General features: G+C 63.8%; 49 protein-coding genes and 1 pseudogene (1 of these 50 running past the window's edge). 26 read left to right on the top strand and 24 right to left on the bottom strand.

Translation table 11 applies throughout. From position 1 onward, the window contains the following. A protein-coding gene (locus tag ASG57_RS06925) for a glycosyltransferase family 4 protein (RefSeq protein ID WP_024340162.1) crosses the window boundary here: on the top strand, window positions 1-826 show its 3' portion. The gene continues 245 nt to the left of window position 1, outside the view; 826 of the gene's 1,071 nt are visible here — the last part of the coding sequence; its start codon lies off the left edge, out of view; the stop codon is at window positions 824-826. 190 nt (window positions 827-1,016) lie between these two features. Here the strand turns inward: ASG57_RS06925 and ASG57_RS06920 are convergent, their stop codons facing one another. The 7 genes and pseudogenes from ASG57_RS06920 to ASG57_RS06900 all read right to left on the bottom strand — a co-directional run bounded on the left by ASG57_RS06920 (window position 1,017) and on the right by ASG57_RS06900 (window position 8,489). Beyond that, window positions 1,017-2,945, bottom strand: coding sequence for an alkyl/aryl-sulfatase (locus ASG57_RS06920; RefSeq protein WP_024340163.1), 1,929 nt, complete (start codon window positions 2,943-2,945; stop codon window positions 1,017-1,019). A gap of 122 nt (window positions 2,946-3,067) precedes the next feature. After that, the gene (locus ASG57_RS39050; protein WP_230646498.1) at window positions 3,068-3,496 is read right to left on the bottom strand and encodes a GGDEF domain-containing protein; all 429 of its coding nucleotides are present in this window, start codon (window positions 3,494-3,496) and stop codon (window positions 3,068-3,070) included. Continuing rightward, entirely contained in the window at window positions 3,390-4,226 is an 837-nt protein-coding gene (locus ASG57_RS06915) for a hypothetical protein (RefSeq protein WP_230646476.1), read from the bottom strand. The genes ASG57_RS39050 and ASG57_RS06915 overlap by 107 nt, the downstream gene beginning before the upstream one ends. A gap of 161 nt (window positions 4,227-4,387) precedes the next feature. Next, complete coding sequence (locus ASG57_RS39810; RefSeq protein ID WP_230646497.1) at window positions 4,388-5,668, bottom strand: TRAP transporter large permease; 1,281 nt, start codon at window positions 5,666-5,668, stop codon at window positions 4,388-4,390. Between the two features lie 216 nt (window positions 5,669-5,884). Further along, a pseudogene (locus tag ASG57_RS39805) lies at window positions 5,885-6,364 on the bottom strand (TRAP transporter small permease); the annotation flags it as partial. Window positions 6,365-6,518: 154 nt separating this feature from the next. Further along, window positions 6,519-7,520, bottom strand: a complete 1,002-nt coding sequence (locus tag ASG57_RS06905) for a DctP family TRAP transporter solute-binding subunit (RefSeq protein WP_024340165.1) — start codon at window positions 7,518-7,520, stop codon at window positions 6,519-6,521. Between the two features lie 198 nt (window positions 7,521-7,718). Further along, on the bottom strand, window positions 7,719-8,489 hold the full coding sequence (locus ASG57_RS06900) for a methyltransferase domain-containing protein (protein ID WP_024340166.1): 771 nt from the start codon (window positions 8,487-8,489) through the stop codon (window positions 7,719-7,721). Window positions 8,490-8,909: 420 nt separating this feature from the next. On the opposite strand from ASG57_RS06900, the gene ASG57_RS06895 reads away from it, so the two are divergent. The 3 genes from ASG57_RS06895 (at window position 8,910) to ASG57_RS06885 (ending at window position 11,490) form a co-directional block, all read left to right on the top strand. Continuing rightward, window positions 8,910-10,646, top strand: coding sequence for a SulP family inorganic anion transporter (locus tag ASG57_RS06895; RefSeq protein WP_024340167.1), 1,737 nt, complete (start codon window positions 8,910-8,912; stop codon window positions 10,644-10,646). Between the two features lie 124 nt (window positions 10,647-10,770). After that, on the top strand, window positions 10,771-11,202 hold the full coding sequence (locus ASG57_RS06890; protein WP_024340168.1) for a pyridoxamine 5'-phosphate oxidase family protein: 432 nt from the start codon (window positions 10,771-10,773) through the stop codon (window positions 11,200-11,202). 12 nt (window positions 11,203-11,214) lie between these two features. Beyond that, the gene (locus tag ASG57_RS06885) at window positions 11,215-11,490 is read left to right on the top strand and encodes a hypothetical protein (protein WP_024340169.1); all 276 of its coding nucleotides are present in this window, start codon (window positions 11,215-11,217) and stop codon (window positions 11,488-11,490) included. A gap of 52 nt (window positions 11,491-11,542) precedes the next feature. On the opposite strand, the gene ASG57_RS06880 is transcribed toward ASG57_RS06885, so the two are convergent. Further along, window positions 11,543-12,472 carry a helix-turn-helix transcriptional regulator gene (locus ASG57_RS06880; protein ID WP_024340170.1) on the bottom strand — a complete coding sequence of 310 codons (930 nt, stop codon included), beginning with the start codon at window positions 12,470-12,472 and terminating at the stop codon, window positions 11,543-11,545. A gap of 494 nt (window positions 12,473-12,966) precedes the next feature. Here ASG57_RS06880 and ASG57_RS06875 point away from each other — a divergent pair, with 494 nt between their 5' ends. From ASG57_RS06875 to ASG57_RS06850, 6 genes are all read left to right on the top strand, one after another. Beyond that, window positions 12,967-13,917 carry a helix-turn-helix transcriptional regulator gene (locus ASG57_RS06875; RefSeq protein WP_057195971.1) on the top strand — a complete coding sequence of 317 codons (951 nt, stop codon included), beginning with the start codon at window positions 12,967-12,969 and terminating at the stop codon, window positions 13,915-13,917. A gap of 96 nt (window positions 13,918-14,013) precedes the next feature. After that, window positions 14,014-15,003 (top strand): alpha/beta fold hydrolase, encoded by a 990-nt coding sequence (locus tag ASG57_RS06870; protein ID WP_024340172.1) that lies wholly within the window; start codon window positions 14,014-14,016, stop codon window positions 15,001-15,003. A 38-nt stretch (window positions 15,004-15,041) separates the two neighbouring features. Continuing rightward, on the top strand, window positions 15,042-16,247 hold the full coding sequence (locus ASG57_RS06865) for an NAD(P)/FAD-dependent oxidoreductase (RefSeq protein WP_024340173.1): 1,206 nt from the start codon (window positions 15,042-15,044) through the stop codon (window positions 16,245-16,247). 37 nt (window positions 16,248-16,284) lie between these two features. Continuing rightward, complete coding sequence (locus ASG57_RS06860; RefSeq protein ID WP_024340174.1) at window positions 16,285-17,196, top strand: MBL fold metallo-hydrolase; 912 nt, start codon at window positions 16,285-16,287, stop codon at window positions 17,194-17,196. A gap of 165 nt (window positions 17,197-17,361) precedes the next feature. Further along, window positions 17,362-18,108 carry an SDR family NAD(P)-dependent oxidoreductase gene (locus ASG57_RS06855; RefSeq protein ID WP_024340175.1) on the top strand — a complete coding sequence of 249 codons (747 nt, stop codon included), beginning with the start codon at window positions 17,362-17,364 and terminating at the stop codon, window positions 18,106-18,108. 437 nt (window positions 18,109-18,545) lie between these two features. After that, window positions 18,546-19,934 carry an MFS transporter gene (locus tag ASG57_RS06850; protein WP_024340176.1) on the top strand — a complete coding sequence of 463 codons (1,389 nt, stop codon included), beginning with the start codon at window positions 18,546-18,548 and terminating at the stop codon, window positions 19,932-19,934. A gap of 29 nt (window positions 19,935-19,963) precedes the next feature. On the opposite strand, the gene ASG57_RS06845 is transcribed toward ASG57_RS06850, so the two are convergent. Both ASG57_RS06845 and ASG57_RS06840 read right to left on the bottom strand, forming a co-directional pair. Then, a complete protein-coding gene (locus tag ASG57_RS06845) occupies window positions 19,964-22,150 on the bottom strand; it encodes a hypothetical protein (protein WP_024340177.1) in 2,187 nt (728 codons plus the stop codon). A 253-nt stretch (window positions 22,151-22,403) separates the two neighbouring features. Then, window positions 22,404-24,023: a B12-binding domain-containing radical SAM protein gene (locus ASG57_RS06840; RefSeq protein WP_024340178.1), complete on the bottom strand. Its 1,620-nt coding sequence runs from the start codon at window positions 24,021-24,023 to the stop codon at window positions 22,404-22,406. 340 nt (window positions 24,024-24,363) lie between these two features. Here ASG57_RS06840 and ASG57_RS06835 point away from each other — a divergent pair, with 340 nt between their 5' ends. From ASG57_RS06835 to soxA, 7 genes are all read left to right on the top strand, one after another. Then, window positions 24,364-24,813, top strand: coding sequence for a (2Fe-2S)-binding protein (locus ASG57_RS06835; RefSeq protein ID WP_024340179.1), 450 nt, complete (start codon window positions 24,364-24,366; stop codon window positions 24,811-24,813). A gap of 10 nt (window positions 24,814-24,823) precedes the next feature. Beyond that, complete coding sequence (locus tag ASG57_RS06830) at window positions 24,824-27,010, top strand: xanthine dehydrogenase family protein molybdopterin-binding subunit (RefSeq protein ID WP_057195970.1); 2,187 nt, start codon at window positions 24,824-24,826, stop codon at window positions 27,008-27,010. 53 nt (window positions 27,011-27,063) lie between these two features. Beyond that, a complete protein-coding gene (locus tag ASG57_RS06825; RefSeq protein ID WP_024340181.1) occupies window positions 27,064-28,335 on the top strand; it encodes an NAD(P)/FAD-dependent oxidoreductase in 1,272 nt (423 codons plus the stop codon). 195 nt (window positions 28,336-28,530) lie between these two features. Next, complete coding sequence (gene soxX, locus ASG57_RS06820) at window positions 28,531-28,968, top strand: sulfur oxidation c-type cytochrome SoxX (protein WP_024340182.1); 438 nt, start codon at window positions 28,531-28,533, stop codon at window positions 28,966-28,968. Between the two features lie 8 nt (window positions 28,969-28,976). After that, on the top strand, window positions 28,977-29,444 hold the full coding sequence (locus tag ASG57_RS06815; RefSeq protein ID WP_024340183.1) for a SoxY-related AACIE arm protein: 468 nt from the start codon (window positions 28,977-28,979) through the stop codon (window positions 29,442-29,444). After that, complete coding sequence (soxZ, locus tag ASG57_RS06810; RefSeq protein ID WP_024340184.1) at window positions 29,444-29,761, top strand: thiosulfate oxidation carrier complex protein SoxZ; 318 nt, start codon at window positions 29,444-29,446, stop codon at window positions 29,759-29,761. Before ASG57_RS06815 ends, soxZ begins: the two co-directional genes overlap by 1 nt. Next, a complete protein-coding gene (gene soxA, locus ASG57_RS06805) occupies window positions 29,758-30,537 on the top strand; it encodes a sulfur oxidation c-type cytochrome SoxA (RefSeq protein WP_057195969.1) in 780 nt (259 codons plus the stop codon). Before soxZ ends, soxA begins: the two co-directional genes overlap by 4 nt. Window positions 30,538-30,590: 53 nt before the next feature. Here the strand turns inward: soxA and ASG57_RS06800 are convergent, their stop codons facing one another. The 3 genes from ASG57_RS06800 to ASG57_RS06790 all read right to left on the bottom strand — a co-directional run bounded on the left by ASG57_RS06800 (window position 30,591) and on the right by ASG57_RS06790 (window position 34,150). Further along, complete coding sequence (locus tag ASG57_RS06800; RefSeq protein WP_057195968.1) at window positions 30,591-32,258, bottom strand: hypothetical protein; 1,668 nt, start codon at window positions 32,256-32,258, stop codon at window positions 30,591-30,593. Next, window positions 32,255-32,968, bottom strand: coding sequence for a cysteine hydrolase family protein (locus tag ASG57_RS06795; protein WP_057195967.1), 714 nt, complete (start codon window positions 32,966-32,968; stop codon window positions 32,255-32,257). Before ASG57_RS06795 ends, ASG57_RS06800 begins: the two co-directional genes overlap by 4 nt. 228 nt (window positions 32,969-33,196) lie before the next feature. Beyond that, on the bottom strand, window positions 33,197-34,150 hold the full coding sequence (locus tag ASG57_RS06790) for a hypothetical protein (protein WP_024340187.1): 954 nt from the start codon (window positions 34,148-34,150) through the stop codon (window positions 33,197-33,199). A 162-nt stretch (window positions 34,151-34,312) separates the two neighbouring features. Here ASG57_RS06790 and ASG57_RS06785 point away from each other — a divergent pair, with 162 nt between their 5' ends. After that, window positions 34,313-37,789: an indolepyruvate ferredoxin oxidoreductase family protein gene (locus ASG57_RS06785; protein ID WP_024340188.1), complete on the top strand. Its 3,477-nt coding sequence runs from the start codon at window positions 34,313-34,315 to the stop codon at window positions 37,787-37,789. Between the two features lie 135 nt (window positions 37,790-37,924). Here ASG57_RS06785 and ASG57_RS06780 read toward each other — a convergent pair whose 3' ends face one another. From ASG57_RS06780 to ASG57_RS06770, 3 genes are all read right to left on the bottom strand, one after another. Further along, complete coding sequence (locus tag ASG57_RS06780) at window positions 37,925-38,944, bottom strand: S1C family serine protease (RefSeq protein WP_024340189.1); 1,020 nt, start codon at window positions 38,942-38,944, stop codon at window positions 37,925-37,927. A gap of 92 nt (window positions 38,945-39,036) precedes the next feature. Then, complete coding sequence (locus ASG57_RS06775; RefSeq protein ID WP_024340190.1) at window positions 39,037-39,486, bottom strand: gluconate 2-dehydrogenase subunit 3 family protein; 450 nt, start codon at window positions 39,484-39,486, stop codon at window positions 39,037-39,039. Between the two features lie 7 nt (window positions 39,487-39,493). Next, window positions 39,494-41,092, bottom strand: coding sequence for a GMC family oxidoreductase (locus ASG57_RS06770; RefSeq protein WP_024340191.1), 1,599 nt, complete (start codon window positions 41,090-41,092; stop codon window positions 39,494-39,496). A 201-nt stretch (window positions 41,093-41,293) separates the two neighbouring features. On the opposite strand from ASG57_RS06770, the gene ASG57_RS06765 reads away from it, so the two are divergent. Next, a complete protein-coding gene (locus ASG57_RS06765; protein WP_024340192.1) occupies window positions 41,294-42,082 on the top strand; it encodes a thermonuclease family protein in 789 nt (262 codons plus the stop codon). A 283-nt stretch (window positions 42,083-42,365) separates the two neighbouring features. Here ASG57_RS06765 and cyoD read toward each other — a convergent pair whose 3' ends face one another. From cyoD to ASG57_RS06745, 4 genes are read right to left on the bottom strand one after another with little or no spacing between them, the layout of a single operon-like run. Then, entirely contained in the window at window positions 42,366-42,752 is a 387-nt protein-coding gene (cyoD, locus tag ASG57_RS06760; RefSeq protein ID WP_057195966.1) for a cytochrome o ubiquinol oxidase subunit IV, read from the bottom strand. Then, window positions 42,749-43,390, bottom strand: coding sequence for a cytochrome (ubi)quinol oxidase subunit III (locus tag ASG57_RS06755; RefSeq protein WP_024340194.1), 642 nt, complete (start codon window positions 43,388-43,390; stop codon window positions 42,749-42,751). Before ASG57_RS06755 ends, cyoD begins: the two co-directional genes overlap by 4 nt. Continuing rightward, window positions 43,390-45,390, bottom strand: coding sequence for a cytochrome o ubiquinol oxidase subunit I (gene cyoB / locus ASG57_RS06750; RefSeq protein WP_057195978.1), 2,001 nt, complete (start codon window positions 45,388-45,390; stop codon window positions 43,390-43,392). The genes ASG57_RS06755 and cyoB overlap by 1 nt, the downstream gene beginning before the upstream one ends. Further along, entirely contained in the window at window positions 45,380-46,213 is an 834-nt protein-coding gene (locus tag ASG57_RS06745) for a cytochrome ubiquinol oxidase subunit II family protein (protein WP_024340196.1), read from the bottom strand. Before ASG57_RS06745 ends, cyoB begins: the two co-directional genes overlap by 11 nt. Window positions 46,214-46,448: 235 nt before the next feature. Between ASG57_RS06745 and ASG57_RS06740 the strand changes: the two genes are divergently transcribed. After that, window positions 46,449-47,249, top strand: coding sequence for an SDR family NAD(P)-dependent oxidoreductase (locus tag ASG57_RS06740; protein ID WP_024340197.1), 801 nt, complete (start codon window positions 46,449-46,451; stop codon window positions 47,247-47,249). Between the two features lie 63 nt (window positions 47,250-47,312). Here the strand turns inward: ASG57_RS06740 and ASG57_RS06735 are convergent, their stop codons facing one another. Further along, a complete protein-coding gene (locus tag ASG57_RS06735) occupies window positions 47,313-48,641 on the bottom strand; it encodes a PQQ-dependent sugar dehydrogenase (RefSeq protein WP_024340198.1) in 1,329 nt (442 codons plus the stop codon). A 323-nt stretch (window positions 48,642-48,964) separates the two neighbouring features. Here ASG57_RS06735 and ASG57_RS06730 point away from each other — a divergent pair, with 323 nt between their 5' ends. Together ASG57_RS06730 and ASG57_RS06725 are read left to right on the top strand one after the other, a co-directional pair. Continuing rightward, a complete protein-coding gene (locus tag ASG57_RS06730) occupies window positions 48,965-49,822 on the top strand; it encodes a VOC family protein (RefSeq protein WP_024340199.1) in 858 nt (285 codons plus the stop codon). A 77-nt stretch (window positions 49,823-49,899) separates the two neighbouring features. Then, complete coding sequence (locus ASG57_RS06725; RefSeq protein WP_024340200.1) at window positions 49,900-50,175, top strand: hypothetical protein; 276 nt, start codon at window positions 49,900-49,902, stop codon at window positions 50,173-50,175. Here ASG57_RS06725 and ASG57_RS06720 read toward each other — a convergent pair. Continuing rightward, complete coding sequence (locus ASG57_RS06720; protein WP_024340201.1) at window positions 50,172-51,206, bottom strand: L,D-transpeptidase family protein; 1,035 nt, start codon at window positions 51,204-51,206, stop codon at window positions 50,172-50,174. The two genes, ASG57_RS06725 and ASG57_RS06720, sit on opposite strands and share 4 nt — an antisense overlap. A gap of 184 nt (window positions 51,207-51,390) precedes the next feature. Between ASG57_RS06720 and ASG57_RS06715 the strand changes: the two genes are divergently transcribed. Together ASG57_RS06715 and ASG57_RS06710 are read left to right on the top strand one after the other, a co-directional pair. Further along, on the top strand, window positions 51,391-52,356 hold the full coding sequence (locus tag ASG57_RS06715; RefSeq protein WP_024340202.1) for a lytic transglycosylase domain-containing protein: 966 nt from the start codon (window positions 51,391-51,393) through the stop codon (window positions 52,354-52,356). Window positions 52,357-52,426: 70 nt separating this feature from the next. Next, the gene (locus ASG57_RS06710; RefSeq protein ID WP_024340203.1) at window positions 52,427-52,885 is read left to right on the top strand and encodes an NUDIX hydrolase; all 459 of its coding nucleotides are present in this window, start codon (window positions 52,427-52,429) and stop codon (window positions 52,883-52,885) included. A gap of 11 nt (window positions 52,886-52,896) precedes the next feature. Here the strand turns inward: ASG57_RS06710 and ASG57_RS06705 are convergent, their stop codons facing one another. Further along, on the bottom strand, window positions 52,897-53,880 hold the full coding sequence (locus ASG57_RS06705) for a Bug family tripartite tricarboxylate transporter substrate binding protein (RefSeq protein WP_024340204.1): 984 nt from the start codon (window positions 53,878-53,880) through the stop codon (window positions 52,897-52,899). Between the two features lie 423 nt (window positions 53,881-54,303). On the opposite strand from ASG57_RS06705, the gene ASG57_RS06700 reads away from it, so the two are divergent. Then, entirely contained in the window at window positions 54,304-54,939 is a 636-nt protein-coding gene (locus ASG57_RS06700) for a hypothetical protein (RefSeq protein ID WP_057195965.1), read from the top strand. Continuing rightward, complete coding sequence (locus ASG57_RS06695; RefSeq protein ID WP_024340206.1) at window positions 54,936-55,211, top strand: HGGxSTG domain-containing protein; 276 nt, start codon at window positions 54,936-54,938, stop codon at window positions 55,209-55,211. The genes ASG57_RS06700 and ASG57_RS06695 overlap by 4 nt, the downstream gene beginning before the upstream one ends. Before the next feature lie 722 nt (window positions 55,212-55,933). Here the strand turns inward: ASG57_RS06695 and ASG57_RS37560 are convergent. After that, on the bottom strand, window positions 55,934-56,617 hold the full coding sequence (locus tag ASG57_RS37560; protein WP_156402600.1) for a hypothetical protein: 684 nt from the start codon (window positions 56,615-56,617) through the stop codon (window positions 55,934-55,936). Window positions 56,618-56,858 lie beyond the last annotated feature (241 nt).

Below are 56,858 nucleotides of genomic sequence, written 5' to 3'. Positions count from 1 at the left end.
GCAGAAATGTGACGACGAGGAGTTCGACTTCCTCCACTTCCACCTCGACTATTATCCATGGTCGCTGTTCCACCGGCAGCCGACCCCGTTCGTGACCACGCTGCACGGCCGGCTGGATCTGCCGGAGCATCAGCCGGTCTTCAACACCTTCTCCAAGATGCCCGTCATCTCGATCTCCAATGCGCAGCGCCGCCCTGTCCCGCAGGCGAACTGGGTGACCACGATCCATCACGGCCTGCCGGAGAATCTGCTGACGCCGAAGCCGGCTCGCCAGGAATATCTCGCCGTGCTCGGCCGCATCGCTCCCGAGAAGGGCGTCGACCGCGCCATCAAGATCGCGACCCATTGCGGCATTCCGCTGAAGATCGCGGCCAAGGTCGATCGTGCCGACCAGGACTATTACGACGAGCTGATCCGGCCGATGATCGAGAACAATCCGCTGGTGGAGTTCATCGGCGAGATCAGCGACCACGAGAAGTCGGACTTCCTCAGCGGCGCGCTCGGCCTGCTGCTGCCGATCGATTGGCCGGAGCCGTTCGGCCTCGTCATGATCGAATCCATGGCCTGCGGAACGCCGGTGGTGGCCTTCAACCGCGGCTCGGTGCCGGAGATCATCGACGAGGGTCTCACCGGCTTCATCGTCGAGGATGTCATCAGCGCTGCGGGGGTGGTGAATCGGCTTCCGCAGCTCGACCGCACCGCGATCCGCAGGCAGTTCGAGACGCGCTTCACCGCGCGCCGCATGGCGCTCGACTATCTCGCGGCCTACCGCAGCCTGACCGAGGCACAGACGCCGCGGATCAAGCTGGTGAGCAGCGCGGAATAGTAAACCATCGGACGGTGTCGTCCCGGACAAGCGAAGCGCAGATCCGGGACGGCAGCTGCGCGGGTGTCGTCCCAGTCAATCAACACGTCGTTGCGAGCGCGGCGAAGCAATCCAGACTCTCTCCACGGCACGATCCTGGATTGCTTCCTCGCAAGGGCTCCTCGCAATGACGGCGGGAGAAAGCGGTGGTCTACATCACCACGGCCCGCTTTGGCTCGACGATCTCGAACATCCTTGGAAATTCATCCATCAGGCCCATCAGCTCAGCGAGCTTCATTGGGTTGCCGGCGAGCTTGACCTTGCCTGCAGCCACCGCCTCCGGGAAGCTCGTCAGCTTTGCGACCACCTCATCAAGCGTTGCGCGCGCGAGCGTGAAGCTGGCATCCGCATTCTCCGCCTGCACACCTTCGGTGTAAGTGAGCGCACAATTCTCCAGATTGAGCACGAACGTCTCGCCGGTGTCGGAAAAGCTCCAGTTCAAGACGATGTGCTTGCCTTCCGCCTTCGGCCCGTTGAGCCGGATGGCGAGCACATCCCAGAGCTGGGAAGTGCGCAGCGCCGCCAGCGTCTCGCGCGGCATGGGCGGACGCGCCGGCACTTTCGGCATGCCCTCGCGCAATTCCTGCGCGCCGAAGAGGTAGGCATTTCGCCAAGTACCGCTCTCCGCGGCATAACCGAGCTGCTCGAGGGTATCAGCCAAGAGCGCGCGCGCCGCCGCATTGCCGGGCTCGGCGAAGACGAGATGGCCGAGGGCTTGCGCGACAAAGCGAAACTCGCCCTTGTCGAAATCCGTCCGGGCCCGCGCCAGGATGGCGTCCGCACCACCCATGTATTCGACATACTTCCTGCCCGACTCGACCGGCGGGAGCGGATCGAGATTGACCGGATTGGCGTCGTACCAGCCGAGGTATTTCTGGTAGATGGCCTTCACATTGTGCCGGATGTGGCCGTAATAGCCGCGGCCGTGCCAGGCACCCTCCAGGCTCTTCGGCAGCTGGATCGTCTCGGCAATTTCCGCGGCGTTCAAGCCGTGGTTCATCAGGCGGATGGTCTGGTCATGAGCGAACTTGTAGAGGTCGCGCTGCTGCCGGATCATCGTTCCGATGCGCTCGCGCCCCCACACGGGCCAATGGTGCTGGCCGCACATCGCTTCCGCCTTGCCGTCCCAGAGCTGCAGGGCCTCGCCCAGATACTTCGACCAGGCCAGGGCATCGCGCACGTCGGCGCCGCGGAACGGCAGCAGATTGTGGAAATTATGCGTGCAATTCTCGGCGAGGTTCAGCAACTTGTAACGCGGCACGCAGAAGTGCATCTCCGCCGGCGCTTCGCTGTTCGGTGCCATCTGGAATTCGAAAGCGACGCCGTCGATCACGCGCGTGTCGCCGGTCGCCATGATCAGATCCGTGGGGCGCAGCAGCCCGGCCGATCCAGCCGCCATCGACTTGCCGAGGCCGCAATCGACCTGCCCGCGCACGCCCTTGGCAAGGAGAGGTCCGAACTGGTACTGCGCCCGGCGCAGCATCGCAGGCCCTGCGATGATGTTCTCGGAGACGGCGTGCTCCATGAACAGATTCGGCGCGATGATCGGCACGCTGCCGGTGGCGAGCGCATCCTCCTGCAGCACGCCGCGCGCGCCGCCCCAATGGTCCACGTGGGTATGGGTGAAGATGATCGCCGCGACCGGCCGGCCGCCGCGGTGCTTGAAATAGAGATCGAGCGCGGCGCGCGCGCCTTCGATCGAGGTCAGGGTGTCGACGACGATGACACCGCTGTCGCCCTCGATCAGCGTCATGTTGGCGATATCGAGCCCGCGCACCTGGTAGACGCCGGGCACGACCTCGAACAGGCCGTGATGCATGTTGAGCCGCGACTGCCGCCACAGGCTCGGATTGACCGTGGGCGGCGCCTCTTCGGCGGACAGGAAGCCATAGGGCTTGAGGCTCCAGACCGTTCGCCCTTGCGGAGTCGTGATCGTTGCATGCTCGATCGTGCCGAGGAAGCCGCGCGCGGCATCGTCGAAATCCCGTGTGTCGGAAAACGGCAGTGCGTTCAGCATCGCATCATGCTGCGCGATGACAGACGGCGACGCGTCCTTCGGCTCGCTGCTGGATTCCGTCATGTTGCTCCTCCCCGCCTGATGCACGGCATCTAACCGCATCTTGCGGTCGATTGCCATTGGAGGAGACGAAGGAAATGGAGCGAGATGCCTTCTCGCTTCCCCGCGAGGAGAGGGTCCACCGTCTACGCAGCTACGCCTTCAACGGGCTCGCGCGATGCCGTGGGGTTGTCCGCCATCCGCAGCTCGCTGGCCACCACGTAGCCGCCACGATTCTGCTTGGCTTGGTACAGCGCCTTGTCCGAGCGCGACAACAGCGCCTCTGCGGTTCGGCCGTCGTCCGGCGCGACGGCGACGCCGACGCTCGCACCGAGATCGATCACCTGTCCATCAACCTCGTACGGCCTGCCGATCGATTGCACGATCCGCCGTGCCATCGCCTCCGCGTCGGACGCGGCGCGCTGCACCAGGACGAACTCGTCGCCACCCATGCGGATCACGAGGTCGTCAGGAGCGGCCAGCGCCTTGAGCCGTCCGGCAACCTGCTTCAGCAGCGCATCGCCGGCAGGGTGGCCGAACCGATCGTTGGCTTCCTTGAAACGGTCGAGATCCAGCGTATGGACGGCAATTTATACCGGCCGACAGCATCACGGGCAGATCCCTCGCCAGCACCGAACGATTGGACACGCCGGTCATCGGGTCGGAGCGCGCAAGCTGCTCGAACTGGCGCTTGAGCGTGATCTGGCTGATCGAGGCGTTGAAGCTGAGCCGAACCATCTCGAAGCTCGCGACCACGTACATCAGGATGAGGAGACCGAGCCCGACATGGCGGAGATCGGGTTGCATGAAGCTCACGATCGCGGCAGGCGCGGCGATCGCGGCGAGATCGAGCAACGCCGCGACGGGACGCAGCGCCAGCCGCGCCACCACCCCGGCGCCGAAGCCGAAACCGATTCCGATCGCCATCACGGAGCAGAGCGCATCGCCCAGCACGATGCTGCGCGCGGCAAACACGCCGAGCACGAAGGCCGTTACCACGGTGCCGGCAATGTAGCGCCGTTCCCAGTGCACGGCCTCGGCCCGGCCGAGCCGTGGCGGAGCCGCGAGGCGGCGGCGAAATGCAAATATCTCGGCAAGACGAACAACCGCCACCACCACGCCAGCGACCGTCAGGCCGGCCGTCATCATGTCACCGGTCTCGTAGGTCGTGATGGCGCCGACCATCGCCTGGCAGGCGGCCGCGAGAATGGTGGGCATCATCGTGCCGTGAAGGCCCGTGATGACTTCCAAATGAACGGCGTCCGAAATCGACGCCGGTCCGGATTCCATTCTGTTGAAGAACATGCCAGCTCCCATCCACTGGCATTTACCTACCGAAGACCCGTAAAGATGCGTTCGCTACTCAACGATCGCATTTGAGCGTGCGGATTTGCCGCGCGTTAGCCATCTCTCGCCCAGGACGGGCGGAGACGCATGCTCATCGTCTCCGCCCCGCCACGCGGCGGCTACATGCCCAGCAAGCGAGGCAGCCACAAAGACAGGCCGGGCCAATACGTCACCACCACGAGGAATCCCAGCATGGTCAGCAGCCACGGCCACACTGCCACCGTGAGCTCGGTGATGCCCATCTTGGCGATGCCCGAGGCGACGTAGAGGTTGAGGCCGACGGGCGGATGGCACAGCCCGACCTCCATGTTGACCGTCATCAGGATGCCGAAGTGAATGGGGTCGATGCCGAGCTTGACAGCGACCGGGAACAGGATCGGCGCCATGATCAGGATGATCGAGGACGGCTCCATCACGTTGCCTGCCATCAACAGCAGGACGTTAACGAGCAGCAGGAAGCCGATCCATCCCAGGCCCTGGTCGATCATCCATTGCGCCAGCGCCTGCGGGACGTTCTCGTAGGTCATCAGGAACGAGAACAGCACCGCATTGGTGATGATGTAGAGCAGCATCGCCGAAAGATTCGCCGATGACAGCAGCACGCGCGGCACATCGCGCAGCTTGAGGTCCTTGTAGATGAACACCGCGACGATGAAGGCATAGACGGCGCTGACCGCTGCCGCCTCCGTCGGTGTGAACAGGCCGCTGTAGATGCCGCCGATCACGATCACGATCAAGAGGATGCCCCAGATCGATTTGCGGAACGCATCGAGACGCTCGAGGAAGGTGGCCTTCCGCATCCGCGGATAGTCGTTGCGCCAGGCGCGATAGAACGTCGTGGCGCCGAGCAGCGATGCGAGCGCAAGGCCCGGTACGATGCCCGCGATGAAGAGCTTGCCGACCGAGCTGTTGGTGGACACGGCATAGAGAACCATCGGGATCGACGGCGGAATGAGGATTCCGAGCGAGCCTGACGTCGTGATCACGCCGGCCCCGAACCGCTTCGGAAAGCCTTGTGCAACCATCGCGGGCAGGATCACCGAACCGATCGCCACCACGGTCGCCGGAGAAGAGCCGGAAATCGCAGCGAACAGCGCGCAGGCGACCACGCCCGACAGCGCCAGACCGCCGTACCAATGGCCGACCAGCGACGTTGCGAAGGTGATCATTCGCCGCGCGACGCCGCCATGGGTCAGGAAGTTGCCGGCGAGGATGAAGAACGGGATCGCCATGATCTCGAAATTCTCGATACCGGTGAACAGCTTCAGCGCCACCGATTCCGTCCGGACATCGGTCAGCGTGAACATGAAGCTGAGCACGGTCAGGCCCAGCGCGATCGAGATCGGCATGCCTGTCAGCATCAACGAGAGCAGAAGCGCGAACACGATGAAGACACGCAGGCCCTGCGGCAGCGTGATGACGTGGGCCGCATGCGCAAAGCACAACGCAACGATCAGGACAGGCAGCAGCATCAGAATCCAGCCGAGCGGGCTGCGCTCGTCCCGGACGACCTGGCTGTGCGTGACCGGCGCCGGATGCACCGGATCCGCCTCGACGCCCTCGACGCCGGCCATGTCGTGATGCGGAAGCTCACCGGTGCGATAGAACGACCAGGCGACCTGCAGGAAGCGGAAGCACATCAAGGCGGAGCCGAGCGGGATGGTGAGATAGACCATCCACATCGGCGCTTCGAGGTCGTTGGACTGTTGGCCGCTCTGCCACATGTGGCTGACGAAGGCGGCCCCGAAATAGCCCACGATGGCGGTGAAGAGCGCGCCGCACAGAAGGCCGAAGGTGATGACGCGCCGGCGCGAGCCGCCGGGAAGGAGGTTGACGAGCACGTCGACGCCGACATGGATACCGGTCCGCACGCCGTAAGCGGCGCCGAACTTCGCCATCCAGATGAACATGTAGATGCAGAGCTCCTGCGCCCAGGAAAGGTCGAGCGCGGCAAGCCAGACGAACACCGCTCGCGCCGGAACGGCAAGGAAGGCCAGGTTGCGGGCCTCCGCCCATTTGGCGATGTCGATGGAGAGCCCGGCGCCGTAGCGGTGCAGCACCGCAACGAAGATGAGCGACGTCGCCGCCGCGATCATCGTCGCGATCAGCCATTCCTCGAGATGATTGAGCACCCGGTTCAGCGCACGCAGCAACTTCGTCCCCCCAGCGTTTGGCTCGTCCATTCAAGAGCGCAACGGCCGGGAGTGCGATCACCCCCGACCGTTGGCATTGTTGTTAGGACGCGGCCCGTCAGTTCATCTTGACGTCGAGTTCCTTGGCGACGAGATCGAGCACCTCCTGCCCGACCCGCCCCTTTGCCCATTTATAGGTCGGCTGCATCGCTTCTTGCCAGGCCTTGCGGTCGGCATCGGTGAGATAATGCAGATTGGTCTTGCCCGTCTTCTTGATCTCGGCCAGGGCGTCCTCGTTCTCCTGGCGCGCGATCGAGTTGGTGTAGTCGGTCGCCTCCGCCATCGCCTTCTCGAGCTGGGCGCGGATATCGGGCGGCAGGCCGGACCAGAATTTCGAGTTGACGATGACCGCATATTGCAGATGCGCGTGGTAGGACACGGTGATGTCCTTCTGCACCTCGTAGAACTTCTGCGTCAGATAGTTGGATGCGGTGTTCTCGCAGCCATCGACCACGCCGGTCTGCAAGGCCTGGTAAACTTCCGAGAACGCCATGATCTGAGGGATCGAGCCCATGATGCGAAGATATTGGTCGGCCACCTTCGATCCGGAGATACGGAACTTGAGGCCCTGGAAATCGGTCGGCTTCGCCAGCGGACGGTTGGCGGAGAGCATGTGGAAGCCGTTGTCCCAATAAGCGAGGCCGATGATGCCCTTGGCCTCGAGCTTCTGGAACAACCACTTGCCGATCGTGCCCTTCATTGCGTTGGAATAGGTCTGGTCGTCCTTGAACAGCCAGGGCAGGTCGAGCGCCTCAAACTCCTTGATCCCGAGCGGGGCGAATTTCGCGGTTGACGGCGCGAGCATTTGCACCGAGCCGAGCTGCAGCGCCTCGATCTCCTCCTTGTCCTTGTAGAGCGTGGAATTCGGATAGACTTCGACCTTGACCTTGCCGTCGGTATACTTCTCCGCGAGCTCCTTGAATCTCAGCGCACCCTTGCCCTTCGGGGTGTCGTTGGCGACAACGTGGCTGAACTTTATGACGATGGGGCTCTGAGCCGCGGCGATGCCGGGCGTCAAGAGAACAGCCGCGGCGGCGACCGCAACAAGCAGCTTGCGCATGAAGTACCTCCCAATAGCCTCCGAAACCGGCTTCTTTTGTGTTTTTCAGGTCCGCAATGGCAGCAATCCGCTACCCGGACAGCGAGACCCAAGCCGAACTTGCCGCAGCCAAGCTAGCTTGGCGACCGCTATATGCGCAACCCGGCGTTCGCCCGCGTCCAATGGAACGAGCACTTATGCCGCATTGCGGCAGGGCCGTCAGCCTTTGCGCTGCGCAATCATGAAGAGACGGCGGAACGGGAAAAGCGTCTGTCCCGCCGCATTCTTCGGGTAGGCCTCGGCGACCCGCGCTCCATAAGCGGCCTCGAACGCGGCCTTCTCCTCGCCCTGCAGGACGTCGAGATAGCGTGTCAGCCAGGTCCCCTTGGTCCATTCCTTCACGGGGTTCTCGCCTTCGAGCACTTGAAGATATTCCGTCTCCCAGATGTCGATGTTGGCCGACATCGGCGCAAGCAGATCGTGATAGAAGGACGGCCCCTCGACGGGCGGCGGGGTGACGAGATGCTCGACCTTGGACCGCCACGGACCATTCAACGCCGTCTCGCCGATCAGCACATGCGAGGGCGCGGTGAAGTTGCGCGGCATCTGCACCGCGAGCATGCCGCCGGGACGCACCTTCTCCATGACCGACGGGAAGAGCGCCGCATGATTGGGCAGCCAGTGCAGTGCGGCATTGGAAAAGATCAAGTCATACTGCCCGGCGGGACGCCAATGGCCGAGATCCTGATGTGACCATTCCACGTCAGGCGCGGCCTTCCGGCCCGCGTCGACCATCTCGGCCGAGCCCTCGACACCGACCACGCGTGCATCAGGCCAGCGCTCCTTGATCAGCTTCGTCACGTTGCCGGCGCCGGCGCCGAGATCGGCGATCGCGCGCGGCGCAAAATCCGGAATCCGCATCAACAGATCGACGGCAGGCCGGAGCCGGTGGCCGGCGAACTTCAGATATTGCTGCGGATCCCAGACCATCGCTCGCGCCTTTTTCTTTCGTGTTTCCCTCACTGGGACTCTTGATTACCATTGCTCGTCCCCGCCGGGCAATTCACCCCGGCCGGGACAGGGCAGCAGCGCAACAGGCGAAAGCCAGGCAAGGAAGAAAGCGCGCGACCGGCCGGCCTTGATTCACGTTTCCAAACACTATTGCGCCGCACGAGGAGTTGAGGCATCGACAGCGTTGATCTGCATCAAGAGAACGGTGGAGCACTTGCAGGATCCTCGCTCGCCATCGGCGGGCCGACTCGAGACTGCCAGCATCCGGCTTGAGTGCTGGTCTGTCGGCGATAGCGCTGCCGGCGCATGCCGGTCGGAGCCGTGCGGTGACATTGCAGAGGCGGTCAGCATTCTACACCTCGTCACTATCCGCATGGCGAACGGCCCTTGGAGTGCGCGGTGAGCGGTTGGACGCGTTGGGTGCCGGGGATCGAGACGCTTCGCCACTACGAATCTGATTGGCTTCGGAACGACGTATTCGCAGGTCTCGTGCTGGCGACCATGCTTGTCCCGGTCGGAATTGCCTATGCCGTGGCGTCTGGCCTGCCGGGCATCCACGGCCTCTACGCAACCATCGTCGCTCTTCTGGCCTACGCGGTGTTCGGTCCGAGCCGCATCATCGTGCTCGGACCCGACTCGGCGCTGGCAGCTGTCATCCTCGGTGTCATTGCCCCCTTGTCCGGTGGTGATCCGGTCCGCGCCGCAATGCTTGCCGCCATGATGGCGCTCGTTTCAGGAGCTGTGCTCATCGTGGCGGGCATCGCGCGATTGGGCTTCGTAACCGAGCTTCTCTCGAAGCCGATACGGTATGGCTACATGAACGGGATCGCGCTGACCGTCCTGATCAGCCAACTGCCAAGGCTGCTCGGTTTCTCGATCGAGAGCGAAGGGCCGCTGAGAGGCCTGTGGGCGATCACCATCGGGATCAGCGGCGGCAAGATGAACTGGGCCGCATTCACAATCGGACTCGGCACGTTGATGGTGATCCTGCTGCTCAAGGATAGCAAACGACTGCCGGGAATCCTGATTGCCGTCGTCGCAGCGACCCTTGTCGTCGCACTATTTGATCTCGGAAGCGGTCATGGTGTGGAAGTCTTGGGCCCACTTCCGCAGGGTCTGCCGGCGTTCTCTATTCCCAGGATTGGTTACAGCGATCTGATCCCGGTGCTGACCGGCGGGTGCGCCATCGCTCTCGTTTCGTTCGCCGATACCAGCGTGTTGTCGCGAACCTACGCTGCGCGATTCGGCGATAAAGTCGATCCGAACCAGGAGATGGTGGGTCTCGGCGCGGCCAATCTGGCGACTGGTCTGTTTCAGGGCTTCCCCATCAGCAGCAGTTCATCGCGCACGCCAATTGCCGAGGCCGCCGGCGCGCGCACCCAGCTGGCGAGCATCGTCGGCGCGCTCGTCATCGCCTTCCTTCTGCTGTTTGCGCCGAATCTGCTGCAGCACCTGCCGCACGCCGCATTGGCAGCGGTGGTGATCTCAGCCGCAATCAGCTTGATCGAGATCAGCGATCTCAAGCGAATCTACCGAATCCAGCGCTGGGAATTCTGGTTGACTGTGCTGTGTTTCGTCGGCGTCACCGTGCTCGGCCCGATCCCGGGAATCGGCCTTGCCATCGCCGTGGCCATTGCGGAGTTTCTGTGGGATGGCTGGCGTCCGCACTCCGCGATTCTGGGGCGGGCACACGGCGTCAAGGGCTATCACGACATCACGAGATATCCCGATGCCCGGCTGATCCCGGGACTGGTCCTGTTCCGCTGGGATGCGCCGCTGTTCTTCGCCAATGCCGAGTTCTTCAAGGAGCGAATTCTGGCCGCCGTCGCGACATCGCCAACACCTGTGCGCTGGTTGGTCGTCGCCGCCGAACCGGTCACGAGCGTCGACGTCACCGCTTGCGATACCGTTGCAGAACTGAACGAGGCGCTCCGAGCCAGGGGCATCGAACTCTGCTTTGCCGAGCTCAAGGACCCGGTGAAGGACAAGCTGAAACGATTTGGTTTGTACGCCCAGGTCGGCGAGGCCCACTTCTTTCCGACCATCGGCTCAGCCGTTTCGAGTTACCTGGACACGAACAATGTCGCGTGGAGGGACTGGGAAGACGAGGTCGAGGTTGGTCGTAACATCGGATAGTGACGTCGAGCCGGCCACAGGCAACAAGCGAGTCATTGCTGAAACGTGCGGGCGCGCACTCCCAGGCTTCAGGGGAACATGGGCCCAATCCGGTCGTTGCTCCCGCTCCACTGGAGGAAAGTTCATGGCCAAGAAACCGCTCGCCGATACCTCAAGGGAAATGGCCGGAATCGACATCGCCATTCTCTCGACCCACGCCGAGAACGGCGAGATTGCGAACCGTCCGATGAGCAACAGCGGCGACGTCGCCTACGCCGGCACCTCGTATTACTTCACCTACGAACAGGCGCGGACGGGATCGGACATTCAACGAAATCCAAAGGCAGCGCTCGGATTCTCATCCGAGGCGGGGCTTTTCTCCAAGGGAATCTACCTCGCCGTTGAAGGCAGTGCCGAATTGATCCGGGACAAGACGGCCTTCCAGCAGCACTGGACGAGCGATCTCGACAAATGGTTCGACCACGGCATCGATACGCCCGGCCTCGTCCTGATCACGGTCAGAGCCAACCGCATGGCCTATTGGAAAGGTCGTGAAGAGGGGGAGGTCGAGCTCTGATCGGCCCCGGTCATGCGGCGAATTCTTGATTGGTTCTTCCGGAACCGCGAAACCGGCGCCATCACCATCGCCCAGTGGCCCAACCTCGTTCTGTGGATCGTCATCGTCGCGGGAATTCTGCTCTGGATATGGCCGTCCGCAGGCAAGGCCAGCCTCGCCTTGACGATCGTCGTGAAGGGCGGGCTCATCATCTGGGGCGCCGACGAGATCATTCGCGGCGTGAACCCCTGGCGACGCTGTCTCGGCGCTGCCGTTGTGCTCTATGAGCTCATGACGCTTCTGCCGTAAGGTCGTGAACATGTCTGCATGACCTGCAGTACCAGTCTCAGAGAAAGGCAGATCACCGTTCGCGGCTTGCTGTTCCCAGCACATCGTGCCGCCATGCACCTGGGCTGATGCCGGCAATTGCCGAGAAGACCCGCGTGAAGTGGCTCTGGTTCGCAAAGCCGGCAGAGATCGCAACCTCGGACAATGATGGGCCGGGCTCGCTCATCAGACGCTTTGCGGTTCTCACGCGATGATGCAGAAGCCAGCGATGAGGCGGCAGGCCGGTCGCCGCGCGAAACGCGCGTGAGAAATGGCTGACGGAGAGGCCTAGCTCCGCAGCGATCGCCTCCAATGGCAGCTTCCCGCTGAGATCCGCTTCGAGTTTGTCGCAGGCCCGCGCGAGCTGCCATGACGCAAGCGCGCCGCGGCTGCTCTCGACCTTGTTTCGAAAGCCGCCATAGGCTTGAGCGACGTGGGCGGCAAGCGCCAGCATGATGTGGTCGACGAAGAGCTGATTTGCCTCGTCCGGCCGCCGCAGTCCCTCGCGCAAGGAGGCGCCGATGTGACGAACGATGGCATCATCGTGCCCGATTGGGCTGCAGTCGAGCGTATCGATGCGCCGTGCGCCCGACTGATCAGCGAGACCATCGAGCGCGGAACGCGGCACGTAGAAGTGCAGAGAGTGGAATGGCTTGTTGATCAGGTAGCGCGGGTCGACCTTGAGATCATAGAGATACGTCGTGCCGGCGTGGACATCCGCCTTTTTGATGTGACGCCCCTGCTCCCAGATCTCGCACTCCGGATAGTCGCGCAGCTTCAGACTGACCAGATAGGCATCTTCCGCGGCGAACGAACCGGAAAGGCCCGGCACGGGACTGTCGTGGCGCGTTTCAGTGACCGCAATCTTGGTGCTGCGCAGCGACCCCGTCGTCAGAGTGGGAGGGGCTTCCTCCAGGCGAAGGAACTCTGCGAGCCGTTCACCGTAAGCGCCTGTCCTGGTCATCCTGTGTCTCTTCCGTCATGTCGAGGGAGCAGGCCACAGCAAGCTGCCATTACCAGAGCACTATATCGGGTATTGGCTCGTTGCTGTCCACGACCGGCGACGTCGCCCCGGAGCGGCTCGGTCCTTCGCCTCGACCGAGCGACGTCAGAATTGTCAGTTATTCCAAAGCGATGTGCCCGGACCCGATGGCTTGGGATGCCTGGAGAATAGAGGCGCGGACATCACGATTTTTCACAAACGCACGCGGACCGCGCGCTCCTCGTGTCCGCAGAGCAGGATCAGGCAAAACACGGCAGCAATAGGAAAGACGCAGATTTCCGCGCCGCCTAGAACCCGCAAATCTGCGGCATCGAACCTCGACGGATTGCCTTCGGACCCCGAATCCATCCGCCGAGCGAATATCACGGCACCGGCCGTTCGGCCCCGCTTCGCTGCGGCTGAAACCACGATCAAGAGGTCACGCGTCAGCGAGGCGCGCACACGAGCGAGAGTCCATGAGCAAGGTCGTCTTGCGCGAATCCGCGAATGACATCCTCGCCGCCCCTCGTGGGCAGCGGGACGTTGCCCTCGTAGGCGACCGGTCAGTTGCCGGTGAGGAGATGGCTCGCGTGCTCCGGACGGCTCCCTTTCGCATGGCGTTGGACTCCTCCGGCGCCGGAATTGCTCACTGGAAGCACGACCCATTGCACGATGTCGTCGAGCCCATGAGCCACCACGTCATCATGGCCTATAATGGCACGGTCCAGCGCATGGAGCGACGGTCCGGACGGTCGATCGCGATCGGGACGTTTCGTCCCGGCGTCGTCATCGTCATTCCGGAGGGATCGACCTCCCGATGGGACATCCCAAAACCCGTCGATGTCGTTCAGCTCTACCTGCCGCAGACAACGCTGAAGCGCGTGGCGGACGAAGCGGCAACCGGATCACCGACTGAACTCCTGGAGCGCACCGCGCATCCAGATCCCGTGACTTCCCGACTGTTGCTGAGTGCCGCGGATGTGCTGGAAGGGCACGAAGCGCTGGATACGCTCTTCAGGCAACAACTCATGGATTTGCTAGCGACACGTCTTCTGGCTGCGCACACCGGTTCGCCAAGCGCGATCGCGCCGACGAGGGGCGGATTGTCGCCTAAGACACTGCTTCGCGCAATCGAGCGGTTGCGCTCGGACAGTGATGCCGACGTCTCGCTCGCAGCTCTTGCTGCCGACGCCGGCTTGTCGCGCTTTCATTTCTGCCGTGCATTCAAGGACTCCACGGGACTGTCTCCCCATGCCTGGCTGCGTCAGCATCGGCTCGAGCAAGCCATGAACATGCTGCGCGACACCGATGCGTCAGTGGTCTCGATTGCGGCTACGCTCGGCTACTCCTCGCAGACCGCTTTTGCCGCCGCGTTTCGAAAGCTCACCGGGGAATCGCCGAGCGATTGGCGGCGACGCGCACGTTAGCAGCAATCGCGCTGCAATCGCCTCAATCGCGCTGGGGCATCGGCGCATGCGTTTCGCTAGGAATCATGGTGCCCGCACCTGAAACGGAAATGGCAAATGACCTTGATCAGCTCTGTCAGCCAGCTCGTGAGCACCTCGCGGCGAAGCATTCTCGCAACAACTCTCTTGTACGCGGCGGCATTGACTATCCGCTCCACCTCGGCAGTAGGCAACGACGTGGAGATCGCGGCCCTCTCGACCGGCAGGAACGACGGCACAGGTTCTGTCACCACCAGCGACGGCGCAAAGATCTTCTACAAGGACTGGGGACCGAAGTCCGCACAACCGATCGTCTTCCATCACGGTTGGCCGCTCAGCGCCGATGACTGGGATGCCCAGATGCTCTTCTTCCTCGGCAAGGGCTTTCGCGTGATCGCCCATGACCGCCGCGGCCACGGCCGCTCGAGCCATGTCGGCGACGGGCACGACATGGACCACTATGCGGCCGACGTCGCTGCCCTTGTCCAGCAACTCGATCTTCGCAACGCCATCCACGTCGGCCACTCGACAGGCGGCGGCGAGGCAGCGCGCTACGTCGCACGTCATGGCCGCGATCGCGTGGCCAAGCTGGTGCTCATCGGCGCTGTGCCACCCCTGATGCTCAAGACCGAGTCCAATCCCGGCGGATTGCCCCTTAAGGTCTTCGACGGCTTACGCGGTCGACTCGCAGCCAACAGGCCGCAATTCTATCATGAATTCGCGAGCGGCCCCTTCTACGGATACAATCGTCCGGGTGCCGAGCCTTCGCAGGCGACGATCTGGAACTGGTGGCGTCAAGGCATGATGGGTAGCGCCAAGGCCCATTACGACGGCATCAAGGCCTTCTCCGAGACCGACTTCAGCGAAGACCTGAAGAGCATCGCTGTGCCGACGCTCGTCCTGCATGGCAGCGACGACCAGATCGTCCCCGTCGCAGACTCCGCACCGCTGTCGGCCCGGCTTCTGAAGCACAGCACCTTGAAAATCTACGACCTGCTGCCGCACGGTTGTTGCACGACCCATCCCGACATCGTCAACGGCGACTTGCTCAGGTTCGTGACAGCGTAGCCTCGTCTTCATCGCAATCAACTCAAGGACCAGTCAACATGCGCATCGTCATCATTGGCGCCGGCTTCGCCGGCATGTATGCCGCCCTTTCCGCCGCCCGCCTGCGCGACATCCAGGGCGCTCCGCCCGACGAACTCGAGATCGCGCTCGTCGCGCCCGAGCCGACGCTGGTGGTTCGCCCGCGGCTCTACGAACCGAACCCCGAGACCCTGACGGCACCGCTGCAGGACGTTCTCGAGGCGATCGACGTCGTCTATGTCAGGGGTCATGCCGAGGCGATCGATACCAGGTCCAAAATCGTCGAGGTCGCTGCCGCGCAGGGCGCGCGCAAGAAGCTGTCCTACGACCGGTTGGTGGTCGCCACCGGTAGCCGGCTGTTTCGCCCGAACGTTCCCGGCCTCGCCGAGCACGGCTTCAGCGTCGACCAACTCGATGATGCGATCGCGCTCGATCGTCACCTGCACGGGCTGTCGAACCGTCCGGCTTCGCTGGCACGCAATACCGTTGTCGTCGCAGGGGGTGGATTCACCGGTATCGAGGCGGCAACCGAAGTGCCGTCGCGCCTGCACAAAATTCTCGGCAAGGACGCCCGGCTGCGCGTGGTCATAGTCGACCGCAATGAGACGATCGCCCCCGATATGGGCGCAGGGCCCCGGCCGATCATCGAGGAGGCGCTGCAGAAGCTCGGCATCGAGACCAGGCTCGGTGTCGGAGTGGCCTCCCTCGACAAGTCCGGAGTCACGCTCTCCAGCGGTGAACGGATCGAATGTGAGACGGCGATCTGGGCCGCCGGCATGCGCGCGGCTCCGTTGACGGCACAGATTCCGGCTGAACGCGACCAGTTTGGCCGACTGCTCGTCGACCGTGATCTTCGCGTTCCATCGGTAAGCGGTGTCTTCGCCACTGGCGATGCCGCGCGGGCCGCATGTGACGATGTCGGCAATTACGCGCTGATGTCGTGCCAGCATGCGACCCGGATGGGCGCCTTCGCTGGCAACAACGCCGCCGCCGAGCTGCTGGGCGTTCCGACCAGATCCTATCACCAGAAAGCCTACGTCACCTGCCTCGACCTTGGCGAAGCGGGCGCGCTGTTCACGCGCGGCTGGGAGCGCACGGTCGCGATGGTCGGCGATGTCGCCAAGAAGACCAAGCAGGAGATCAACACTGTCTGGATATATCCGCCCAAGGCTGAACGTGCCGCAGCCCTCGCCTCGGCCGATCCGGAGCGCGTCACCGCTCTTTAAGCAAGCTAGCCACCCCAGCCTTCAACAGGAGACTAGAATGAACCTGCACAACATCTCCATTGCATCGAAACCCGAAGAGCTCGTCCCGTCGCGCTATGCAGTGCGCATCGGCGACATCGACGTGCTGGTGATCAGCGACGGCGTGCTACCGCTGCCAACCGCCATGCTGGCGCACAATGCTGAGCCGGCTGCACGGGCCAGTTGGTTGAAAGACATGTTCCTGCCGCCGGACGCGTTCGACTGGGCCCTCAATGCGGTGATGGTGCGCAGCGGCGACCAAACCATCCTCATCGATGCCGGACTGGGGTCCGATCCGGACTTGCATTTGCCGCGCGCAGGCCAATTGATCAAGCGCCTGGAAGCCGCCGGCATCGATCTGGCATCGGTGACCGACCTTGTGCTCACCCACATGCACATGGATCACGTCGGCGGCTTGCTGGTCGAGGGCGTGAAAGAACGGCTGCGCAAGGATCTGCGGATCCACGTGGCGGCCGCCGAGGTCAAGTTCTGGGAATCTCCGGATTTCACTTACACGAACATGCCGCGAGGATTCCCGGATGCGCTTCGAGCCGCGGCCAAGCAGTTCGTTGGAATGTACGGCAGCCAGATACGACAATTCGACGAGCAGCACGAGGTTGCACCTGGTGTCGTCGCCCGTCGCACCGGTGGTCACACTCCCGGACACAGCGTGGTCCGCGTGGCCTCCGCCGGCGAGGCGCTGACATTTGCCGGCGATGCCGTGTTTGCCGTCGGGTTCGACCAGCCCGACTGGCACAACGGCTTCGAGCACGACCCTGAGGAGGCGGCGCGCGTTCGCATCCACCTCTTACGGGAGCTCGCAGAGAGCGGCGAGCTGCTGGTGGCCACGCACATGCCGTTCCCATCGGTCGGTCATGTTGCGGCCGCCGGCGACGCCTTCCGCTGGGTACCGGTCTTCTGGGACTACTGACCGCTATCCGACAGGCCGGACCGGAGCGCCCTCTCGGCTGACTGAGCTCGCGCTCCGGATCACAGCCCTCACGGCGGCCGGGACACCGACAATCGACCGCCGTGGCCTGCAAACTCGTCTTCAATCCAACCAATCGATGCGGTCCGCCGCGCAAGAGACCAGAACATGCAAGATCAAAAGGTCGTTGTCGTCACGGGCGGCACTTCAGGTATCGGACGGGCAGCGGCGCTGCGCTTCGCGAAGCAGGGCTACCGGGTGCTCATCACCGGCCGCCGGGCGGGCCTGATCGAGGAGACGATGCTGCAACACCCGGATATCGCGGGAATGACGGCGGATGCGGCGTCCGCCGACGATGCCCAGCGAACCGTTGCAAAGGCACTCGACAAATGGGGCCGCCTCGATGCGCTGGTCAACAATGCCGGCGCCGGCGCAATCTTGTCGCTTGCCGATGTCACTGCCGATCGCATCACAGATATCTCCGCCGTCAACGTGCTCGGTCCCAGTCTGCTCGCGTCCGCGGCACTTCCTCATCTCAAGGCCACGCGCGGCACGATCGTCAATGTCTCTAGCACTTTCGGGCACAAAGCGGCGGCAAGGCTATCTCACTACGCAGCCAGCAAAGCCGCCGTGGAGCATTTGACGCGGTGCTGGGCGCTGGAGCTGGCGCCGTTCGGGATCAGAGTGAACGCCGTCGCCCCAGGCCCGACGCAGACAGGCGCGCTGACCGGCATGATGGGATTGTCGGCTCAACAGGCCGCGGTGGTCGAGGAACAGGAGCGCGTCAGCATACCGCTCGGTCGCCGCGGCGCGCCGGACGATGTCGCTGAATGGATCGTCCAACTCGCCGGGCCCGCGTCGGCGTGGGTGACCGGTCAGGTGATCGCGATCGACGGCGGCCTGGGATTGGCATGATCCCGCGCGGCCAATGGCGCTGCCGGCGCCGATCGAATGGACAGGGTCGGGCGAAGCGAAACCCATCGACAGCTGCAACGTGACACATGATGGGCTCCGCAAGAGAATGCAGGCCTCTGCCCTACCGCTGCCAAGTCAACATCGTGCCAGTGTTTTGCCGAACAGGTCAAATTGTCCGGAACTGCGCGTGTCGTTGCAACCTGGCTCAAAAAAGCCTTTGCGATCAAAGGTCCTTCTACTGTGCATGGGGTTGTTTTCGAGTTTTGATCGATCGTCGTGACCAAGAACCTGTGCAGCCGACCCGGCTCGGTCGCCCTTCCCTTTCCGCGGCGTCCGGCATCGGCGCATACACAGCATGCACGCACGAGCCTGTGGCCGGCCGCCAAGCCGTAGTACACGGCGCATAGCCAACGCCGCCGGAGCAACGCGCCAGCGCAATGACAATCACGTTACCTGCTGCGGCGCGCGAGCCCGACCAGCCGACCGCCGACGGCCTTCCCACCGGGCAGCGGCGCTGGGCTATCGCCGCGATCTTCACGGCGCTCGCGATGGCCTCGCTCGACACCGCGATCGCCAACATCGCCCTGCCCGCCATCGCCGCCGATCTGCGTGTCACGCCGGAGCAGTCGATCTGGGTCGTCAACGTCTACCAGATCGCGCTGGTGGCGACGCTGCTGCCGCTCGGAGCGCTCGGCGAGATCGTCGGGCATCAGCGCATCTATCTGGGCGGCCTGATCCTGTTCACCGTCGCGTCGTTGTTCTGCTCGGTGGCATGGTCGCTGGACAGCCTGCTCGTCGCGCGCACGCTGCAAGGCCTGGGCGCGAGCGGCATCATGAGCGTCAACACGGCCCTGGTGCGCCACGTCTATCCGGGCCGGATGCAGGGCCGTGGCTTCGGCCACAACGCGCTGGTGGTCGCGACGGCGTTCACGGTCGGCCCCTCGGTCGCCTCCGCCATCCTCGCATTCGGGCCATGGCCGTGGCTGTTCGCCGTCAACATTCCGTTCGGGCTGATTGCGATCTGTATCGGCTTTGCGATGCTACCGAAGACGCCGCGCGCCGGTCACGGGTTCGATCTGCTCGGCGCGGTCCTCGCCGCCGCCTGCCTCGGCCTGTTCATCACGGGCATCGGCAGCGCCGCGCACAACCTCTCGCCGACCGTCGTGGGCGCCGAGTTGATCGCCGCCCTCGTGCTCGGCTTCATCCTGACGCGCCGCCATGCCGATCATCCGGCGCCGATGCTGCCGATCGACCTGTTCAGCCGGCCGATGTTCGCGCTGTCGGCAGCAACGGCCGTTTGCGCCTTCGCAGTCCAAGGTCTCGCCTTCGTCTCGCTGCCGTTCTATTTCGAGGACGTGCTCGGCCGCTCGCAGGTCGAGACCGGCTTCTTCATGACACCATGGCCGCTGGTGGTCGGCATCATGGCCCCGATCGCGGGGCGCCTGTCCGACCGCCATGCGGTCGGCCTGCTCGGCGGGATCGGCCTCGTGCTGCTCGGCGTCGGCATGGCGCTTCTCGCGATGCTGCCCCCCAATCCTGCGATTCCTGACATCATCTGGCGGATGGTGATCTGCGGGATGGGGTTCGGCTTCTTCCAGGCGCCGAACATGAAGGCGGTGATGTCAAGCGCGCCGCCGCACCGCAGCGGCAGTGCCTCCGGCATCGTCGCCACTGCGCGCCTGACCGGGCAGACGACTGGAGCCGCGCTCGCCGCCGCCTGCTTTGCGCTGGCCGGACACGGCGGCGCGACCTTGGCGCTGGCGCTCGGCGCAGGCTTTGCCGCGCTGGGCAGCGTGATGAGCTTCTTGCGGCTCGCGGTGAAGTAGGCCCGATCTGCGCGCTCCAGCGCCGGCCATCACGGCGCTTTCTGCGTGATGGGATGGCTCACGACGGACGCGGCATCGAGCGGCTCGCAAGTGATCGTCCGTTGAAACCTTGGCGGTCCCTTCCAGCCCGCGGTCTCGCTCAGCGGCACGAACGTACTTCCTTGCGGCTTCAGCACGATCGGCTCCGACTTCAAACAGAGATCTGGAAACGCGATGCCATGGCCCTCGCCTTGAATGAACCGCCCGACCAGCATCTGGGATGCCCGCATCCGCGTGGCCGGCGAGGCCCGCATGGTGCGCTCGGGGTCGAACGCGCGGTAGCACGGCCAATCGGTGCGGTCCGGTTCGAACTCGTAGACGATCCGGCATGCCGCTCCCGCCGATTTCACGAAAGGCGTATTCGAGGGGGCAGCGGCATCACGCTCGAATACCAAAGTCTGGAGCGTCAACGCCTCCGTCGTCGCGGAGAGGGGCTTGCCCGGTTCGGCCGCGATCTCTCCACGCGAGAACACGAGCCTGGTCTTGGGTCGCGCGTCGCGGGTCTCCACCACCAGCATCGGCCTCTGCGCCCAGGAGCGGTCCAGGTCCACTTCGCCGTTACTCATCATCAGCTGCACATTGCCGACGGAGGGGTTGTCCTTGGCGAAATCGATCATGCGAAGGTGCACGCTCGACTTCGTCGCCTCAAGGCTCAGGAATCGCAAATCGTCCACCTTGCGCGTGATCGGCATCATCGGATCGAAGCGATCGTCGATGTCGAACCGGACGATCTTCTTCAGCTTGGCCGAGAGGGGCCCTCGATCGACGGGCGGCGGTGCCACGTCGATCACCAGCAGCGCGCCGTCCGGCGAAAAGGTATTGCCAAAGGCGCGCTGCCAGGCCGCAGTCAGCGGCGAGTCCGTCCGCTGCGCGAGGTCCCGCGCGAAATAGATCTGCTGTCCCCGGCGAACCAGCGGAAAGTTCTGAAATGCACCGAGCCCCGCGCCGTCGCGGACCTCCGCTTCGGTGAAGGTGACGCATTTGGACCGGTCGTCGCCGGTCCCCTCGACCTTCCTGGACGCGGAACGCGAACAAAAGCTCAGATCGTGCTCCCTCGTCTTCTGCGGGCTGATCGACGTCGCATAAATGATGTCAGGACTGCCGGGTACTTCCATCGGAAGCGGAGAGCTCGCGAACATGTCGATCTCCACGCGGGTGAGCGATGGCCCCGCATCGACCGAGCAGAGATCCCGGATCGGTGAAGTATTGGTGAGGAGACGCGCAGCATCGGCGCCGACGATGCAGGATACGCTGTTCTCCGAGTTGTTCCGGCTCATCCAGATCAGATGGTCCCTGCCCGTTCCATCGACCAGGAGATGCGGAGCCGCGTGCCGCCGGCGAGGTGGCAACCAGACCGGCATGGTTTCCGTAAGCATGGGCACGCGCCTGAGCAGCACGTCCGGCAACCGCGTCACGCCGACCGAGCGCAGCTCAGCGCTGACGGCATTGGGATCGGTGGTCCAATCGAGAATGGGAACTTCCGCGCAGGTGATGCAGGTCACCGCAAGATTGGAACGAAGGTTCTCGAACATGAGAATGACCTGATCAGGGTCACCGGCGTATTTGGCCGGCACGATCGCCTTGAAGGGATGACCGACCACGCGGCTGACCTGAAACCCGTTCGACCGCGACGGGTCCGAGTCGAATTCGAAATAGGTCGATCGATCCCAGCCGCGATAGGCTTCGTAGCCTCCGAGGCTCACACCGGCCAGCACCAATTTGGAATCGGACTGACAGCGCGCCGCACCGCTGTCATGACTGCCGTTGCGAATGTAGACGCAGAGCCGAAAGGCCGCATTCTGCAGAATGCGATCGCAATCGTTCTGGTTATAGCCATAGGTCGCAAGGCCATGCCGATAGCACAGGTCGTGGAAGACGCAGGCCTGCCTGAAGCGCTGCAGGACGAGATGGCGCTTCTGGCGGGAATCCCCCTCGCTATCGAACAATATGTTGGCCCAGGGTGGCAGGCTGCAATTCAAGCCTTCGCCGCTGCCACCAATGGTGCTGACGACGTCCGGCCCCGATTGAAAGGCAGTGACGGTGGCGGGCATCTCACCGTCCGTGATGTCCTCGACGTTCTTGTAAATGGAATCGGTGATGTAGGAAGGCAGATAGGTGAGGACCAGCGCGGCCAGGACAATCAGTGCAATCGACCAGCGGACCACCTTCGTGACCATGGCTCAACCCCGCGAAAGCTAACCTGGCAATGACGTCAGTCGCAACGGCGCACGAACACAAAGCAGCGCGGGTCAGTTCAAATACCCCGCTCGGAACTTTTCCGGGCCCCGAAATCACGGCAGGCCCAATGTCGCCTCGATGACGATCAGCTTAGGCTTGTCCGGCTGTCAAGCGGGGATCTCACACATGACAACCAGTTTGGCCGCCGGCGCCTCAAGGCGCCGCCGGCGATCGCTATCGACTTTGCGGATGTCAGGCCAGATGTCGCTCTTCAGCCGGGCCTGCAGCCACGATGGGATTCGGCACGTGCCCGTCCAGCGCCGCCAGGCGCTCATCGATGGCCGCGATGACCTTGCGCGAGAACGGCCCGAGATGCGCATAGGCCGCGATCATCTGCACGGCAATGCGCGCAGATGAGGTGTCGCGCTTGGCGCAGTTCATGAAAGTCTGCCAGAGCGGCCCCCGCGCCTCGGGAAGGGCGGTGACCACCTTGTGCACGGTTTCCATCGCCCCGAGCTTGGAGCGGATATCTCCTTCGGCGAGCTCGGAACGCTGCCTGGAGCGGTCGAGCAGCGTCATCAGGCGGTCCACGCGTCCCGCATAGGCAGCCGGGCTGTAGACGTGCTCGAGCACCCGCTTGTAATCCATCAGAATGTCGCGCAACGGGCGGACCGGATCGAAGTTGATGCCGGCCGTGCACTGATCGGCGCCGATGGTCGGCGCCACGTCGTGGCCGGCATGCAGCCGCCCCTCACGCTCCAGCCGGCGCGTGAGCTGCGTGTTCGGCAACGCATAGAGCAGGCCGACCATGGCGACGGGAATCGCCGCCTCCTCGATGAATTCGATCATGGCCTCCGCCATCGAGACCTTCTCGTTGTCGAAGCCGACGATAAAGCCCGCGGTGACGAGCATGCCGGCGGCGTAGATCTTGTGGATGCTCTCGGCGATATTGCGCCGCGTGTTCTGCTTCTTGCGCATCGCGATGAGCGTCGCAGGGTCCGGACTTTCGATGCCGACGAAGATGCCGAAGAAATTGGCCGCGCCCATCAAATCCAAGAGTTCCGGATCGTCGGCCAGGTTGACCGAGGCTTCCGTGGAGAATTCGAAGGGATAGCCGTGCGTCCGCTGCCATTCTGCGAGTTGCGGCAGGAATTGCCGCAGCGACTTCTTGTTGCCGATGAAATTGTCGTCGACGAAGTCGAGATGGCCACGGTAGCCCATCTGGTAAAGCGTCTCGAGCTCCACGAACATCTGCTCGATCGTCTTGGTCCGCGGCACGCGCCCGTAGAGCTCGATGATGTCGCAGAATTCGCAGGTGAAGGGACAGCCGCGTGAATACTGCACGCCGAGATAGAGATAGTCTTCGAACTTGAGCAGATCGAAACGCGGCACCGGCGTCTTGGTGACGTCGGCCTGGAACTTCGGCGCGGTGAAGGTGCCGGAGCGCGCGCCGCTTTCCCAGGCCGCGATGAAATCGTCGATGACGCTCTCGGCCTCGCCGAGCACCCGGAAGTCGGCCCGTTCATAGAGATGCGGGCTCGACGTTGGATCGGGGCCGCCGACGACGACAGGCTTGCCGGCCGCGCGGCAGACCTCGATCAGGCGCAGCGTATCGGCCTGCTGCGGCATCATTCCGCCGGTGAAGACGACATCGGCCCAGGCGAGATCCTCCTCGCCGAAGGGTGCCGTGTTGCAATCGATCAGCCGGACCGTCCAGCTCTTGGGCAACATCGCGGCGACGGTGATCAGGCCCAAGGGGGCGGCGGGCCGCTTGACGCCCATGACTTTGCAGGATTCGCCGAAGGTCCAGAAGGACTCCGCCGAGAACAGCGGGTAGAGCATCAGTACGTTGCAGGGACTCGGCACGTTCATGGAACTCCTTTTGCGTCGGCGCAGTGTATCAAAGCGCTGGCGTCTTGCATCCCGGCAAAAGGGACAAACTGTCGCCGCTGCACCTGGGTGATCGGGTCGGGAACCCACCCCTTCGCGACCTGGCGTCGCCTAAAGCCGCGGATTGGCGTCCATGGAAGAGCCGCCAACCCGAATCGATAGCAAAGGGATGAGGCAAGACAGCGGCCCGGTCCATCCTTCCGCGCGGCCGGGCAATGCATTCCCGGCTACCCGCGGAGTGTTGATTTGAACGGCTCCAGGTTGCCGGACAGATTGCGCCCCTGAGTTCAATCGGTGGATTGGGCCAATCAGGGGACTTGCGATGGCAAACCTAACAATCAACGGAAAAACCTTCACCCTCGACGTCGAGCCGGATACGCCGCTGCTCTGGGCGATCCGCGAGAATGCAGGCCTGACCGGCACCAAATACGGCTGCGGCATCGCACAATGCGGCGCCTGCACCGTTCACCTCGATGGCGTGGCGATGCGCTCCTGTGGAATCTCGGTCAGCGAGGCCGAGGGCAAGAAGATCACCACGATCGAAGGGCTCGCATCCAGAGATTCGCTGCACAAGGTACAGGAAGCCTGGATCGCCCAGGACGTGCCGCAATGCGGCTATTGCCAGAGCGGCATGATCATGGCGGTAGCGGCGCTGCTGAACGAGAAGCCGAAGCCGACAGACGCCGATATCGACGAGGCCATCACCAATATCTGCCGCTGCGGCACCTTCCAGCAGGTGCGCGAGGCGATCCACATGATCGCAAGCGCGTAGGGAGCCGCTCATGAACAAGCACGTCTCTCCCAGGATGAACCGTCGCGCTTTCGTGATTGGAAGCGCCACCCTCGGTGCCGGCCTCGCAATCGGCCTCGACATTCCCTTCGGCGGCCCCGCCGTGGTGCGCGCCGCCGACGGCTCGCCGGAGATCGGCGCCTGGGTCGTGGTCAGGCCGGATGACACGGTAGTGATCCGCGTCGCCCGCTCCGAGATGGGCCAGGGTTCGCTCACCGGCCTCGCTCAGCTCGTCGCAGAGGAACTCGAATGCGACTGGACCAAGGTCACGACTGAATATCCGACTCCCGGCCAGAGTGTCGCCCGCAAGCGCGTCTGGGGCGATTTCTCGACCGGAGGCAGCCGCGGCATCCGCTCCTCGCAGGACTATGTTCGCAAAGGCGGCGCAACTGCGCGCGTGATGCTGATCCAGGCCGCCGCCGATGCGTGGAAAGTGCCGGCGTCCGAGTGCACGGTGTCCAGCAGTGTCATCACCCATACGCCGTCGGGCCGGACAACGACCTACGGCAAGGTCGCAGAGGCCGCCGCCAAGCTGGCTCCGCCGCCGGATGTCAAGCTGAAGGATCCGAAGGACTGGAAGCTGATCGGCAAGGGTGTGAAGCGGCTCGACACCGTCGACAAGACCACCGGTGCCATGATCTACGGCGCCGACGTCAAGCTGCCCGGCATGCTCAATGCTGCGATCAAGGATTGCCCGGTGTTCGGCGGCAAGCTGAAGAGCTTCGACGAAGCGAGGATCGCCGGCATGAAAGGCGTCAAGAAAGTGGTCAAGGTCGGCGATACCGCGGTCGCGGTCGTTGCCGATACCTGGTGGCACGCCAAGACCGCGCTGGACGCGTTGCCGATCGCCTGGGACGAGGGCGATAACGCCAAGGTCTCCAGCGCGTCGATCGCGAAGTGGCTGGCCGAGGGCCTCGAGGATTCGCAGCCGGCCTATGTCGGCAACAAGAACGGCGATGCCAAGGCGGCGATCGCCAGCGCAGCCAAGAAAGTGGAAGCCGTCTACTCCTATCCCTACCAGAACCACGCCACCATGGAGCCGATGAACGCCACCGCGCTCTATACGGCAGACAAATGCGAGGTCTGGTGCGGCACGCAAAATGGCGAGGCGGCCTTCGCGGCTGTGCTGGAGGCGTCCGGCCTTCCGGCCGAGAAGTGCGACGTGCACAAGGTGATGCCGGGCGGCGGCTTCGGCCGGCGTGGCCAGACCGACTATGTCCGCCAAGCGGTCATGATCGCCAAGCAAATACCGGGCACGCCAATCAAGCTGTTGTGGTCACGCGAGGAGGACATGGCGCAGGGCCGGTATCACCCGATCAGCCAGTGCAAGATGACGGGCGCGCTCGATGCCAACAATAATCTCGTTGCGCTGCACTACCGCCTGTCCGGGCAATCGATCCTGTTCTCGCTTCGCCCGGAGGCGCTGCAAAGCGGAATGGATCCCATCGCATTCCAGGGCGTGGCCCAATCCGGAGAGGCCGCGTTCGGCTATTCGGTGCCGAACCTGCTGATCGAGCATGCGATGCGCAACCCGCACGTTCCGCCCGGTTTCTGGCGCGGCGTCAACGTCAATCAAAATGCGATCTACATGGAATGCTTCATGGATGAGCTGGCCCATGCCGCAGGCCAGGACCCGCTCGAGTTCCGCCGCAAGCTGATGGGCAATCACCCCAAGCACCTTGCGGTGCTCAATGCCGTGGCCGAGAAGATCGGCTGGGACACGCCGGCGCCGCAGGGAGTCTATCGCGGCATCGCGCAGGTCATGGGCTACGGGAGCTATGTCGCGGGCGCCGCCGAGATCTCGGTGACAGATGGCAGCAAGATCAAGGTGCATCGCATCGTCGCCTCCACCGACCCCGGCTACGTCGTCAACCCGGCGCAGGTGGAGCGGCAGATCGCGGGATCCTTCGTCTATGGCCTCTCCGCGCTGTTCTACGGCGGCTGCACCGTCAAGGACGGCAGGATCGAGCAAACCAACTTCGACACCTACAACTCGATGCGCATCAGCGAGATGCCGAAGGTCGAATCGGTGATGGTGCCGAGCGGCGGGTTCTGGGGCGGTGTCGGCGAGCCGACCATCGGCGTCGCGGCCCCGGCGGTACTCAACGCGTACTTCGCGGCGACAGGCAAGCGCATTCGCTCGGTGCCGCTGCGCGACCAGAACATCACCTTCGCATAACAAGAGCTGCGGCGGCCACGACGGGCCGCCGCAGCATTTTCCGGACAAGGCTCATGAATGCGCCGGTGACACGACGGAATGCCGTCCTCGGCATAGCCGTCGCGGCCACATCGCTCGCCGCGCCTTCGATCCTGCGCGCGCAACCGGCGGGCCGGATCGTCGTAGTGGGCGGCGGCTTCGGCGGCGCGGCTTGCGCCCGCGCGCTCAAGCGCGCCGATCCAAAATTGGTGGTCACCCTGATCGAGCCGAACGAGACTTTCATCTCGTGTCCGTTCAGCAACGAGGTGATCGCGGGATTGCGCGAGATCGAGGCGCAACAATTCGGCTACGGCAGGCTCGCCGCCGAAGGCATCGCCGTCGTCGTTCAGGCGGCCAAGATGATCGATCCGCACAAGCGGATCGTGACCACGTCAGATGGCGCCGCGCTGACATATGATCGCCTCATACTCTCGCCCGGCATCGATTTCCATCTCGATGCCCTGCCCGGCTATGACGACGCCGCATCGAAGACGATGCCGCACGCCTGGAAGGCTGGCGCGCAAACGCTTCTGCTGCGCAGGCAATTGGAGGCGATGGCGGACGGCGGCACCGTCGCCATCGCAATCCCGGCCAATCCCTCCCGTTGCCCGCCCGCGCCGTACGAGCGCGCCAGTCTGATCGCGCATTACCTGAAGACGAAGAAGCCGCGCTCGAAGGTTCTGATCCTCGATGCCAAGGACAGTTTCTCCCAGCAGCGGCTATTCGAGAAGGCGTGGAAGGAGCTCTACGGCGACATGATCGAGCGCGTCGCGCTGTCGCAAGGCGGCCGCGTCACCTCGGTCGATCCCGCGACAAGAACCATCGTCACGGAGTTCGGCAACTACACCCCCGATGTCGCCAACGTCATCCCACCGCAACGCGCGGGACGCATCGCCGGGATCGCGGGCGCTGCGGATGCGACCGGCTGGTGCCCGATCGATCCTGTCACGTTCGAGTCGAAACTTGTCCCGAACGTCCACGTCATTGGCGACGCCTGCCTCGGCGGCGGCGTTCCCAAGTCGGCCTCCGCTGCGAGCTCGCAGGGCAAGGCCTGCGCTAACGCGATCGTCGGCCTGCTCGCCGGTCGTAAACCGGAGGCGCCACGACTCACAGGGGTCTGCTACAGCACCGTCGCGCCCGGCTACGGCTTCTCGCTCGCGGGCAACTACCAGCCCAGGGGCGACATCTTCGCCGAGGTCGAAGGCGGCGCTACCAGCCCGGTCGAAGCGCCGCGCGAGCTGCGCGCCCGCGAGTCGGCTGAAGCCGAGCGCTGGTTTCAGACCATCACGGCGGAGACGTTTGGCTAGTACATGATGAGACGAGCACGTCGGCATGAACGCGGTGCGCCCCCTCCCCCGCCTGCGGGGGAGAATTGGGGAGAGGGTGTCTCCGTTCGCGAGACCCCCCAAGAGGAAACAACCCTCACCCTCGCCTTCCGCTCGACCTCTCTCGCAAGCGGGAGCGGTAAGTGGAGTTCGCGGCGCCCCCATGCATCCCGTCCGATATCCGCGATTGCCGTATTCATTGCAGCCTGCCTCACACTGTCATCGACCAAGGCGGCGGAACTCGTCCCCTACACAATCGTCGACGACGGCATTCCAGCCTCACTCACAGGCTCCCCCGGCGACGCCGCACGCGGCCGCGCTCTGGTGCTCGCGCGCGCCACGACCTGCATCCTCTGCCATTCCGGTCCGTTTCCGGAAACGCGGTTCCAGGGCGATCTCGCGCCCGACCTCGCCGGATCCGGGAACCGATGGACTGAGAGCCAGTTGCGGCTTCGACTGGTCGATGCCTCGAGATTGAATTCGGACACCATCATGCCGTCCTATTATCGCAAGGACGGCCTCGTCAGGGTCGGACGTAACTTCGCCGGCAAGCCGATCTTGTCGGCTGCGGAGATCGAGGACATCGTGGCCTTTCTTGCAACGCTTCGGGACTAGGATTGCCCATGCCGACCACGCGACGACGATTCCTCAGCCTTGCCGGTAGCGTGACGGCCGCGGGCACGATCCCGATCGTCACCCTGCGGCCGGTCGAAGCGACGCCGGCCATGCTCACCGCCGCAATCCGCAACGTCGTCGGTGAGGCGCAGTTGCGCACCGGCAAGGTCAAGCTCGACATTCCGCCGCTGGTCGAAAACGGAAACACCGTGCCGATGACGGTGAGCGTTGCGAGCCCGATGACCGCGGACGATCACGTCAAGTCCATCCACATCTTCAACGAGAAGAACCCCCAGCCGAATATCGGCAATTTCTATCTTGGCCCCTCCTCCGGCCGAGCCCAGGTCTCGACGCGCATTCGGCTCGCCGACACCCAGAAGGTCGTTGCAATCGCGCGTCTCTCCGACGACACGTTCTGGCAAACCGCCGCCGACGTCGTCGTAACGTTGGCCGCCTGCACCGAGGAGATGAACTGATGGCCGCCCTCATCAACGTTCCGGCCAAAGCCAGGCGCGGCGACATCATCGAGATTCGCACGCTGACCTCGCACATCATGGAGACAGGCTTCCGCCACACCGTCGATGGAAAGCTGGTGCCGCGCGACATCATCACGACCTTTGCCTGCCGTTACAACGGCACGGAGGTTTTTCGAGCTGATCTGTTTCCGGCGATCGCGGCGAACCCATATTTGTCGTTCTTCACGGTGGCCAAGGAGAGCGGCAAGCTGGACTTCGAGTGGGTCGGCGACAACGGCTATTCGTCGACTGCATCGGCGTCGATTATTGTCGAATGAGCCTCCGGCGCGCGATAGCGGCGGCCACATTGTTCGCCGCAGCTCCTGCCCTGCTCGCTGGTGAAATTCCACCGGATGCACGCCGCTCCGGCTACGCCTTCATGGGCCTGGAGACGCGCGCCATGCAGGATGACGACACCAGCAACCCCGGCATGCTGTTCGTGCTCGACGGCGAAGCGCTCTGGACGAAGAAGACAGGGGTGGCTGACAAGGCCTGCGCGGATTGTCATGGCGATGCGCGCAGCAGCATGAAAGGCATTGCGGCTCGCTATCCCGCCTTCGACAAGGCGCTTGCGCGCCCCGTCGCGCTCGACCAGCGCATCAATCTCTGTCGCACCAATCATCAGCAGGCAACGCCGCTGCCTCACGAGAGTCGCGACCTTCTGGCGCTGTCCGCTTTCGTCGCCCATCAATCACGTGGCACTCCGATCAGCGTCGGCGAAGACCCCCAGGTAAAACCCTTCATCGACCGGGGCCGCGCGCTTTTCACACAGCGGCAGGGCCAACTCAACCTCGCCTGCACCAACTGCCACGACGACAACTTCGACAAACGTCTTGCCGGTGCGCCGATCACGCAAGGACAGCCGACGGGCTATCCGCTCTACCGGCTGGAATGGCAGACGCTGGGATCGCTCGAGCGGCGGCTGCGCAGCTGCATGACCGGCGTCCGCGCCCAAGCCTATGACTACGGCTCGCCCGAGTTGGTCGCGCTCGAGCTCTACCTCATGTCGCGGGCGCATGGCCTGCCAATGGAGACGCCGGCGGTACGTCCCTGAACCAAAGCGGCCGGGACATCGCCCGGCCGTTTTGCAAGGCTTCCGATTCATCACTACTCCGCCGGCGCGGCCGTCATCTCCGGATGCGCGACGTAATGCTCGCTGGTGCCGAGCTTGCCGGCTGCGAACAGGCCGGCGGCCATCACGGCGTAGGCCAGTGCGACCGCGGGCGTCACGCCGAAGCCGCCGCCGATGCCGACGGCCTCGCCGTGCATGAAGCCGAAGTAGGTCAGGATCGCCCCGACCAGCGCAAAGGCGGACGCTTTCTCGAAATCGCGTTCGATGATGAAGACGCCGATCGCACCGAGGATCAGCCCGCCGAGGATGGATCCCCCGCCCATCACCTCGAGGCCATGATAGAACACGCCCTGCTGCGGCAGGGCGGCAATCGCGGCCGCCTTGACCGCGTCGGCCTTGTCGGCCGCCAAGCCTCCAACCGTGGCTGCTGCTGTCATGGTGGAGCCGAGCATCGTGTCGATCTGGAGCTTGGCCCAGGCGGCCAGATGCGGGGTCAGCGCCAGCACGATGGCGGGCGCGTGCTTGACCGGTGTGGTCTGGAACGCCTGCGCACCGATCAGCATGCCGATGTAGAGCAGGATCGGCGAGATCGCGACAACGGGTACGAGCGCCAGCAGCACCGAAATGATGCCGAACCAGGACAGCACGACCACCATGATGCCTGTCGCCGCGGAGTAGCCGATCCGACCTCCCATCGCTTTCCAGCCGGGATGACCGATATAAACTGCGTTGATGAAGGGATTGCCCATCAGGCAGCCGATCAGGCTGACAACGCCATCCGCCGTCAGTACGCGCGTGGTCGGGTAGTCGTCGCCCGCAGCCTCCGCGCTCTCGACATTGTCCATGGCTTCGACGAGGTCATAGATGCCGAACGGAATGGCGGTGACCAGGATGATGCCGAGGAATTCGAAGCCGGAGAAGACATAACCCAGCGCTGGAATTGGCACCGAGAAGCCGAAATTGGCAAAGGCCGCGCCTACGCCTGCGATGCTCATGCCGCCGAGGCCAAGGCCGAACAGGTTCGAGCCCCATGCGATGATCATGCCGACGGCGATGGCCACGAGGCCCGCTGGAATGCCGCGCCAGTATTTCACGCCGCCGAACCAGCTCACCAGGATGATGGCGAAGCAGATCAAGCCAATCTGCGGCGTCATGTACATTTCGAGCGCAGGCCGCATCGAAATGAAGGTGACGGAGACACCGGCCAGCGTACCGAGCAGCGCCGCTCGCGGGGTGATTCTGCGGATGAACGGAGCGATGAAACCGCCGATCATGAGAATGAAGCTCTGGAAGAACACCCAGACGAGGCCAGCCGACCAGCCCTTGAGCGGGTCACCGGTTTTCAGCGTGATTGGCAGCATGATCACGAAGGTAACGATGAACATGTGCGGCACGCTGACGCCGGACGGCAGCGCGCAGACGTCGTTGCGGCCCGTTTTCTGTGCCAGCCGGTAGGCAAGGTACGCGTAGTAGAAGGTCGACAGGCACATCATCAGCCCGAGCGCCGGCAGGATGCCGCCGAACACGAGGCTGTCGGGCATCTTCAGCACGAAGCGCAAGAGTCCCGTGAGCACCAGCATGTTGACGAGAATGTTGGTGCCGAAGCCGAAAAGCGCGTTCCAGTCGCCCGATGTCCAGAGCGCCGGCTTGAACCCGGACGCATCGATTTCAGACTTGCCGGTCGTCCCCGTCAATGTGCTCATGATGTTGCCCCCAAAGTGGTCGAACTCGTCATCGCCTCCAAGACTGCGGCTGAGCTCGCGACCCAGCCGAAGATGCCGCCCTGGGCCTTGATCATCTTCAGGCCCATCGCATGAAACTCGGGGAAGTAGGATGCGCAGCCGTCGGAGATGACGACGCAGCGATAGCCGCGGTCATTGGCCTCACGCACCGTGGTGTTCACACACACTTCCGTCGTGACGCCGCACACCAGAAGATTCTCGATCCCGTACCTCTCGAGGACCTCGCCCAGCTCGGTGGCGTGGAAGGCGCCCTTGCCCGGCTTGTCGATCACGATCTCGCTGTCGAGCGGATACAGCTCGGGTATGATGTCGTGACCCGCCTCACCGCGGATGAGAATGCGCCCCATCGGGCCGGCATCGCCGATGCGGAGGCTCGGCGCACCGCGTTCGATCTTCGCCCTTGGCGCGTCGGACAGATCAGGCAGATGCCCCTCGCGCGTGTGGATGACCAGCATGCCGGCGTCGCGCGCCGCCGTCAGCACCGCGCCGATCGGCTTCACCGCGCGCGAAAGCTGGCTGACGTCGTTGCCGAGCGTTTCGCCGAAGCCGCCGGGCTCGAGAAAATCACGCTGCATGTCGATGATGAGAAGCGCGCTCTTGGACCAGTCGAGCTCGATCGGCTCGGGCTCGGCGCTGATGACGCCCCTTGTCGGCTCGGGTGAGTTCAACATGACGCAGGCCCCGCGAGAACTCTCTTGATCGGAGTTCTGCAAGCGCCGTGCCATTGTGTACAATTACGATGGAGCGTGGGCGACGCGCGAATTTACTGTTTAGTCAGATGGTTATATCGACTGCCGACGTCTGCTTACTCCCTGTGCGACGGCTCTGCGACGTGCATTTGCCTACAGGATGGGCGGCCTCCGCCGCAATGCCGGGGCGCGCGGAGCGAAGCCTCGCGCCTAGTGCCCTGCTCCATACAACTGCCGATACTCCTCCTCATACGGCGCATACGAGTCCTTCAGCGTCGCCATGTTGAGCAGCATGGTGGCGACCACCGCATTCGCCTTGTCGAACACGCGCGTCTTGACCCAGGCGCTTTCGGTGCGGCGACTGCCGGAGAGCGCGACCACCTCACGCTCAACTTCGTACTCCTCGTCCACAAAGAGCGGTCCCTTGACCAGACGGATCTCCTGATCGGCGAACAGGCCGACCGCCGGCCCCTTGGCGGGTAGCGGATCGTCCTTGGAGCGATACTGGAACAGCACGCTCAGCATCTCCATCGGAATGATGGGCTTGCCCCACGGATTTTCCGTGCCCGAGTAGTACGGCGAGTTCTCCGTGATGACGGCCAGCTTCTGCCGGAGGGAAAACGGATAGAGGTCGCCCATGTTCTGTTCGAAGGCCATGCGGACCGACTGGCGTTTGCCCGTCTTCGCCACCTTCACATCGCGCAAGATCACGGGATCCGTCAGCGGCTTGAGCTCGCCGAGACGCGTCTCGAGCGCCGTCGCAACCGGCGCATCGCCGACCGAGGCAGTACCGCGCAGCACCTCGGTGCCGTCGCGCTTGACCATCTGGATCTGGCACTGGCTGGTGCCCGACAGCGGCTTCGACAGCATCGCCTGCACCTCCTCACCTTCGTAACAGACGCTGCGGTAATGCGCGGAAAGGCAACCCGTCTCGAACCAGGCACGTCCCCATAGCCGTTCCCCGAGCGGCGCGAACTGGCTGAAGTGGGTCGGCCCTTCGATGGTGCCGCCCTTGAAGCCGAGCTTCTGCGCGGTGGCGTCGTCGTGGATGGAGGCGTGCGCGTCGTAGATTTGCGCTTGCAGCATCTGGCGCGGCTTGCGCCACGGCCCGATCAGCGCCTCGGCGGTGTCAGTGATCTCGGCGTCGAATGCGTTTACGGTCATGGTGCTCTCCACGGTCAGCCATGAGTAGCAGGAGCGCCACGGATGCGGCCAGCGATATTGACTTCGCCGTTGCATGCTTTTGACTGTCACAATTCGCGTCGCGCAGCCGCAGTCCCTTCCGCAGCGCAGCACCCCACGCCGAACGAGACGAGGATCTCTGAAATGACGCTGTTGCAAGTCGAGCTGGATGACAAATACCGGCTCGAATCGAAGCGGATCTTCCTGTCCGGCACCCAGGCCCTCGTTCGACTACCCATGTTGCAGCGCGAACGCGACCGGCTTCAGGGCATCAACACCGGCGGCTTCATCTCGGGCTATCGCGGGTCCCCGCTCGGCATGTACGACCACGCTTTGTGGCGGGCGAAGGCGCACCTCCAGCAGCACGACATCGCCTTCGTCCCTGGCCTCAACGAGGATCTGGCCGCGACGGCGGTCTGGGGGAGCCAGCAGGTCGGGCTGTTTCCCGGCGCCAAGGTCGACGGCGTGTTCGGGATCTGGTACGGCAAGGGGCCCGGCGTCGACCGCTCGGTGGATGCGCTCAAGCACGCCAATGCGGCCGGCACCTCGCGCAATGGCGGCGTGCTGGCGCTTGCGGGCGACGACCACGGCTGCCAGTCCTCGACGCTGGCGCATCAGAGCGAGCAGGTGTTCGCGGCCGCGCTCATCCCGGTGATCAATCCGGCGACGCTCCAGGACTATCTCGATCTCGGCCTCTATGGTTTTGCGCTGTCGCGCTTCTCCGGCTGCTGGGTCGGGTTCAAGGCCATCAGCGAGACGGTCGAGAGTTCGGCCTCGATCTACAGCGATCCGGAACGCATTCAGATCAGGCTGCCCGACGATTTCGAGATGCCGCCCGGCGGCCTCAGCATCCGCTGGCCGGATCCGCCGCTCGAGGCCGAGAAGCGCCTGTTCGGCCCGAAGATGGCGGCGGTGCAGGCCTTCGCCCGCGCCAACCAGCTCGATCGCATCGTGCTCGATTCCAAGCCGGCACGGCTCGGTATCGTCGCGACCGGCAAGGCCTATCTCGATCTGCGCCAGGCTCTCGCCGACCTCGGCATCACCGACAAGGACGCGCAGGACCTCGGCCTTCGCATCTACAAGGTGGCGATGACCTGGCCGCTGGAGGAAAGCGGCGCCAAGCGCTTCGCCGAAGGTCTTCAGGACGTGCTGGTGGTCGAGGAGAAGCGCGGCTTCATCGAAGACCAGCTGATGCGCATCCTCTACAACGTCGATGCGTCCAGGCGCCCGACGGTCACAGGCAAGCGCGACGAGCGCGGTGCGCCGCTCCTGCCGAGCGAGGGCGAGCTGACGCCGACCATCGTTGCGTCCGCGCTGGTGGCCCGTTTGCGCAAGCTCGGGCATCACAGCCCGGTGCTGGAACAGCGTCTCGCCCGGCTCGAAGCGTTCGACCATCCTGTCACCACGAGCGCGCCGATCAAGCTCGCGCGGACGCCGTTCTTCTGCTCGGGATGCCCGCACAACACCTCGACGCGCGTGCCTGAGGGCAGCCGCGCCATGGCCGGCATCGGCTGCCACGGCATGGCCCTGAGCATGCCCACCCGCCGCACCGATCTGATCTCTCATATGGGCGCCGAAGGCGTGAACTGGATCGGCCAGTCGCCCTTCACCACCGAGACGCACATCTTCCAGAATCTCGGCGACGGCACCTACACCCATTCCGGCCTTCTCGCCCTTCGCGCCGCCTCCGCTGCCGGCATCAACATCACCTACAAGATCCTCTACAACGACGCCGTGGCGATGACCGGCGGCCAGCCGGCTGAAGGCGCCTTCAACGTCGCACAGATCGCGCATCAGGTCTGGGCCGAGGGCGTCAAGCGGCTCGCGATCGTCTCCGACGATCCGAGCAAATACCCGCAAGGCAACTACTTCCCGCAAGGTGCGACCATCCACCACCGCCGCGAGCTTGACGCCGTGCAGCGCGAGCTGCGCGACATCAAGGGCCTCACCGTCATCATCTACGACCAGACCTGCGCCGCTGAGAAACGCCGACGCCGCAAGCGCGGGCTTTATCCCGATCCGGCCAAGCGCGCCTTCATCAACGAGCTCGTCTGCGAAGGTTGCGGCGACTGCTCGCAGGCTTCCAATTGCGTCTCGGTGCAGCCGCTGGAAACCGAGTTCGGCCGCAAGCGCCAGATCGACCAGTCGAACTGCAACAAGGACTTCTCCTGCGTCGAGGGCTTTTGCCCGAGCTTCGTCACCGTGCATGGCGGAACGCTGAAGCGCATGAAGACCTCGGCGGTCGATTCCGGACAGCTGTTCGCCGATCTGCCGCTGCCGCCCGCGCGAGAGCTCGACGGGCCCTACAACATCCTCGTCACCGGCATCGGCGGCACCGGTGTCATTACCATCGGCGCGCTGCTCGGCATGGCCGCCCATGTCGACGGCCGCGGGTGCTCGGCATTGGATTTCACCGGCCTGTCGCAGAAGAACGGTGCGGTGATGAGCCATGTCCGCATCGCGCCCAGGCCGGAGGACATCTCCGCGGTCCGTATCACCACCGGCGGGGCCGACGTCATCCTCGGCTGCGACATGATCGTCTCGGCAGGTCCTTCGGCGCTCAGCCGCGCCGAACGCGGCGTGACGAAGGCCTACATCAACGCCGATTTGCTGCCGACCGCGAGCTTCGTGCAGAACCCCGATCTCGATTTCGAGATGGGCACGATGCAAACCGTGCTGCGCGATGCCATCGGCGACAAGAACCTCGACATCATCGATGCCACGGGCATCGCCGCGGCGCTGATGGGCGACAGCATCGCCACCAATCCCTTCATGCTCGGCTTTGCGTTCCAGAAGGGCGCGTTCCCGCTGTCGCTGGAGGCCCTGCTCCGCGCCATCGAGATCAACGGCGCCGCGATCGAGATGAACAAGCTCGCCTTCACCTGGGGCCGGCTCGCCGCCCACGACATGTCGCGGGTGCGCAGCGTGCTCCAGTTCAAGAGCCGCGCATCCGCGCCGACGAAATCGCTCGACGACATCATCACCACCCGCGCCGAGTTCCTGACCTCCTACCAGGACAAGGCCTATGCTAACCGCTATCTCACGGCTGTCGCCAAGGTGCGCAAGGCGGAGAGCGCCGTTTCGCCTGCCGCTACGGAGCTGACCGAGGCGGTCGCGAAGAACCTGTTCAAGCTGATGTCCTACAAGGACGAGTACGAGGTCGCACGGCTCTATACCGACGGCAGCTTTGCCAACAAGGTGTCGGAGAAGTTCGAGGGCGACTTCGCGCTGAAGTACCACTTGGCACCGCCGATCTTCGCAAGGCGCGACAAGACGACGGGCCGGCTGCAGAAGCAGGAGTTCGGCAGCTGGATGATCCACGCCTTCCGCGTGCTGGCAAAGCTGAAGTTCCTGCGCGGCGGTCCGTTCGATCCGTTCGGCCGCACCGAGGAACGTCGGACCGAGCGAAAGCTGGTCGCGGACTATCTCAGCATGATCGATCAGCGAATCGCGGGCTTGAAGGCGGAGCAGCTCCCGCTGCTGACGCGCCTCGCGCGCGTGCCAGAGAGCATCCGCGGCTTCGGCCATATCAAGGAATCGAACATCAAGCTGGCGGCCGCCGAGACGGCGCGGCTGGAAGCGGAGCTGGAGAACAGCCGCTTCGCAGCGGCGGCGGAGTAGCGGAGAGCGAAGGCGCTTGCGATGCGGGGGGCCCTTGCGACGAAGCAATCCAGACTGCTTGCGCAGAAAGTTCTGGATTGCTTCGCTGCGCTCGCAATGACGAGATTGCGGAGACGTGCTCGCCACTGCTCCGCGCTAGCGCGCCGGTTTGCGTTCGATCGGATCGATGTCGATCGCCCGCAGCCGACCCAGCCGCAACACGTCCATGGCCAGTCGCCGGCCGATCCGGTCGCGGTCGAGCACGCGGATCAGATCGTCCACGCCGTTGATCTCGACGCCGTCGAGCCTGATCACGACGTCGCCGGGCAAGAGGCTCGCCTTCGCCGCAGGTCCGTCTGGCTCGATCTGCATCAGAAGGGCGCCCATCTTGTTCTCGACCCCGGCCAGCACCGCATGTCGTCGCGGGATCGGCGCGGTCTGCCCGGCGACCCCGATATAGGCGCGGCGGACATAGCCATGGCGGATGATCTCCGACAGTACGAATTGCGCCGTGTTGCTGGCGACCGCGAAGCAGATTCCTTGCGCGCCGTTGATGATGGCAGTGTTGATGCCGATCACCTCGGCATTCGACGACACCAGCGGCCCCCCGGAATTGCCGGGATTGAGCGCGGCATCGGTCTGGATCACGTCCTCGATGGTGCGCCCGCTCACCGAGCGGATCGAGCGTCCGAGCGCCGAGACCACGCCGGCGGTCACGGTCGATTCGAAGCCGAGCGGGTTGCCGATCGCGACCACGAGCTGACCGCGCCGCAACGTCTTGGAATTGCCGAGCGCGGCATAGGGCAAGTGGCGAACGCCGTTGGCGCGCAAGAGCGCAAGATCGGTGTCGGGATCGACACCGAGCACCTGCGCATCGCCGGCATGGCCCTCGACGTCGCGCAGCCGGATCTCCTTGGAGGAGCCGACCACATGGCTGTTGGTGAGCACGAGTCCATCGGGCGAGATCACGATGCCCGAACCGAGCCCGCCGCGCTCGCGGCCGTTCGGCACTTTCGGCCCGGTCTCGACGCGCACGACGGCGGGACCGACGCGGTCGGTCACGTCGATCACGGCACTGGAATAGGCATCCAGCAGCGGCCCGTCGTCAACCGGGGCAGATGGAGTCGTTCGCGATGACGAAGCGTCATCGATGATGTCCGAGGTGAAATCCAACATGGCAGGCGTCCTTGAAGGCTCACACAGATGGTGGTCTGCCCCCTGCCGCGCAAGGCGTCCACCTGGAGCGCGGGGCTGGACTGCCCAGATGGCTAGGGCGCCCGCCTCAGCGATCCTCCCCTTGCCTTGACCGGGTCGAGCAGCGACCAGTCCCCATCCGGGAGCACGTGCCCCCTGGGGAATGGCGCACGCAGCTCGAGCCCGAGCGAGCGCAGCACGCGGTCGTCGCGGTAATAGCATTGCAGCACGACGCGGACGAGCGTTGCGGCGGCGGCACCGCCTTGCTTGCGAAACTCCTGCGCCACGGCATCGCGCCTGGCGGCATCGAGCTCGGCGAGCGGCGCGCCGGCGAGCCGTGCCAGATGATCCAGCGCCGCCGCGACCAACTTGGTATCGCGGCCAAGCGTTGCCAGCATGTCAGCCTGGATCGCGGGATCGTCGGCGCCGGGCACCTTGTATTCGTCGCTCGCGGGAATGATCATCGCGGCGACGGTTCGGAGATCGTCGCGCTGCCTGCGTGTCAATAGAGTGTCTGCGGACATGACGGCCTCAATCGAACAGATTGGCCAAACGCTGCTTCATCTGGTCGGCGATGTACAGCGTGAGGGCCTGGATGGTGGAGGTCGGGTTCACGCCGCCCGAGGTCACGAAAATGCTGCCGTCGACGATGAAGAGGTTCTTCACATCGTGCGAGCGGCCCCATTCGTTGACGACGGAACGTTGGGGGTCGGTGCCCATGCGCGCGGTGCCGAGCAGGTGCCAGCCACCCCACGGGATCGGATTGTTGATGCAGATGTCGGTCGCGCCGGCGGCCTCGAGAATCTCCCGGCCACGCGCCAACCCGTGCTCCATCATTTTCCGGCTGTTCTCGCTGATTGTATAGTCGATCTTGGGCGCAGGGATTCCGTGACTGTCCTTCAGCACGGGATCGAGCGTGACGCGGTTGTGCTCCTCGGGCAGATCCTCGCAGATTGCCGACACCGCGAGCCGATGACCGTTAAGCCTGCGGAATACGCCATGATGGTCGGCGCCCCATGGCAGAATGCCTTTCTGCTCGCTCGCGACCGCCTCGAACACCGGCCCCGCGCCGCGGCCGAACTGGATGGCGTAGCCGCGCACGAAGCCGCGCGATAGGTCGGTGTCGTAAAACTCCTTGCTCCACAGGCAGGTCGGCGGCGCGCGATTGCTGTCCGTCGGCTCCTTCACGAATCCGTAGATCTGCGCATAGGGATGGAACATGAGGTTCTTGCCCACGAGGCCGGACGAATTGGCAAGACCGTTCGGAAAGCGTCCCGAAGCCGAGTTCAATAGCAGGCGTGGCGTGCCGACGCCGTTGCAGGCGATGATGACGACGTGGGCGGGTTGAAACTGCTCGACGCCGTCCTTGTCGTAATAGACCACGCCCGAGGCCATGCCGTTCTCGTCGGTTGTGATCTCGCGCACCCGGCAATGGGTGCGCAGCTCGACACCGGCCCGGATGGCGTGCGGCCAGTAGGTAATGTCGGTCGAGGATTTCGCGCCTTGCGCGCAGGCCGGCGTGCAATGGCCGAGATTGATGCAGCGCGCCCGGCCCTCATAGTCCATGGTCGCAACCGTCGTGTCCGAGGGCCACCAATGCCAGCCGAGCTTGTTCATGGCTTTCGCGATGATGGCGCCGGACAACCCGAGCGGCTGTTGCGGCATCGGCGGATGCGTCAACGGCGAGAGAGGATCGCCTGACAGACCGGACGTGCCCATCATGCGATCGTTCTCCTCGAAGAACGGGGTCAAGGCGTCGTAATCGATCGGCCAGTCGTCGGCGACGCCGTCGAGCGTCTTCACCTTGAAGTCGGAGGGATGCAGCCGCGGCCAGTGCGCCGTGTACATCACCGTCGAGCCGCCGACCGCATTGTAGTTGACGACCTTGATCGGGGAGTTGTCGTCGTTGATCGGATAGTCTTCGGGCCGGCCGCGGACGTTGGGGCTCGACGACCATTCGCCGTAGAACTTGGCCTCCCAATCCCGCCCGGTGCTGGGGTATTCCGCTGGGTTCATCCAGCCGCCCTGCTCCATGCAGAGGATGTGCATCTTGGTCTCGGCCAGCGACCACGCCACCGCCGCGCCTGAAGCGCCGGCGCCGATGATCAGGACGTCCACGGGGTCTTTCATCGCAACCTTTTCCTCCCCCTCGCCGCTTTTCGGGCGATTCGGCCTTTCGCGGTCAGCGAGGCCGGCGAACGATAGGATCAGAGCACGGGTTGAGTAAAGCCACGAGCCCGGAATGTTCGCACTTCGCGAGACGCAGACCATTGGTATCGCCACATCCGGATGCTAGGAACGGGATGCACGAGCCATCGATAGCGAGACTGTATGTCCTTCCAGAACTTCTTTGCCGACGCCCGCGCTTTTGCGCTCGCTTTGTTTTTCACCTCGTCCGGATTTCTGGCCTCCTCCGGGCCCGTCTCCGCGCTGACCGGTGCCGCAACGGTGCGTGACGGCAACTCTGTCCAGATCGGCGATGTCACTTACCGGCTCGACGGCATCGACGCACCCGAGCTGGACCAGATCTGCATCGACGATCACGCCGATTCCTGGACGTGCGGCATCGAGGCCCGCGACCAGCTGACGAAGTTGATTAACAAACGGACGGTGCGCTGCGACGACGTCGGGCCGGAAAAGAGCTTTGGCAAGCGCCATCGCGCAATCTGCACGGCCGAAGGCGACAAGGCCAGCCTGAACGAGCAGCTGATCAAGCTCGGCTTTGCCCTCGCGCGCGAGCCGATCAAGGCCAACGTCAAGCAGGCAGCCGCTGAGGCCAAGGCGGCTGCGGCCGGAATCTGGAAGGGCTGCTTTGTTGCACCGCAAGATTTTCGGGCCGGCAAGAAGGACGGCGCGCTGCTGGGCACGGCCTGCCGCCCGGATCGCGACAAGGAGATCCGCGCCGTGCTGTTTCCGGAGGAGCTGATCATGCCGCCGGGCTGCAGCATCAAAGGCAAGCTCGCGGTGCGCGCGCGCGTCACCGGCAATGTCGGCATCTATCATCTGCGGGGCTGCCCAAGCTATCCCGCGACCACCAATCCGGACCGCTGGTTCTGCTCGGAGGACGACGCCCAGGCGGCCGGCTTCCGCAAGGCCTACAATTGCCGTCGGCCAAGGTGAACAACTTCCTTACGCATCCGTGAGTGGTAGTTCGAGACCGTATTGATCCGGAATTGAACCGTACCGGCAATTGCTGCATTTGTATGCGTACGCAAGCGCTTCGCGCGAGCGTTTCCTTGGCAGCAATCCGGCTTCGGCCCGATTGCCTTGCTTGGGCGTTTCCTCCCTCGACTTGGGCCGCTTGTCACCACAAGCGGCTCTTCTTTTTTGTGCGTCGCTGGAGCAAAGGTGACTCTTTGCCGAACACCGACCGGCTCCAATCTCGTCGCACCAAAGGGCGCTATCACTGCATCCGCAGGATGTGATCCATGGGCGGCATGTTGGCATTCAGATTTGCCATAATCCAGATGGTGCCTCCGATCACGAGGAAGACGACCAGAAGACCGAAGGCGAGCGCCAGCACGTTGTTGGTGTTGTCAGGACCCGTGGTGATGTGCAGGAAGAACACCAGATGAACGCCCATCTGCGCGATCGCAAGCACGATCAGCGCGACCGGGATCGATGGCTGCCAGACCAGATCCGTTCCGGCGATGAAAAACGATGTTGCCGTGAGCAGCAGCGCCAGAACGAGGCCGACGACGTAGCCGAGGATGCGGGCGCCGACACTGTGCTGCTCCTCCTCGCCCGGTGCGAGGTCATTCCTGCCCATCCCATGCGTCTGATCACTCATGGCGCGCTCCCGAGCAGGTAGACAACGGAGAACACAGCGACCCAGACGATGTCGAGCGCATGCCAGAACAGTGCAAAGCACGTCATCCGGCGCAGGATGTCGGCACGAAAGCCCTTTGCGAAGACCTGGGCCATCATGGTGAGGAGCCAAAGCAGGCCTGCGGAGACATGCAGCCCGTGGCAACCGACCAGCGAGAAGAACGAGGTCAGGAAAGCGCTACGCGAGGGACCGTAGCCGCGTGCGATCAGATCGGCAAACTCGCGGAACTCGAGCACGAGGAACACGAGCCCGAGCGCACAGGTGATCGCCATCGAGACATGGAACCACAGCCGATTGCGCACATCGGCCGCGATGCTGGCCATGCCGCAGGTGAAGCTCGACAGCAGCAGGCAAACCGTCTCGATCGCGACGTAGCTCGGCTCGAATATCTCCGATCCCCTCGGGCCTCCGGCGGTCTGGCCAGCCAGCACGGCGTGGGCCGCGAAGAAGCAGGAGAACATCACGATATCGGAGAGCAGGAAGATCCAGAAGCCGTAGGCGGTCACGATCCGCTTCGGGGCGGGTCCAGGATGCTCGATCAGGACGCCGATCTGATGGGGATCGGTGTGCGCATGGCCGGCAGTGGCCGTGATCGACATCAGCCAACCTCCGCCATGCTGACGAGGCCGCGCCGCTGCTCGAGATTGACGCGATCTATCACTGCGACCTCCTCGGCCGGAATGACGTACTCGTCATGGTCGCGCCAGGCAAACACGACGAAGGTCGCCCACGCGCCGAGGCCGCCCACGATCACCATCCACCAGATGTGCCAGATCAGCGCAAAACCCATGATGGTGGCAAAGAACGCGCAGACGAACCCGGTCGGCGAGTTCCGGGGCATCTCGATGTCCTGATATTCCGGCCCGTCGCGCTCGGGCGATTGTTGTTTGGCACGGGCCTTCATGTGCCAATAGGCGTCCTCGCCGCGCACGTCGGGATTGAACGCGAAATTGAAGACCGGCGGTGGTGACGAAGTCGCCCATTCCAGCGAACGCCCATCCCAGGGATCGCCGGTCCGGTCGCGCAAGGCCTCCCGGTTGCGGATGCTGACCACGAGTTGCACGATCTGACAGATCACGCCGATCGTCAGCACTGCCACGCCGACCGCCGCAACGATCATCCAGGGCCGCCATGCTGCGACGTCGTAATGCTGCATCCGCCGCGTCATGCCGAGCATACCGACGATGTAGAGCGGCATGAAGGTGATGAAGAAGCCGAGAAAGGTGAACCAGAACGCAGCCCTGCCCCAGCGTTCGTTGAGGCGAAAGCCGAACGCCTTCGGAAACCAGTATTCGAAGCCGGCGAAGGCGCCGAACAGCACGCCGCCGATGATGACGTTGTGAAAGTGGGCGACCAGGAACATGCTGTTGTGAAGGATGAAATCAGCCGGCGGCACCGCAAGCAGCACGCCCGTCAACCCGCCGATAATGAACGTCACCATGAAGCCGACCGCCCACAGCATCGGCGTCGCGAAGCGGATGCGGCCGCCATACATCGTGAACAGCCAGTTGTAGATCTTCACGCCGGTCGGCACCGCGATGATCATGCTGGCGATGCCGAAGATTGCGTTGACGTTCGGGCCTGCGCCCATCGTGAAGAAGTGATGCAGCCAGACCATGAAGGAGATGACGCAGATCGCCATCGTCGCAAGCACCATGGAGCGATAGCCGAACAACGCCTTGCCGGAGAAGGTCGAGACTACCTCGGAGAAGATACCGAAGGCCGGCAGCACCAGGATGTAGACCTCCGGATGGCCCCAGGCCCAGATCAGGTTCATGAACATCATGACGTTGCCGCCGGCCTCGTTGGTGAAAAAGTGGAAGCCGAGGTAACGGTCGAGCAGCAGCATCGCCAGGGTGGCGGTAAGAATCGGGAAGGCTGCCACGATGAGAAGATTCGAGGCCAGCGTGGTCCAGCAGAACATCGGCATACGCAGATAATTCATGCCCTTGGTGCGCAGCTTCAGCACGGTCGTGACGAGATTGATGCCGGCCACCAACGTCCCGATGCCGGAGATCTGGAGTGACCAGGCGTAATAGTCGACGCCGACGCCGGGCGAGTAGGACAGTTCCGACAGGGGCGGAAAGGCGAGCCAGCCGGTGCGCGCGAACTCGCCGACCACGAGCGAGATGTTGACCAGCAGTGCTCCGCTCGCGGTCAGCCAGAAGCCGACCGAATTCAGTGTCGGGAAAGCGACGTCGCGTACGCCGAGCTGAAGCGGCACGATCAGGTTCATCAGGCCGATCACGAACGGCATCGCCACGAAGAAGATCATGATGGTGCCGTGCGCCGAGAAGATCTGGTTGTAGTGCTCGGGCGGCAGATATCCCTGCGACTGATAGGCGACGGCCTGTTGAATCCGCATCATGATGGCGTCGCTGCCGCCGCGCAGCAGCATCACCGAAGCCAGCAGCACATACATGACCCCGATGCGCTTGTGATCGACGCTGGTGATCCATTCGTTCCAGAGATAGCTAAGATGACCCTTCACCACGACCCACGTCAGGACGCCGAGGATCGCGACCAGCACCACGGCGCCCGCAATGAGTGGTATCGGCTGATCCAACGGAATGGCCGACCAATCGAGCTTACCGAGCATCGTGGCCTCCACTGTGCGGACGGCCGGCATCGGAGATTCGCTCCGGCCCGGGTCCCGGCGGAATGTGCTGGGTCGCGATCAGCTCGAACAGGCGCGGGTCTTCGAGGCGGTACACCGGCCGGTCTTTCTCGATGCCCTGCTGCATCAATTTCCTGTAGCTGTTCTCATTGAGCACGGCATCCGTCTTCGCCGCGGTCGCGACCCACTCCGGAAAAGCGAGCGGCGAGACCACGTTGACGTCGAACATCATGTCGGGAAATCCGTCGCCGGAGAAATGCGCCGACAGGCCCTGAAGCTTGCCTTCATTGTCGGCGCGCAGGTTCAGCTTCGTCACCATGCCGTTCATGGTGTAGATCATGCTGCCGAGCTGCGGGATGAAGAACGTGTTCATCACGCTCGACGACGTCAGCTGGAATTTCAGCTCGGCACCGGCCGGCACCGTGAGGGTGTTGACGGTGGCGATGCGCTGATCGGGATAGATGAAAAGCCATTTCCAGTCGAGCGAGACGGCCTGGATGCGCACCGGGCTGCCGGTCCCCGGCACCGGCGCGGCAGGATCGAGCTGGTGCGAGCCGATCCAGGCGACGCCCCCGAGCAGGATGACGGTGAGCGCCGGGATCGCCCACACCACCATCTCGATGCGACCGGAGTAGACGAAACCAGGCCGATATCGTGCTCTCGGGTTGGACGCGCGAAACCAGAACGCAAAGCCGAGAATCGCGAAGATGGTCGGCACCACGATCACGAGCATGATGAAGACGGAATCGACCAGGATCGTGCTGTTGCCAGCAGCCACGGGCCCTTGCGGATCGAGCAGATTCATCGGTGAGCACTGGCGGTTGGGAAACCCCGACGCAGAGCCTAGCGCGGGAAAGGCTCCGGCAGCAAACGCCGCGACCTCAGAACGGTTCCTGGATTGAAGGGGGCAGCGAGGCGCGACAGGCCTGCCGCGACATGCAATTCCATGCGATGTCAATGACATGAACGCAGGAGCCGCGCCCTTCTCTGCGACCGGGGCGATTGCTAATCTGCACGAAAATATGAGGGAGTGAACCGAGATGCGCCTGAAGGACAAGGTTGCGATCGTGGTCGGAGCCGGGCAAAGCCCCGGCGAAGGCATGGGCAACGGCCGTGCCACCGCGCTCACCTTCGCGCGCGAGGGTGCGAAGGTCTTTTGCGTCGATCATCATCTGGACTCGGCGCAGGAAACGGTCGCGATGATCACCGCCCGGGAAGGCACCGCCACGGCCTTCAAGGCCGACGTGACCAAGGCCGCCGACATCAACGCGATGGTGGCAGATGCGCAAACACGCTGGGGACGAATCGACGTACTGCACAACAATGTCGGCGTCAGCCTCGCCGGCGGCGATGCCGAGTTGCTGCAGCTGACCGAAGAGGCGTTCGACCGCGTCGTCGCCATCAACCTGAAGAGCTGCATCCTTGCCGCGAAGGAGGTGATCCCGATCATGCGAGCGCAACGCAGCGGCGCGATCATCAACATCTCATCGATGGCCGCGATCACGACCTATCCTTATGTCGCCTACAAGGCGACGAAGTCGGCGATGATCGCCTTCACCGAACAGCTCGCCTACCAGAACGCCGAATACGGCATCCGGGCCAATGTCATCCTGCCCGGCCTGATGAACACGCCCATGGCGGTCGACACCCGCGCCCGCGAATGGTCCAAGACGCGCGCCGAGGTCGAAGCCGAGCGCGACAGCAAGGTGCCGCTGCGCAGGAAGATGGGCACCGGATGGGACGTCGCCAACGCGGCGCTGTTCCTGGCATCGGATGAGGCGAACTTCATTACAGGCGTGACGCTGCCGGTGGATGGCGGCGCCAGTGTAAGGCGGGGGTAGATCGTTCTTCTCCCTCTCCCGCTGGCGTGGAGAGGCGAAGGCAGCTGCTCGCGGCAGATTCCATTACTGCCGGCTCACCCGCCAGATCGTGCCGTTGCCATCCTCCGAGACCAGCAGCGATCCATCCTTTGCCACCGCCACGCCCACCGGACGCCCCCACACCTCCGTGTCGCTCACCACGAAGCCCGTCACGAAATCCTCATACTCGCCGGTCGGCTTGCCGTCCTTCATCCTGATGCGGATCACCTTGTAGCCGGTTCGCTTCGACCTGTTCCATGAACCGTGCTGGGCGGCGAAGGCGTCGCCCTGGTACTCCGGCGGAAACTGCGTGCCTTGATAGAACGTCATGGCGAGCGAAGCCGAATGCGGCTGGATCAGCACGTCGGGCACCGTCACGTTGTCCTTGAGGTCCGGCCGCGCACCGGCATGGCGCGGGTCTTCATTGTTGCCGATATAGAACCAAGGCCAACCGTAGAACGCGCCCTCCTTCACGCTGGTGACGTAGTCGGGCACGAGATCGTCGCCGAGCCCGTCGCGCTCGTTGTTCGAGCACCAGGGCTGGCCTGTCTGCGGCTGGATCGCGAGGCCGACGCAGTTGCGGATACCGGTGGCGTAGATCTTCCGTTCCTTGCCATCAGGGCTGAAAGCGAGCACGGCGGCGCGCTCGGTCTCGCTCGCCCAAGTGGCGCCAAGCGGTTGCGCTTTCGACCAGGCCTCCAGTCCGCCCGGCGGCGTGCCCATGCCCTCAGCGACGTTGCTGAGCGAGCCGACCGAAACCAGCATGCGCTTGTTGTCGGGCGTAAAGACGATATCGCGGGTGGAATGGCCGCCGTCATGCGGCAGGCTCGACACGATAGTCTCGGCCTTGCCGCGCGCCTTGAGATCACCGGCCTGATAAGGAAAGCGGACGACGCTGTCGGTGTTCGCAATGTAGACCCATTGCGGGTTGTCGCCGCTCGGAAAGAAGGCGATGCCGAATGGTTGCCGCAGGCCGCTGGCGAACACCTCATTGGTCGCAACCTTGCCGCCTTCGCCTGGGCGCAGCACGCGGATATTGCCGGTCCGCGTCTCCGCAACGAAGACATCACCATTCGGCGCCACGCGGATGATGCGCGGCGCGCGCAGGCCTTCGGCGAACAGTTCGACCTTGAAACCAGCCGGCACCTGGGGAGAGGCGTCTCGCGGACGCGGCACCACGCGCGCGGAACTGGCAACCGACCGTGTAGCGCCCGGCTTCACCAGATCCTGCGGGCGGATCAGCCTGACCGTACCGGGCTTGTCGGCCCGCCAGTCGCCGTAAGCATCCTTGCCCTGCAATGCCGGCTCGGCCTGCGCGCCAGCCGCAACCAGCAGCTCGGCGCAAATCGCAATTGACCAAATTCTGTTCTTCACGTCGTCCTCCGGCCTTGCCCCCAGCAAACGTCAACGTCGACCGACCCGCAAGCGTTCGGCAGCAAGTCCTTCGCCTTGCAGATTCCCATGCGGCGCTGGGGGCCGTGTGCCTTCAACCGGATCGGGGGCGATCATCCTGGCGCCGAACCCGGCGATCCGCCACTTCTTCGATGAGCGGCATGTCGTCGCGAGGACGCCTCGCGCGGAGCGAAAACCGGCTTCCCCCACCGAATTGAAAAATGACTTGACTGCCCATCCATCGTAGAGAGGAGTCGTCGCCGCTGCCGCGGCCAAAGTCAGTCTGCTCGTGCGGGGAAAGAACAGTGGCCCTCAAGAACGTCATCGGTATCGACCACGCGGTGGTCATGGTGAAGGACCTCGACAAGGCCGCCGAGAATTATCGGCAGCTTGGCTTCACCGTGTCCCCGCGCGGGACCCACAGCGTCCATATGGGCACGGGCAATTACACCATCATGTTCGACCCCGACTACATGGAGCTGCTCGGCGTGCTCGCTGCGACCGAGCTGAACGCTCCCGCGCGTGCCTTCCTCGACAAGCACGGCGAGGGTATCGAGCGCATCGCCTTCACCGCGGTCGATTCCGCAGCCGGCGCCGAGGAGATCCGCGCACGCGGCCTGGAGCCGATCGGCCCGACCGATTTCGAACGGCCGGTGACGCTGCCCGATGGCACGGTCTCGGCAGCAAAATTCCGCACTTTCCTGTGGCCGACCGCGGAGGCGCCCGGCGGCGTGCGCATTTTCGCCTGCCAGCACAAAACCCGCGAGACCGTCTGGATTCCGGAACTGATAAAGCACGCCAATGCGGCGAAGCGGATCAAGCAGACGCTGATCGCAACGCCGGACCCCGCGAAGGAAGCCGCGCATCTCGGCCGGCTGATCGACCGCACGCCGACGGCCGATGCGGACGGCGCGGTCACCGTGCCCTCCGGCGGAGATCGCGCCGACTTCGTCTATCTGACGCTGCAACAGCTCGGCAAGCGTTATCCCGGCGTGCCGCTCGCCGGGCTTTCCGAGCGTGGCGGCGCTGCGCTGGTGCTCATCAGCGGCGATCTCGCGGCAACGGAAAGAGCGCTGGGTTCGGCTGCCGTGCGAAGCGGCGATGCGATCTGCGTGCCGCCGGCCAGGGCCAACGGCACCCTGCTCGCCTTCGTGTCCGGCTGACTTGAACCAATTCTTTAACGAATGTTTACCCAGCGGCCGGTAGGACTCCGGGAATCCAAGTCGCTGGGACCATACGCATGTTCAAAGAGGGATCGCCGATCGCCTATGACGCGCCGGCCGAGCTGAAGAAGTGGCCGTCGCTGAATGGCGAGCGACAGAAGGACCGCGGTCCGCCCTATCTCGTCTACAACGGCACGCTCGCCGAATGCGTCCGCGAGCTCATGGGCAAGCCGGTCAAGGGCATCTCGCTTTACGACATCATGACGAGGCCGCAACCGGCTTTCGACCAGGCCGTGCTGTCGCCGGGCGACGCCGCCGAGATCGCGATGCGCAAGGATTTTCCCAAGGACTAGTTCGAGGCGCGCTTCTGTACGGGGCTGCCCTGTCTCGTCGAGGACGTACCCGTCGGCGGCTCGAGGAAGACCACGGGCGTGCCGCGCTTGACGTTCTCGCCGATCACGCGCGCATCCCAATTGGTCAGCCTGACGCAGCCGTGAGACGCCGACTTGCTGACCCTGTCGGGCTCGGCCGTACCATGGATGCCGTAGCCCTGCGCCGACAGGCCGATCCAATAAGCTCCCACGGGGTTGTTCGGACCCGGCTTGATGTCGAAGGGCCGTTTGGATTTGACGTTCTTGAACCTGTAGTCGGGATTGTAGCGGTAGGTCGGATTCTCGTGCGCGCCGGTCACCTTGAGCGTACCGCTCGGCGTCGGACGGTCCGGACTGCCGATTGACGCCGGGTAGAACGCCAGCAAAGCGCCGCTTGCGTCGAACGCTTTCAAGGTCCCGTTCTCCTTGTCGACCTCGAGCCGAACCATGCGCGGCAGCTCTCGCCGGGCCGGAACGTTTGCAACAACGATCGTCTCCCCTATCTTGTCGAAGGCCTTGCCCGGGTTGAGGGCCCTGAGCAGATCCGCGCTCATGTGGAATTTTTCCGCGAGCCCTTCGAGCGGACTGGTGTAGCCCAGTGCCTCTAGCGACTTCATGTCGTCGAGCTTGGCGGGCAGCTTCTTGATGAACGGCCCCTTCAGGTCTGCATCGTCGATCTTGTAGTCGAGGAGGACGGGAGCTTCGCTCGCCAATGTCAGCTTGTCCCAGAGCTCCTGCGATATGGCCTTGTCGAATGCGATGCCGTTCTGCTCCGCGAATGCCTTGAGCGCCTTCTGCGCGTTCTCACCCAGCTTGCCGTCGATCTCGCCGGGCGAGAATTGCGCGCGGTCGAGCAGTACCTGAAGCTTCACGACTGCAGGATTGAGCTTGTCAGCGGACGGCTCTTTCACGGGACGCGGCGCATCGTTCACCGCTTTCGCATCGAGATTGCCCGCGAGCACCGGGCTGATCAGCCACAGCGACATCACCACGCCAAGCATCCATCGCATCATGATCGCTCGTCCCAATGGCAAAATGACGATCTGCAAACCCGCGGACAGTTTCTCTCTGGGAACACCGTAGTAACACCGAAGGAACCGGCGAGATCGCAGCTTTGCCGCAATCGGAGGGTTAACAACTTCCTGTCGCCGGCGCATCGCTGGCCGTTCACCCCACAGTTCGAGGTTGTCCCAGCAAATGCGATTTGTCGTCGCGGCTTGCGCCGCGTTCCTGCTTCTGATGTGCGACCTCGATCCGTCGACGTCGCGGCAAACACCAGCTACCGACACCGCCGTTCTCAAGAACAATCACGCCTCGCCACTTGTTCCTGTGGTCGAGCTCTTCCTTGCCAGCGTGCAGGCCATCGACGTCGCCAACGCGCGCGCGGCGTATGAGGAAACACCCGCGCCGCCGCGCGCGAACGAGCCCGGCGCCGAGGAACCGGTTTCACCAACTGAGAAGCTCTGCCACGCTCTGCGCGAAGCCGCGGAGTCCAGCGGCATTCCGGTGCCGTTCTTCGCGCGCCTGATCTGGCAGGAGAGCCGCTTCAAGCCCAACGAGGTCAGCCATGCCGGCGCGCAGGGCGTCGCGCAATTCATGCCGGGTACGGCCGCCGAAGTCGGACTCGATGATCCCTTCGATCCGATGAAGGCGCTGCCCGCATCGGCGAAGTTCCTGCGCAAGCTGCGCGACGATTTCGGCAATCTCGGTCTCGCCGCAGCCGCCTACAATGCCGGTCCGGGCCGCGTCCAGAAGTGGCTTGCGAGAGAGGGCCAGCTGCCGCGCGAGACCCGCGATTACGTCCGCATCATCACCGGCACCCAGGCCGAAGACTGGACCGAGCGCGCCGAGGCGCTCGCGATCCGGATCGACCTGCCGCGCGAAGCACCCTGCGAGGGCATCGGCAGCCTCTCCAAGGCCAAGGACGTCGCCTGGGTTCCGGTGAACCTGACGACTTCGGTTGCGAGCATCATTCGCAAGGCCGAGCAGGTCGCCGCCCGGTCGACGACGAACCGTGCGCGCAAGCGGTTTGCAACCCAATTGCGGAACAATGCGGCGGCCCAGCGCAAGGGACGCAGCATGATCGCGGCACGCGCGGCCGGCAAGAGCGCGAAGGCGCGCGCCGTTCGCTTCGCATCGGGCGAACGGCCGTCCGGTTCGTGATCGGAGCCGCCCGTTGCGCGGCTCCACGTTTCCGAGGAGAAAGCCGGAGCGCTGCTGCACGGAACCTGCAATGCCATCCAAGAGTGCCGGGATCATCGCCTATCGGAAGCGCGGCAAGCTCGAGGTGCTCCTCGTCCATCCCGGCGGGCCGTTCTGGCGCAGCAAGGATCTCGGCGCCTGGTCGATCCCCAAGGGCGAATATGCCGACGACGAAGACGCGGAAGTCGCGGCGCGGCGGGAGTTTGCCGAAGAGCTCGGGCTCGAGCCGTCCGCGCCGCTGATCGCGCTCGGTGAGATCAGGCAGCGCGGAGGCAAGCTCGTCACCGCGTTCGCGGCCGAGCTGGATGTCGACGTGCGCAGCGTTCGCAGCAACACGTTCGAGATGGAATGGCCGCCGCGCAGCGGCAGGCGGCAGGCCTTTCCGGAAGTCGATCGCGCCGAATGGTTTGCGCTCGACGCGGCCCGGGAGAAGATCAACGCCGGACAGCGCCCGCTGCTCGACCGCCTGGAGCAGCTGATCGGCGGATAGCGCTTCGCGCCCTACTCCGCCTTGATGTTCGCCGCCGTCACGACCTCGGCAAGCTCCTTGGTCTCCTTCGCGATCTTCGCGGCATATTCGGTCTGGCTGAGCACGCTGACGACACCCTGCGAGCCGAGCTTTTCTTGGGCCGTCGGATCCTTGGCGGCTGCCAAGATCTCCCGGTGCAGCGTCTCCAGGATCGGCGCGGGCGTTGCCTTCGGCATGAAGAAGCCGACCCAGAACGAGATGTCGAAGCCGGGATAGCCGGCTTCCGCGACGGTGGGCACATCGGGCAGCGCCGGCAGCCGCTCGGCCGACGATACCGCCAGCGCGCGCAGCTTGCCGGCCTTCACCAGCGGCACGGCCGAGAGCGGATCGAACACCGCCAGCACCTCTTGCGCGAGAACGCCGACCTCGGCGGCCGAGCCGCCGCGATAGGGCACGTGGATCATCTTGATGCCGGCCTTCTGGCTGAGCAGCTCCATGGCGAGATGGGCCAGATTGCCGTTACCACCCGAACCGTAAGCGAGCGCGCCGGGCGCGGCCTTGGCCGCGGCAACGAGATCGGCCACCGTCTTGACGTTGGCCGTCTTGGGGTTCTCGGGATTGACGACGAGAACGAGCGGCGCCGACACCACCGTGGTCAGCGGTGCAAAGTCGGCTTGCGGATCGTAGCGGATATCCTTGAACAGCGTCTTGTTGAGCGTGATCGTGGACGAATTGCAGGCGAGGATGGTGTAGCCATCCGCATCGGCGCGCGCCACGCCCTCGGCGGCGATCATGCCGTTGGCGCCGGCCCGGTTCTCGACGACGAAGGGCTGGCCGAGCTTGTTGCTCAAGCGATCCCCGACGATCCGTGCGACGACGTCGACCGGCCCGCCGGCGCTGAAGCCGACCATGATCTTGACCGGCCGCGACGGATATTTCTGCGCCGGAGCCTCTGTCGCGAGCACCAAAGCGCATAATCCGGCGATGACTGCCAGCACGCGAGCCGTTCGTTGCATTCGTATCTCCCAGACCTCTTGGCGCCGCTTGTGCATGCTTGTTGGTGCGGCGCCTTCGACCGCATGATTAGCGGCCGCGCCGGATTTCGCAATCGCGTTTGAGCGCCGGCATTCCGCGGCACGGCAGGCAAACGCTGTCTTCGAACAAAAAATGCGAAAACAACCCCATGCACAGTAGGAGACCTCGTCGATCCAAGAGCTTGCGCCGAGGATTGGGCCATTTCCGGATTTACGAATTCGATTTTGACTCGTCGGGCAAAACAGTGGCAGGATGGCATCATCGCAACACTCGCAAGCGTCCCGCCTTGCCGAGTAGAGCCTCCCCGGCGCCGTTGCGGCCTAAACCCTTCATCGACGTTTCGAATTCGCATTCGCGCGCGGCAGCGAACGGCCGTCCGCGCCTGCCTTCACAGGACACAGCACATGACGACAGCCCTCCAGCCCCTCAACACTTCGCCGCTCGCGGCAAGCGATGGCAGCAGCCCCGCCGCGAACCCGCGCGTCAAACTCTACAAGCGCCGCATCGCGATCAGCCATCCCGACCCGCAAGCGGGCGAGCGGCTGCTGGCCGAGGCGCTGGGCGCGGCCGACCGCGATGCGCTGCACGGCATGCTGAGGCAATTGGTCAAGGCCAGCGCTGTCGGGCAGAAGCCCGACGAGGCCAATCTTGCCTTCATGATCTCGACGATCAGGAGCATCGCCCCGAAGGATTCCATCGAGGCGATGCTGGTGTCGCAGATGGTGTCGGTGCACATGGCGGCGATGCGCTGCGCATGCCGCCTGGCCTGCACCGACGATCTTCCGCAGCAGGAGGGCGTGACCCGCGCTTTGACGCGGCTCGCCCGCACCTTCGCCGCCCAGGTCGAAGCCTTGAATCGCCACCGCAACAGCGACGAAAGCGCGATCACGGTGCAAAACCTCTCGGTGCAGGACGGCGGACGAGCGATCGTGGGCAATCTGACGCAACATGCGCATCTGATCGGCACCAATCCGGACGCCGCGTCTCGCGCAGCCGGCGACCCCGAATGGGCCGGCGCAGGGCAGGCCGCCAGCGCATGAGCACCGGTCACATCCGCAACACGCACGCGATGTCGGCAAGCCCGCGCTGCGGCGCCCGCACACGCGGCGGCTTCGCCTGCTCCGCGCCCGCGATACGCGGCAAGTTCCGCTGCCGCATGCACGGCGGCGCCCGGGGATCGGGTGCGCCGCGGGGAAACCGCAATGCCGAAACGCACGGCGCGTTCACACAAGAGGGGATCGCTGAGCGGCGGGCGATCCGGGCGCTGATCAGTGACGCGGAGACGCTGCTGGCGAAGATCGCGTCCGACTAGGGTACGTACTCATGAAATCTGCTGCCAAGAGTAGGCGTGAGTGATGTCCGCTCGTCCTCCAAAGCGGCGCGAAAGCGGTCTTTGTCGGACTCCCGAGAAGGGCCAGAAGCGGAAGTCTGATTTGCACCGGATCAGCTCTCGTTACGACGTCGAAACAGAGAAGCTGTGCCGAAACGCTCTCGGAGAGAATACCGCCGGTAGTGGGCGCCGTATGAAAAGCGCAGCCATCGTTTACGCTGCTTTGCAATTGCCATTCCGTGACGGAAGTAGAGAGCGATGGTCGCGAGAATGGCAATAACGCCAATGATCCAGTGTCCAGACCCGAATAGCGCAATGCTAAAGAGCCAAACGACGAAACCCGCAACCAGCCAAAGAAGGCAATAGCCAATATACGAGGGATAATCCGGCATCTTACTTATCGGCATGATCCCCACCACTCCGTCATGGACCAAGCTGCAATCCCCACTAACTTGGCTCTAGCACGTCAAACGATATGTCCAGGAAATTGGTAAAGTTCTATACGTTGAACCACGAACCACCTTACCATTAGCCGCGGCCACATCCGCTTCGGGTCAATCGCGACGGTTAGACCGAGTTTAAGTGAGGTCCGCTCTTACCCTGACAAACGACATGTGCTCGACCCTGGCATACGGCGGCGATGGGCCAGAAGAAGACGTCGCAATTTGTCCGAGCAAGCGCCGTCTTTGCTCAGCCGCCTCGTTCTAGCGAATGCCAACTGCCATTGACGAAATAAACGCCTCGACTTGCCGCAACATCCGCGGCCAAACATCGATCGGCTTCTCAACGTCGAGAACGCCAAGCGAAACGACTGATCCGTCGCGGAGCCGCCCGCGAATTGTACAGCTGTTGCTTGGTCGCTGGGTAGCAGCGGGACCGCACTGTGCTGTGACTAGGGAGCCAAAAAAAATGGGCTCGATCGACGTGAGCTCAAACCATGGCTCTCGGACGATTTTTCGAAACAAGCCGCCTGGCGTTGGTTGGCCACCTTCTGCAACACTGCGGCTCGCGATATGCGATCTATAGATGGCCAAAGGAAAAATACCGGCAAGGTCAGCACGGTCGGTACCCCCGCCAGCCCAAGCAATCAGACTTTTCTTTGGAAAGGAAATACTGTTAACCATCGCCGGCGGGCTCTGCGGAGATTGGCAATAGTGCTTGGTTCGAAGATTATTCAGGAGATAGTCCCGCGTTGATAAAGCTTGTTCAGGCGAGTAGTACGGCTGGAGCGCAGCCGGAATATGATACTCGATCCCGTTCAGCTGCAATCTGACTGTATGAGCAACTATGCAAGCCGCCTCGCCAGATCCGAATGCAAGAATGTAGCTTATCGCGAAGGTCGCCGCCAAAAAGAGCGTAAGAAGGAAGGCGAACGTAGTATTACGCATTCCATTCTCGGATCGTGTTTTTACGCGTACCAGGGCATCGTCTTTTTGATTGCGGAATTACTCCTGGTCAACCTCCGGCATTGCCGCATCCTCAATTTTCACTGAACGAGTGGATGTCCGCTAATGGGATGGACCGGCTGCTTCCCCCGCGGGGATAGTCTGTAAAGACTACCCTACAGCATCCGGAGAAGCAGCCCATGACCACCACACCTCGGAGAAGCAGCCCATGACCACCACACCT

Origin of the sequence: Bradyrhizobium sp. Leaf396 (assembly GCF_001424605.1) — a bacterium.
Classification (GTDB): Bacteria; Pseudomonadota; Alphaproteobacteria; order Rhizobiales; family Xanthobacteraceae; genus Bradyrhizobium; species Bradyrhizobium japonicum_C.
Note: the sequence above shows the minus strand (reverse complement) of the source record. Positions and strands in the feature narration are given on the sequence as shown.

Excerpts from the sequence above, each read along its gene's own strand:
- ASG57_RS06920 (WP_024340163.1), bottom strand. The coding sequence starts at position 2,945 with ATGACGGAATCCAGCAGCGAGCCGAAGGACGCGTCGCCGTCTGTCATC.
- ASG57_RS06915 (WP_230646476.1), bottom strand. The coding sequence starts at position 4,226 with ATGTTCTTCAACAGAATGGAATCCGGACCGGCGTCGATTTCGGACGCC.
- ASG57_RS06905 (WP_024340165.1), bottom strand. The coding sequence starts at position 7,520 with ATGCGCAAGCTGCTTGTTGCGGTCGCCGCCGCGGCTGTTCTCTTGACG.
- ASG57_RS06900 (WP_024340166.1), bottom strand. The coding sequence starts at position 8,489 with ATGGTCTGGGATCCGCAGCAATATCTGAAGTTCGCCGGCCACCGGCTC.
- ASG57_RS06890 (WP_024340168.1), top strand. The coding sequence starts at position 10,771 with ATGGCCAAGAAACCGCTCGCCGATACCTCAAGGGAAATGGCCGGAATC.
- ASG57_RS06885 (WP_024340169.1), top strand. The coding sequence starts at position 11,215 with ATGCGGCGAATTCTTGATTGGTTCTTCCGGAACCGCGAAACCGGCGCC.
- ASG57_RS06880 (WP_024340170.1), bottom strand. The coding sequence starts at position 12,472 with ATGACCAGGACAGGCGCTTACGGTGAACGGCTCGCAGAGTTCCTTCGC.
- ASG57_RS06875 (WP_057195971.1), top strand. The coding sequence starts at position 12,967 with ATGAGCAAGGTCGTCTTGCGCGAATCCGCGAATGACATCCTCGCCGCC.
- ASG57_RS06870 (WP_024340172.1), top strand. The coding sequence starts at position 14,014 with ATGACCTTGATCAGCTCTGTCAGCCAGCTCGTGAGCACCTCGCGGCGA.
- ASG57_RS06865 (WP_024340173.1), top strand. The coding sequence starts at position 15,042 with ATGCGCATCGTCATCATTGGCGCCGGCTTCGCCGGCATGTATGCCGCC.
- ASG57_RS06860 (WP_024340174.1), top strand. The coding sequence starts at position 16,285 with ATGAACCTGCACAACATCTCCATTGCATCGAAACCCGAAGAGCTCGTC.
- ASG57_RS06855 (WP_024340175.1), top strand. The coding sequence starts at position 17,362 with ATGCAAGATCAAAAGGTCGTTGTCGTCACGGGCGGCACTTCAGGTATC.
- ASG57_RS06850 (WP_024340176.1), top strand. The coding sequence starts at position 18,546 with ATGACAATCACGTTACCTGCTGCGGCGCGCGAGCCCGACCAGCCGACC.
- ASG57_RS06845 (WP_024340177.1), bottom strand. The coding sequence starts at position 22,150 with ATGGTCACGAAGGTGGTCCGCTGGTCGATTGCACTGATTGTCCTGGCC.
- ASG57_RS06840 (WP_024340178.1), bottom strand. The coding sequence starts at position 24,023 with ATGAACGTGCCGAGTCCCTGCAACGTACTGATGCTCTACCCGCTGTTC.
- ASG57_RS06835 (WP_024340179.1), top strand. The coding sequence starts at position 24,364 with ATGGCAAACCTAACAATCAACGGAAAAACCTTCACCCTCGACGTCGAG.
- ASG57_RS06830 (WP_057195970.1), top strand. The coding sequence starts at position 24,824 with ATGAACAAGCACGTCTCTCCCAGGATGAACCGTCGCGCTTTCGTGATT.
- ASG57_RS06825 (WP_024340181.1), top strand. The coding sequence starts at position 27,064 with ATGAATGCGCCGGTGACACGACGGAATGCCGTCCTCGGCATAGCCGTC.
- ASG57_RS06815 (WP_024340183.1), top strand. The coding sequence starts at position 28,977 with ATGCCGACCACGCGACGACGATTCCTCAGCCTTGCCGGTAGCGTGACG.
- soxZ (WP_024340184.1), top strand. The coding sequence starts at position 29,444 with ATGGCCGCCCTCATCAACGTTCCGGCCAAAGCCAGGCGCGGCGACATC.
- soxA (WP_057195969.1), top strand. The coding sequence starts at position 29,758 with ATGAGCCTCCGGCGCGCGATAGCGGCGGCCACATTGTTCGCCGCAGCT.
- ASG57_RS06800 (WP_057195968.1), bottom strand. The coding sequence starts at position 32,258 with ATGAGCACATTGACGGGGACGACCGGCAAGTCTGAAATCGATGCGTCC.
- ASG57_RS06795 (WP_057195967.1), bottom strand. The coding sequence starts at position 32,968 with ATGTTGAACTCACCCGAGCCGACAAGGGGCGTCATCAGCGCCGAGCCC.
- ASG57_RS06790 (WP_024340187.1), bottom strand. The coding sequence starts at position 34,150 with ATGACCGTAAACGCATTCGACGCCGAGATCACTGACACCGCCGAGGCG.
- ASG57_RS06785 (WP_024340188.1), top strand. The coding sequence starts at position 34,313 with ATGACGCTGTTGCAAGTCGAGCTGGATGACAAATACCGGCTCGAATCG.
- ASG57_RS06780 (WP_024340189.1), bottom strand. The coding sequence starts at position 38,944 with ATGTTGGATTTCACCTCGGACATCATCGATGACGCTTCGTCATCGCGA.
- ASG57_RS06775 (WP_024340190.1), bottom strand. The coding sequence starts at position 39,486 with ATGTCCGCAGACACTCTATTGACACGCAGGCAGCGCGACGATCTCCGA.
- ASG57_RS06770 (WP_024340191.1), bottom strand. The coding sequence starts at position 41,092 with ATGAAAGACCCCGTGGACGTCCTGATCATCGGCGCCGGCGCTTCAGGC.
- ASG57_RS06765 (WP_024340192.1), top strand. The coding sequence starts at position 41,294 with ATGTCCTTCCAGAACTTCTTTGCCGACGCCCGCGCTTTTGCGCTCGCT.
- cyoD (WP_057195966.1), bottom strand. The coding sequence starts at position 42,752 with ATGAGTGATCAGACGCATGGGATGGGCAGGAATGACCTCGCACCGGGC.
- ASG57_RS06755 (WP_024340194.1), bottom strand. The coding sequence starts at position 43,390 with ATGTCGATCACGGCCACTGCCGGCCATGCGCACACCGATCCCCATCAG.
- cyoB (WP_057195978.1), bottom strand. The coding sequence starts at position 45,390 with ATGCTCGGTAAGCTCGATTGGTCGGCCATTCCGTTGGATCAGCCGATA.
- ASG57_RS06745 (WP_024340196.1), bottom strand. The coding sequence starts at position 46,213 with ATGAATCTGCTCGATCCGCAAGGGCCCGTGGCTGCTGGCAACAGCACG.
- ASG57_RS06740 (WP_024340197.1), top strand. The coding sequence starts at position 46,449 with ATGCGCCTGAAGGACAAGGTTGCGATCGTGGTCGGAGCCGGGCAAAGC.
- ASG57_RS06725 (WP_024340200.1), top strand. The coding sequence starts at position 49,900 with ATGTTCAAAGAGGGATCGCCGATCGCCTATGACGCGCCGGCCGAGCTG.
- ASG57_RS06720 (WP_024340201.1), bottom strand. The coding sequence starts at position 51,206 with ATGATGCGATGGATGCTTGGCGTGGTGATGTCGCTGTGGCTGATCAGC.
- ASG57_RS06715 (WP_024340202.1), top strand. The coding sequence starts at position 51,391 with ATGCGATTTGTCGTCGCGGCTTGCGCCGCGTTCCTGCTTCTGATGTGC.
- ASG57_RS06710 (WP_024340203.1), top strand. The coding sequence starts at position 52,427 with ATGCCATCCAAGAGTGCCGGGATCATCGCCTATCGGAAGCGCGGCAAG.
- ASG57_RS06705 (WP_024340204.1), bottom strand. The coding sequence starts at position 53,880 with ATGCAACGAACGGCTCGCGTGCTGGCAGTCATCGCCGGATTATGCGCT.
- ASG57_RS06700 (WP_057195965.1), top strand. The coding sequence starts at position 54,304 with ATGACGACAGCCCTCCAGCCCCTCAACACTTCGCCGCTCGCGGCAAGC.
- ASG57_RS06695 (WP_024340206.1), top strand. The coding sequence starts at position 54,936 with ATGAGCACCGGTCACATCCGCAACACGCACGCGATGTCGGCAAGCCCG.
- ASG57_RS37560 (WP_156402600.1), bottom strand. The coding sequence starts at position 56,617 with ATGCGTAATACTACGTTCGCCTTCCTTCTTACGCTCTTTTTGGCGGCG.